The sequence below is a fragment of the Bacillus sp. FSL H7-0578 genome, assembly GCF_038630855.1.
Taxonomy (GTDB): domain Bacteria; phylum Bacillota; class Bacilli; order Bacillales; family Bacillaceae; genus Bacillus; species Bacillus safensis.
This window is the reverse complement of the sequence record NZ_CP152045.1, coordinates 3,455,566-3,513,236: the sequence shown is the minus strand read 5'-3', so window position 1 is coordinate 3,513,236 and position 57,671 is coordinate 3,455,566. Positions and strand designations below refer to the sequence as shown.

The 57,671-nt window shown below is 42.4% G+C and carries 60 protein-coding genes, 1 pseudogene and 2 riboswitches (2 of these 63 only partly in view); of the genes and pseudogenes, 48 read left to right on the top strand and 13 right to left on the bottom strand.

Going from position 1 to position 57,671, the window contains the following annotated elements:
• The 8 genes and pseudogenes from MHB41_RS18095 to MHB41_RS18060 form a co-directional block, all read left to right on the top strand.
• Nucleotides 1-950: the 3' portion of a NupC/NupG family nucleoside CNT transporter gene (locus tag MHB41_RS18095; protein ID WP_041118288.1), read on the top strand. Its footprint begins 232 nt before the window's first position; 950 of the gene's 1,182 nt are visible here — the last part of the coding sequence; the start codon falls outside the window, past its left edge; it ends in the stop codon at nucleotides 948-950.
• A gap of 25 nt (nucleotides 951-975) precedes the next feature.
• On the top strand, nucleotides 976-2,277 hold the full coding sequence (locus MHB41_RS18090; RefSeq protein ID WP_041087525.1) for a pyrimidine-nucleoside phosphorylase: 1,302 nt from the start codon (nucleotides 976-978) through the stop codon (nucleotides 2,275-2,277).
• A 151-nt stretch (nucleotides 2,278-2,428) separates the two neighbouring features.
• Nucleotides 2,429-2,913: pseudogene (locus MHB41_RS18085) on the top strand (MarR family transcriptional regulator).
• 13 nt (nucleotides 2,914-2,926) lie between these two features.
• On the top strand, nucleotides 2,927-3,565 hold the full coding sequence (locus MHB41_RS18080) for a nitroreductase family protein (protein ID WP_340899677.1): 639 nt from the start codon (nucleotides 2,927-2,929) through the stop codon (nucleotides 3,563-3,565).
• 25 nt (nucleotides 3,566-3,590) lie between these two features.
• Nucleotides 3,591-3,884, top strand: a complete 294-nt coding sequence (locus tag MHB41_RS18075; RefSeq protein WP_024423933.1) for a putative quinol monooxygenase — start codon at nucleotides 3,591-3,593, stop codon at nucleotides 3,882-3,884.
• A gap of 189 nt (nucleotides 3,885-4,073) precedes the next feature.
• A complete protein-coding gene (locus MHB41_RS18070) occupies nucleotides 4,074-6,455 on the top strand; it encodes an immune inhibitor A domain-containing protein (RefSeq protein WP_065214973.1) in 2,382 nt (793 codons plus the stop codon).
• 206 nt (nucleotides 6,456-6,661) lie between these two features.
• Complete coding sequence (locus MHB41_RS18065; protein WP_012011773.1) at nucleotides 6,662-6,916, top strand: ORF6C domain-containing protein; 255 nt, start codon at nucleotides 6,662-6,664, stop codon at nucleotides 6,914-6,916.
• A 5-nt stretch (nucleotides 6,917-6,921) separates the two neighbouring features.
• Nucleotides 6,922-7,293 carry a DUF1304 domain-containing protein gene (locus MHB41_RS18060; protein WP_034281380.1) on the top strand — a complete coding sequence of 124 codons (372 nt, stop codon included), beginning with the start codon at nucleotides 6,922-6,924 and terminating at the stop codon, nucleotides 7,291-7,293.
• A gap of 34 nt (nucleotides 7,294-7,327) precedes the next feature.
• Here MHB41_RS18060 and MHB41_RS18055 read toward each other — a convergent pair whose 3' ends face one another.
• Nucleotides 7,328-7,492, bottom strand: a complete 165-nt coding sequence (locus MHB41_RS18055) for a hypothetical protein (RefSeq protein WP_003214630.1) — start codon at nucleotides 7,490-7,492, stop codon at nucleotides 7,328-7,330.
• 255 nt (nucleotides 7,493-7,747) lie between these two features.
• Here MHB41_RS18055 and MHB41_RS18050 point away from each other — a divergent pair, with 255 nt between their 5' ends.
• From MHB41_RS18050 to MHB41_RS18000, 11 genes are all read left to right on the top strand, one after another.
• Nucleotides 7,748-8,404, top strand: coding sequence for a type 1 glutamine amidotransferase domain-containing protein (locus tag MHB41_RS18050; protein ID WP_034281379.1), 657 nt, complete (start codon nucleotides 7,748-7,750; stop codon nucleotides 8,402-8,404).
• 141 nt (nucleotides 8,405-8,545) lie between these two features.
• Nucleotides 8,546-9,673, top strand: coding sequence for a hypothetical protein (locus tag MHB41_RS18045; RefSeq protein WP_065214972.1), 1,128 nt, complete (start codon nucleotides 8,546-8,548; stop codon nucleotides 9,671-9,673).
• A gap of 56 nt (nucleotides 9,674-9,729) precedes the next feature.
• Nucleotides 9,730-9,833: riboswitch (TPP riboswitch) on the top strand.
• Nucleotides 9,834-9,920: 87 nt separating this feature from the next.
• Nucleotides 9,921-10,607, top strand: coding sequence for a thiaminase II (gene tenA / locus MHB41_RS18040; protein WP_326135936.1), 687 nt, complete (start codon nucleotides 9,921-9,923; stop codon nucleotides 10,605-10,607).
• Nucleotides 10,604-11,203, top strand: a complete 600-nt coding sequence (locus tag MHB41_RS18035) for an ECF transporter S component (RefSeq protein ID WP_025093768.1) — start codon at nucleotides 10,604-10,606, stop codon at nucleotides 11,201-11,203. Before tenA ends, MHB41_RS18035 begins: the two co-directional genes overlap by 4 nt.
• Complete coding sequence (locus tag MHB41_RS18030; protein ID WP_340899681.1) at nucleotides 11,178-12,776, top strand: energy-coupling factor transporter ATPase; 1,599 nt, start codon at nucleotides 11,178-11,180, stop codon at nucleotides 12,774-12,776. Before MHB41_RS18035 ends, MHB41_RS18030 begins: the two co-directional genes overlap by 26 nt.
• Nucleotides 12,766-13,500 (top strand): energy-coupling factor transporter transmembrane component T, encoded by a 735-nt coding sequence (locus tag MHB41_RS18025; protein WP_340899683.1) that lies wholly within the window; start codon nucleotides 12,766-12,768, stop codon nucleotides 13,498-13,500. The genes MHB41_RS18030 and MHB41_RS18025 overlap by 11 nt, the downstream gene beginning before the upstream one ends.
• Nucleotides 13,501-13,650: 150 nt before the next feature.
• The gene (locus MHB41_RS18020; protein ID WP_340899686.1) at nucleotides 13,651-14,490 is read left to right on the top strand and encodes a methyl-accepting chemotaxis protein; all 840 of its coding nucleotides are present in this window, start codon (nucleotides 13,651-13,653) and stop codon (nucleotides 14,488-14,490) included.
• Nucleotides 14,491-14,659: 169 nt separating this feature from the next.
• Complete coding sequence (locus tag MHB41_RS18015; protein ID WP_251232375.1) at nucleotides 14,660-15,475, top strand: YwqG family protein; 816 nt, start codon at nucleotides 14,660-14,662, stop codon at nucleotides 15,473-15,475.
• A 235-nt stretch (nucleotides 15,476-15,710) separates the two neighbouring features.
• On the top strand, nucleotides 15,711-16,544 hold the full coding sequence (locus MHB41_RS18010) for a PRD domain-containing protein (RefSeq protein ID WP_034281373.1): 834 nt from the start codon (nucleotides 15,711-15,713) through the stop codon (nucleotides 16,542-16,544).
• Between the two features lie 326 nt (nucleotides 16,545-16,870).
• Nucleotides 16,871-18,778, top strand: a complete 1,908-nt coding sequence (locus tag MHB41_RS18005; protein WP_111926979.1) for a beta-glucoside-specific PTS transporter subunit IIABC — start codon at nucleotides 16,871-16,873, stop codon at nucleotides 18,776-18,778.
• Nucleotides 18,750-20,168 carry a glycoside hydrolase family 1 protein gene (locus MHB41_RS18000; RefSeq protein ID WP_217008652.1) on the top strand — a complete coding sequence of 473 codons (1,419 nt, stop codon included), beginning with the start codon at nucleotides 18,750-18,752 and terminating at the stop codon, nucleotides 20,166-20,168. The genes MHB41_RS18005 and MHB41_RS18000 overlap by 29 nt, the downstream gene beginning before the upstream one ends.
• Before the next feature lie 54 nt (nucleotides 20,169-20,222).
• On the opposite strand, the gene MHB41_RS17995 is transcribed toward MHB41_RS18000, so the two are convergent.
• The 5 genes from MHB41_RS17995 to MHB41_RS17975 form a co-directional block, all read right to left on the bottom strand.
• Nucleotides 20,223-21,347 (bottom strand): 5-methyltetrahydropteroyltriglutamate--homocysteine S-methyltransferase, encoded by a 1,125-nt coding sequence (locus tag MHB41_RS17995; protein ID WP_034281370.1) that lies wholly within the window; start codon nucleotides 21,345-21,347, stop codon nucleotides 20,223-20,225.
• 88 nt (nucleotides 21,348-21,435) lie between these two features.
• Nucleotides 21,436-21,548, bottom strand: a riboswitch (SAM riboswitch).
• Between the two features lie 82 nt (nucleotides 21,549-21,630).
• Nucleotides 21,631-22,950 (bottom strand): gluconate:H+ symporter, encoded by a 1,320-nt coding sequence (locus MHB41_RS17990; protein WP_070326192.1) that lies wholly within the window; start codon nucleotides 22,948-22,950, stop codon nucleotides 21,631-21,633.
• 49 nt (nucleotides 22,951-22,999) lie between these two features.
• A complete protein-coding gene (locus MHB41_RS17985; protein ID WP_340899688.1) occupies nucleotides 23,000-24,421 on the bottom strand; it encodes a four-carbon acid sugar kinase family protein in 1,422 nt (473 codons plus the stop codon).
• A gap of 7 nt (nucleotides 24,422-24,428) precedes the next feature.
• On the bottom strand, nucleotides 24,429-25,322 hold the full coding sequence (garR, locus tag MHB41_RS17980) for a 2-hydroxy-3-oxopropionate reductase (protein ID WP_340899690.1): 894 nt from the start codon (nucleotides 25,320-25,322) through the stop codon (nucleotides 24,429-24,431).
• A 198-nt stretch (nucleotides 25,323-25,520) separates the two neighbouring features.
• Nucleotides 25,521-26,378 (bottom strand): MurR/RpiR family transcriptional regulator, encoded by an 858-nt coding sequence (locus tag MHB41_RS17975; RefSeq protein WP_170825854.1) that lies wholly within the window; start codon nucleotides 26,376-26,378, stop codon nucleotides 25,521-25,523.
• Nucleotides 26,379-26,539: 161 nt separating this feature from the next.
• Between MHB41_RS17975 and MHB41_RS17970 the strand changes: the two genes are divergently transcribed.
• A complete protein-coding gene (locus tag MHB41_RS17970) occupies nucleotides 26,540-27,217 on the top strand; it encodes a DUF3298 and DUF4163 domain-containing protein (RefSeq protein WP_041118266.1) in 678 nt (225 codons plus the stop codon).
• A gap of 85 nt (nucleotides 27,218-27,302) precedes the next feature.
• On the opposite strand, the gene MHB41_RS17965 is transcribed toward MHB41_RS17970, so the two are convergent.
• Both MHB41_RS17965 and pepT read right to left on the bottom strand, forming a co-directional pair.
• Nucleotides 27,303-27,482 (bottom strand): hypothetical protein, encoded by a 180-nt coding sequence (locus tag MHB41_RS17965; RefSeq protein ID WP_008345664.1) that lies wholly within the window; start codon nucleotides 27,480-27,482, stop codon nucleotides 27,303-27,305.
• Between the two features lie 289 nt (nucleotides 27,483-27,771).
• A complete protein-coding gene (gene pepT, locus MHB41_RS17960) occupies nucleotides 27,772-29,004 on the bottom strand; it encodes a peptidase T (RefSeq protein ID WP_217008653.1) in 1,233 nt (410 codons plus the stop codon).
• Between the two features lie 226 nt (nucleotides 29,005-29,230).
• Here pepT and MHB41_RS17955 point away from each other — a divergent pair, with 226 nt between their 5' ends.
• From MHB41_RS17955 to MHB41_RS17935, 5 genes are all read left to right on the top strand, one after another.
• Complete coding sequence (locus MHB41_RS17955; protein WP_024427532.1) at nucleotides 29,231-29,554, top strand: WXG100 family type VII secretion target; 324 nt, start codon at nucleotides 29,231-29,233, stop codon at nucleotides 29,552-29,554.
• Nucleotides 29,555-29,558: 4 nt separating this feature from the next.
• Nucleotides 29,559-30,755, top strand: a complete 1,197-nt coding sequence (locus MHB41_RS17950; RefSeq protein ID WP_024427531.1) for a glycine zipper domain-containing protein — start codon at nucleotides 29,559-29,561, stop codon at nucleotides 30,753-30,755.
• Between the two features lie 12 nt (nucleotides 30,756-30,767).
• Entirely contained in the window at nucleotides 30,768-31,526 is a 759-nt protein-coding gene (locus MHB41_RS17945) for a hypothetical protein (RefSeq protein ID WP_268436748.1), read from the top strand.
• Nucleotides 31,527-31,547: 21 nt separating this feature from the next.
• Nucleotides 31,548-32,075: a YfjD family protein gene (locus MHB41_RS17940; protein ID WP_046312740.1), complete on the top strand. Its 528-nt coding sequence runs from the start codon at nucleotides 31,548-31,550 to the stop codon at nucleotides 32,073-32,075.
• Between the two features lie 99 nt (nucleotides 32,076-32,174).
• Nucleotides 32,175-32,639 carry a helix-turn-helix transcriptional regulator gene (locus MHB41_RS17935; protein ID WP_024423909.1) on the top strand — a complete coding sequence of 155 codons (465 nt, stop codon included), beginning with the start codon at nucleotides 32,175-32,177 and terminating at the stop codon, nucleotides 32,637-32,639.
• Nucleotides 32,640-32,693: 54 nt separating this feature from the next.
• Here MHB41_RS17935 and MHB41_RS17930 read toward each other — a convergent pair whose 3' ends face one another.
• Complete coding sequence (locus MHB41_RS17930; protein WP_065214960.1) at nucleotides 32,694-33,041, bottom strand: helix-turn-helix transcriptional regulator; 348 nt, start codon at nucleotides 33,039-33,041, stop codon at nucleotides 32,694-32,696.
• A gap of 205 nt (nucleotides 33,042-33,246) precedes the next feature.
• On the opposite strand from MHB41_RS17930, the gene MHB41_RS17925 reads away from it, so the two are divergent.
• From MHB41_RS17925 to MHB41_RS17900, 6 genes are all read left to right on the top strand, one after another.
• Nucleotides 33,247-34,236 carry an asparaginase gene (locus MHB41_RS17925; RefSeq protein WP_024427527.1) on the top strand — a complete coding sequence of 330 codons (990 nt, stop codon included), beginning with the start codon at nucleotides 33,247-33,249 and terminating at the stop codon, nucleotides 34,234-34,236.
• Nucleotides 34,237-34,264: 28 nt separating this feature from the next.
• A complete protein-coding gene (gene aspA, locus MHB41_RS17920; protein ID WP_024423908.1) occupies nucleotides 34,265-35,686 on the top strand; it encodes an aspartate ammonia-lyase in 1,422 nt (473 codons plus the stop codon).
• 143 nt (nucleotides 35,687-35,829) lie between these two features.
• Nucleotides 35,830-37,236 (top strand): Na+/H+ antiporter NhaC, encoded by a 1,407-nt coding sequence (nhaC, locus tag MHB41_RS17915; RefSeq protein WP_034281362.1) that lies wholly within the window; start codon nucleotides 35,830-35,832, stop codon nucleotides 37,234-37,236.
• A gap of 296 nt (nucleotides 37,237-37,532) precedes the next feature.
• Nucleotides 37,533-37,958, top strand: coding sequence for a DUF5082 family protein (locus MHB41_RS17910; protein ID WP_024423906.1), 426 nt, complete (start codon nucleotides 37,533-37,535; stop codon nucleotides 37,956-37,958).
• Between the two features lie 37 nt (nucleotides 37,959-37,995).
• Nucleotides 37,996-38,259, top strand: a complete 264-nt coding sequence (locus MHB41_RS17905) for a YwqI/YxiC family protein (protein ID WP_034281361.1) — start codon at nucleotides 37,996-37,998, stop codon at nucleotides 38,257-38,259.
• Nucleotides 38,260-38,548: 289 nt separating this feature from the next.
• A complete protein-coding gene (locus MHB41_RS17900) occupies nucleotides 38,549-38,974 on the top strand; it encodes a DUF5082 family protein (RefSeq protein ID WP_268481226.1) in 426 nt (141 codons plus the stop codon).
• Between the two features lie 47 nt (nucleotides 38,975-39,021).
• Here the strand turns inward: MHB41_RS17900 and MHB41_RS17895 are convergent, their stop codons facing one another.
• Nucleotides 39,022-39,237: a hypothetical protein gene (locus MHB41_RS17895; protein ID WP_254001492.1), complete on the bottom strand. Its 216-nt coding sequence runs from the start codon at nucleotides 39,235-39,237 to the stop codon at nucleotides 39,022-39,024.
• A gap of 136 nt (nucleotides 39,238-39,373) precedes the next feature.
• Here MHB41_RS17895 and MHB41_RS17890 point away from each other — a divergent pair, with 136 nt between their 5' ends.
• The 7 genes from MHB41_RS17890 (at nucleotide 39,374) to MHB41_RS17860 (ending at nucleotide 46,476) form a co-directional block, all read left to right on the top strand.
• A complete protein-coding gene (locus MHB41_RS17890) occupies nucleotides 39,374-41,332 on the top strand; it encodes a BglG family transcription antiterminator (protein ID WP_268481224.1) in 1,959 nt (652 codons plus the stop codon).
• A gap of 89 nt (nucleotides 41,333-41,421) precedes the next feature.
• On the top strand, nucleotides 41,422-42,732 hold the full coding sequence (locus MHB41_RS17885; RefSeq protein ID WP_041118250.1) for a PTS transporter subunit EIIC: 1,311 nt from the start codon (nucleotides 41,422-41,424) through the stop codon (nucleotides 42,730-42,732).
• 31 nt (nucleotides 42,733-42,763) lie between these two features.
• The gene (locus MHB41_RS17880) at nucleotides 42,764-44,197 is read left to right on the top strand and encodes a glycoside hydrolase family 1 protein (protein ID WP_340899695.1); all 1,434 of its coding nucleotides are present in this window, start codon (nucleotides 42,764-42,766) and stop codon (nucleotides 44,195-44,197) included.
• 12 nt (nucleotides 44,198-44,209) lie between these two features.
• A complete protein-coding gene (locus MHB41_RS17875; RefSeq protein ID WP_024423899.1) occupies nucleotides 44,210-44,533 on the top strand; it encodes a PTS sugar transporter subunit IIB in 324 nt (107 codons plus the stop codon).
• Nucleotides 44,534-44,552: 19 nt separating this feature from the next.
• Complete coding sequence (locus tag MHB41_RS17870) at nucleotides 44,553-44,882, top strand: PTS lactose/cellobiose transporter subunit IIA (protein WP_024423898.1); 330 nt, start codon at nucleotides 44,553-44,555, stop codon at nucleotides 44,880-44,882.
• Between the two features lie 65 nt (nucleotides 44,883-44,947).
• Entirely contained in the window at nucleotides 44,948-45,796 is an 849-nt protein-coding gene (locus MHB41_RS17865; protein ID WP_340899698.1) for a polysaccharide deacetylase family protein, read from the top strand.
• A 311-nt stretch (nucleotides 45,797-46,107) separates the two neighbouring features.
• Nucleotides 46,108-46,476, top strand: coding sequence for a VOC family protein (locus MHB41_RS17860; protein WP_024423896.1), 369 nt, complete (start codon nucleotides 46,108-46,110; stop codon nucleotides 46,474-46,476).
• A 44-nt stretch (nucleotides 46,477-46,520) separates the two neighbouring features.
• Here the strand turns inward: MHB41_RS17860 and ribD are convergent, their stop codons facing one another.
• From ribD to MHB41_RS17845, 3 genes are read right to left on the bottom strand one after another with little or no spacing between them, the layout of a single operon-like run.
• Nucleotides 46,521-47,612, bottom strand: coding sequence for a bifunctional diaminohydroxyphosphoribosylaminopyrimidine deaminase/5-amino-6-(5-phosphoribosylamino)uracil reductase RibD (gene ribD, locus MHB41_RS17855; RefSeq protein WP_024423895.1), 1,092 nt, complete (start codon nucleotides 47,610-47,612; stop codon nucleotides 46,521-46,523).
• Nucleotides 47,599-48,360, bottom strand: coding sequence for a GTP cyclohydrolase II (locus MHB41_RS17850; protein ID WP_024427515.1), 762 nt, complete (start codon nucleotides 48,358-48,360; stop codon nucleotides 47,599-47,601). The genes ribD and MHB41_RS17850 overlap by 14 nt, the downstream gene beginning before the upstream one ends.
• A gap of 16 nt (nucleotides 48,361-48,376) precedes the next feature.
• Entirely contained in the window at nucleotides 48,377-49,231 is an 855-nt protein-coding gene (locus tag MHB41_RS17845) for a VOC family protein (RefSeq protein WP_051627326.1), read from the bottom strand.
• A gap of 177 nt (nucleotides 49,232-49,408) precedes the next feature.
• On the opposite strand from MHB41_RS17845, the gene MHB41_RS17840 reads away from it, so the two are divergent.
• The 10 genes from MHB41_RS17840 to MHB41_RS17795 form a co-directional block, all read left to right on the top strand.
• On the top strand, nucleotides 49,409-49,741 hold the full coding sequence (locus tag MHB41_RS17840; RefSeq protein ID WP_034281352.1) for a helix-turn-helix domain-containing protein: 333 nt from the start codon (nucleotides 49,409-49,411) through the stop codon (nucleotides 49,739-49,741).
• 365 nt (nucleotides 49,742-50,106) lie between these two features.
• The gene (locus MHB41_RS17835; RefSeq protein WP_034281350.1) at nucleotides 50,107-50,565 is read left to right on the top strand and encodes an NEAT domain-containing protein; all 459 of its coding nucleotides are present in this window, start codon (nucleotides 50,107-50,109) and stop codon (nucleotides 50,563-50,565) included.
• Between the two features lie 20 nt (nucleotides 50,566-50,585).
• Entirely contained in the window at nucleotides 50,586-51,239 is a 654-nt protein-coding gene (isdC, locus tag MHB41_RS17830) for a heme uptake protein IsdC (protein WP_340899703.1), read from the top strand.
• Nucleotides 51,240-51,258: 19 nt separating this feature from the next.
• Complete coding sequence (locus MHB41_RS17825; protein WP_340899704.1) at nucleotides 51,259-53,031, top strand: NEAT domain-containing protein; 1,773 nt, start codon at nucleotides 51,259-51,261, stop codon at nucleotides 53,029-53,031.
• Between the two features lie 76 nt (nucleotides 53,032-53,107).
• Nucleotides 53,108-53,995 carry a heme ABC transporter substrate-binding protein IsdE gene (gene isdE, locus MHB41_RS17820; RefSeq protein WP_340899706.1) on the top strand — a complete coding sequence of 296 codons (888 nt, stop codon included), beginning with the start codon at nucleotides 53,108-53,110 and terminating at the stop codon, nucleotides 53,993-53,995.
• Nucleotides 53,996-54,028: 33 nt separating this feature from the next.
• On the top strand, nucleotides 54,029-55,015 hold the full coding sequence (locus tag MHB41_RS17815; protein WP_024427509.1) for an iron ABC transporter permease: 987 nt from the start codon (nucleotides 54,029-54,031) through the stop codon (nucleotides 55,013-55,015).
• Nucleotides 55,002-55,772: an ABC transporter ATP-binding protein gene (locus MHB41_RS17810; RefSeq protein ID WP_340899710.1), complete on the top strand. Its 771-nt coding sequence runs from the start codon at nucleotides 55,002-55,004 to the stop codon at nucleotides 55,770-55,772. The genes MHB41_RS17815 and MHB41_RS17810 overlap by 14 nt, the downstream gene beginning before the upstream one ends.
• A 26-nt stretch (nucleotides 55,773-55,798) precedes the next feature.
• Nucleotides 55,799-56,551 (top strand): class B sortase, encoded by a 753-nt coding sequence (gene srtB, locus MHB41_RS17805; protein ID WP_034281345.1) that lies wholly within the window; start codon nucleotides 55,799-55,801, stop codon nucleotides 56,549-56,551.
• An 18-nt stretch (nucleotides 56,552-56,569) separates the two neighbouring features.
• Nucleotides 56,570-57,508, top strand: a complete 939-nt coding sequence (locus tag MHB41_RS17800; RefSeq protein ID WP_024423884.1) for an ABC transporter substrate-binding protein — start codon at nucleotides 56,570-56,572, stop codon at nucleotides 57,506-57,508.
• Nucleotides 57,505-57,671: the 5' portion of an iron ABC transporter permease gene (locus tag MHB41_RS17795; RefSeq protein WP_125586876.1), read on the top strand. 847 nt of this gene lie beyond the right edge of the window; the window shows 167 of its 1,014 coding nt (coding positions 1-167); its start codon is at nucleotides 57,505-57,507; the stop codon falls past the right edge of the window. Before MHB41_RS17800 ends, MHB41_RS17795 begins: the two co-directional genes overlap by 4 nt.

Sequence of the window (57,671 nt, the reverse complement as noted above, 5' to 3'; positions counted from 1 at the left end):
TTGGCGGGTTAATGAATGATAATGCGTCCACTTTCTTCATCAATGTTTTACTGCCGATCGTCTTTATCTCGGCGTTAATCGGTATCCTGCAGCATTGGCGTATTCTTCCGCTTATCGTACGCGGAATCGGATATTTGCTTAGTAAAGTGAACGGTATGGGGAAACTAGAATCTTACAACGCAGTAGCGTCTGCGATTTTAGGTCAATCAGAAGTCTTTATTTCTATTAAGAAACAACTTGGATTATTACCTCAGCAGCGTCTTTATACATTATGTGCATCTGCAATGTCGACGGTATCGATGTCGATTGTTGGTGCATACATGCAAATGATTAAACCAGAGTACGTGGTTACAGCACTTGTGCTGAACCTATTTGGTGGATTTATTATCGCATCGATCATCAATCCATATGAAGTGTCTAAGGACGAAGACATGCTTGAAGTCGTTGAGGAAGAAAGACAATCCTTCTTCGAAATGCTTGGCGAATACATTATGGATGGTTTCAAAGTAGCGATTGTTGTTGCTGCAATGTTGATTGGATTCGTTGCATTAATTGCGATGATTAACGGTATCTTTACAGCAGTCATTGGTGTTTCTTTCCAAGATGTACTTGGATATGTCTTTGCTCCATTTGCGTTCCTTGTTGGTGTACCTTGGAGCGAAGCGGTACAAGCAGGAAGCATTATGGCAACCAAAATGGTATCGAACGAATTTGTTGCGATGCTCGCTCTATCTGGAGACGGTCTGCATTTCACTGCTCGTACAGAAGCGATCATTTCTGTATTCCTTGTATCATTTGCGAACTTCTCTTCTATCGGTATCATTGCTGGAGCAGTCAAAGGCTTAAACGAAAAGCAGGGGAACGTCGTCGCACGATTTGGATTAAAGCTGTTGTTCGGTGCAACTCTTGTCAGCTTCTTAACAGCAGGTGTAGTCGGTTTAATTTTCTAATTTAAAAAAAGGAATGGTGAAAACAATGAGAATGGTAGATATCATTGCGAAAAAACGTGACGGAAAAGAATTATCTTCAGAGGAAATTTCTTTCTTTGTCAAAGGTTATACGGATGGAACAATTCCTGACTACCAAGCAAGTGCCTTGGCTATGGCAATTTTCTTCCAAGATATGACGGATCAAGAACGTGCAGACTTAACACTCGCTATGGCGAACTCAGGAGATACAATTGACTTGTCTGCCATTGACGGTATTAAAGTAGACAAGCACTCAACAGGCGGAGTAGGCGATACAACAACGCTTGTACTCGCCCCTCTTGTTGCAGCACTAGATGTACCTGTTGCGAAAATGTCTGGGCGCGGCCTTGGGCATACAGGCGGTACAGTGGACAAGCTTGAAGCGGTGAAAGGCTTCCACGTAGAAATTACAAAAGACGAATTCATCGAGCTCGTGAACCGTCATAAAGTAGCGGTCATTGGGCAATCAGGCAACCTGACACCAGCTGATAAAAAGCTGTATGCTCTTCGTGATGTGACAGGAACTGTTAACTCAATTCCGCTTATTGCAAGCTCCATTATGAGTAAGAAAATCGCTGCTGGTGCAGATGCGATTGTACTTGATGTGAAAACAGGCGCAGGTGCTTTCATGAAAACACCAGAAGACTCAGAAAAGCTTGCAAAAGCCATGGTTCGCATCGGAAACAACGTAGGCAGACAAACAATGGCGGTCATCTCTGATATGTCTCAGCCGCTAGGATTAGCGATTGGGAATTCCCTTGAAGTGAAAGAAGCGATTGACACACTCCGAGGCGAAGGCCCTGAAGACTTAAACGAGCTTGTGCTCACATTAGGAAGTCAAATGGTCGTTCTTGCGAAAAAAGCAGACACACTTGATGAAGCAAGAGAAAAGCTAATTGAAGTCATGAAAAACGGTAAAGCACTTGAGAAATTCAAGGAATTCTTAGAAAACCAAGGTGGAGACAGCTCAATTGTGGATCAGCCTGAAAAACTGCCGCAAGCACCTTACAAAATTGAAGTACCTGCCAAAGAATCAGGTGTCGTAGCTGAAATCGTCGCGGATGAAATTGGTGTTGCAGCGATGATCCTTGGAGCAGGACGCGCAACAAAAGAGGACGATATCGACCTATCTGTCGGCATCATGCTGAACAAAAAAGTGGGAGATCGTGTTGAAAAAGGAGATTCACTTGTGACTCTGCATGCGAATCGTGAAGATGTTGCAAATGTCATGGAGAAAATTTATGACAACATCCGCATTGCTGATCATGCCGATGCACCAACATTGATCCACACGGTCATTACTGAATAAAGAAAAAGGACAAAAGCGATTCGTCGCTTTTGTCTTTTTTTATGGTTATTTTAGGCGCGTCTTTTTCTATTGAAATAAAAAAATTCACTTTATGAAACAAACCTCTTGCAATCATCAAACAATGGGTGTATATTAATTGACGAGTCAATGATTGATATATCAAGTAATTGATTTCTGAATAGAAAAGAGGGGATGGCATTGACTGCATTTTGCTCTGAAGAGGCAGAGGTATTATATCGTTTGCAGTGCGTGAACCGTATGATGGGCGTGAAGTTCGAAGCATGTACGGGCATCAGCCAATCAAGACTTGAGTTGCTATCGCTGTTATTCCAAGCCGATGAAATCAGCCAATCAGATTTGCAGAAAAAAGTAAATATTGATAGTGCAGCTGTGACGCGTCATTTAAAACAGCTGGAAACAAAAGGAATGGTCACACGCAGAAGAAAACCAGAAGATAATCGAGTCACACTTGTCCGCTTAACAGAAGAAGGCAGAACGAGAATCGAAGCTTCTAAAATAGAAAAAGAACGATTTATCTCAGAAATGCTTGAAAACGTAAGTGAAGAAGAACGAAGGCTTCTGACTGATGTGCTCATCCGTATACAACAAAACATCGAAAAGATTCAAACAACCTAAAGGAGTGTTACACATGGCTACAACATTAAAAACAAACGATTTTATGGAAATTATGAAAGGGCGCCGCTCTATTCGTAACTATGATCCATCTGTGAAAATCAGCAAAGAAGAAATGACAGAGATTTTAGAAGAAGCAACAACTGCACCATCATCAGTAAATGCACAACCATGGCGCTTCATGGTGATTGACAGCCCAGAAGGAAAAGAAAAGCTTGCACCACTTGCAAAATTCAACCAAACTCAAGTGTCAACATCAGCAGCTGTCATTGCAGTTTTTGCAGATATGAAAAACAATGAATACTTAGAAGAAATTTATTCAAAAGCAGTAGAAAATGGCTACATGCCGCAAGAAGTGAAAGAAAGACAAATTGCTGCATTAACTGCACACTTTGAGGTTCTTCCAGAGCAAGTGAACCGCGAAACCATCTTAATTGACGGTGGGATTGTGTCTATGCAGCTTATGCTTGCTGCACGTGCACACGGTTATGATACAAATCCAATTGGCGGATATGATAAAGAAGTCATCGCTGAAACATTTGGATGGGATAAAGAACGTTATGTACCAGTCATGCTTCTGTCCATTGGGAAAGCGGCTGACGAAGGTTATGCATCTTACCGTTTACCGATCGACCGTATCACAGAGTGGAAATAATTTTTAAAAAAAGGGAGACGATCACATGATCATTATTCATGCAGGGATGACCATTCATCCAGAAAAAGAAAACGTATTTTTAGAAGAAATCAACGAATTAATGAAAGCTTCACAGGCTGAAGAAGGCAATGTTTCCTACAAGCTATTCAAGGATACAGAAAAGGAAAATACATTTTTAATGGTAGAAGTGTGGAAAGATGACGCTGCGGTTCAGAGCCATAATGCAAGTGCTCATTTCCAGGCTTTCGTAGCGAAGGCAAAAGAATTCTTAGCCGCTCCACTTGACGTGGTTGCTTTTCAAGGCCAGCAGCTTTCATAGAAAAACAACAAACACCCTAGGCGGTTATCGCCTAGGGTTCTTTTATTTTCGACATATGGTTCCACCCATTTCATTCACGTATTGTGCATTTTCCACAAAATTTCTGAAAATAAAATGTTTTTCGACTTAACTATATTGGAATATGCTAGAATTAGATATTATTTATTACCAAAATAGGGAGGAACCAATATGAAAAAAGGGAAATGGACGAAAATTGCACTAACCGCTGTCCTAAGTTTAGGCACATTGACAGCTTTCAGCACCCCTCTATCTGCCCACACCACAGAAAAATCAACATCCTCAGATGGCGGTCATTATTCAGGTATTCCATTTGACTCAAGTGTCGTGAATGAAGACCGTCTTATCAAAGCCTTGAAAAAACAAGGAAAGATCAAAAAGAATGCCAATGAGGCAGAAACCCAAAAAGCATTAAAGAACTATCTAAAGAAAAAAGAAGAATCGGCAATGAAACAAAGTGCCAGCACCTTAACAGAAGAGCCTGAATTCCTGAAAGAATACAAACAAGAGGTACATAACAAACTTGCCAAAAAGAAAAAATTAAAGAAGCATAAAGGAAAAGAAGGCAATCAAGTAAAACCGGTCAAAAAGGAAAAGTATAAAGGTGACGTCCGCAATGATAAAGTATTGGTTTTATTAGTAGATTTTAAAGATTATAAGCATAATAGTATCAAAAAAGAAGAGACTGATATGTACTATGACAAGTACGATCAACAGCACTATCAAGATATGCTTTTCGGAAAAAATGGCTACATCGGTCCAGATGGGAAACGGAAAGTATCCATGAAGCAATATTATGAAAAGCAGTCTGGCGGCAGTTACACAGTTAGTGGAACAGTTGCAGGATGGTATACAGCGAAGCATGAAGCAGCTTATTACGGCGGGAACGTACCTGACGATTCAGGCAGTGACGGCAGACCGCGCGAATTGGTGAAAGAAGCACTCGAAGCAGCAGCAAAAGATCCGAATATTGATCTCAGCGAGTATGATCAATGGGATCGCTATGATATTGATGGCGACGGGGTTTATAACGAGCCAGACGGCATCATTGACCATCTGATGGTCGTTCACGCCGGCGTAGGTGAAGAAGCAGGCGGCGGACAACTTGGCGCTGATGCGATTTGGTCACACCGCTGGTCACTTGGTGATGTATTTGAAATTCCGGATACTGAATCTGAAGTCGGACAAGGCGGGAAATTAGGCGCGTTGGATTACACCATCGAGCCTGAAGATGGCGCAGCAGGTGTGTTCACACATGAATTCGGACATGATCTTGGTCTTCCTGACGAGTACGATACACAGTACACAGGCAGAGGAGAGCCCGTTTCTTACTGGTCGATTATGTCAAGCGGAAGCTGGGCAGGTAAAGTTCCTGGTACGGAACCAACAGGCTTTAGCCCATATGCGAAAGAGATGCTTCAAAATCTGCATGGGGGCAACTGGCTTTCTGGACAAACCATCGATGGTAAAACATTAAAGAAAAGCAAAACAGTATTAATTGATGAAGCAGCAACAAAAGGAACGAACCATGATGCCGTTCGAGTCGATTTACCAGATAAAGAGATTGTCGTCACGACACCTGCTCAAGGGAAATATTCGTACTTCAGCGGAACGGGTGACAATTTGAATGCAACCATGACGACAACAGGTATTGATTTGTCAAAAGGAAGCAAAGCAGAGCTGACATTTAAAGCATGGTACGATATTGAAGAAGATTATGATTATGCGTATATCGAAGTGCGTGAAACAGGGACTGATCAATGGAAGACCATCGCGGGTAACATCACGAATGATCGAAATGAAGCAGGTGCAAACGAAGGCCATGGCATCGACGGAAAATCAGACGGCTGGGTAGATGCAGCCTTTGACCTGTCTGCTTATGCAGGGAAGAAAATCGACCTGCAATTCCGTTACACAACTGATGCAGGCTATGCACTTCCAGGCTTATTCGTAGATGACCTGAACATCACCGCAGATGGAGCGAAAGTATGGTCAGATGATGCCGAGGGCACGTCTACTTTTACCTTTAATGGATTCTCAAAATCTAATGGAAAACAATATGCAGCACAATACTATTTACTAGAGTGGCGCTCTTATGCTGATGTCGATAAAGGCTTAAAGCATATTAAACGCGGGGCAAGTCTGATGAGCTATAATAACGGGTTGGTCGTTTGGTATGTCGATCAATCATACAGTGATAACTGGGTAGGAAAACATCCGGGGAACGGATTCCTTGGCGTAGTAGATGCAGATCAGCAAGTATTAAAATGGAGTGACGGTTCCATTGCCGCCACAGGGTTCCAAGTACATGATGCAGCATTCTCTTTGAATCCAAGTACGAAGCTGAATATAGATTATACAGCAACAACGGGCTTAACTTTGCAAGATCGCTACATTCGACCGGCTCGTACATTTAGTGATAAAAAGAACTATGTGAATCCAAACAACCCAGATGCAGGACGCGATGTACCGACATATGGGTTATCCTTTAAAGTCGTTGGACAAAGTAAGGATCGTTCTGTTGGAAAGATATTAATTTCGAAAAGTAACTAAATAGAAAGCCGGATTCTACCATTGAATCCGGCTTTTTGATATGTGAGAAAAGGATTGTGAGGGCACGATTGTTTTTTAAATCGAATGTCTGTTCTTTTTTATTTTGATATCCGAATGAAACCATTATATAATAGACACTGGAAGGTTTTTCTTTCAACCATGATTCTTTTTAGCTGTTAAAACAAAGGAAAGGATGAGCGTTACCAATGAGTTGTGTCACTGCCAAGCAATTAAAGGTGATTCGAGGGACGATGCAGACTTTTTGCAGCCATTTGGAGTATGATGGCCACGGTAAGCTTCATATCAATACCATCATGGCTTTTATTAAAAAGGAATTCGGCGTGAGAAAAATGAAAGACATTCCACAAAGTCGCTTTACAGAAGCGCTAGAATTAATACAAGACTTTGATTTATACACGGACAAAATAGAGATTCGTGACCGTCTATCAGAAAGGAATTAACTAAATTGAATATTTTAGCAATGATTTTAGTAGGAATTGTCGCATTAGAACACATTGTCATCATGTTATTAGAAATGTTTTTTATGGAATCAAAGATGGCGAAGCGGTCTTTTAAGCTGCCAGAACACTTGCAAAAAGATCCAAATGTCAAAGTAATGTTTGCCAATCAGGGGCTTTATAACGGGTTTTTAGCTGCAGGACTCATTTGGGGGCTCATTCTTGGATCGAATACCGTTGGATATATGATTCAGCTGTTTTTCATTCTTTGTGTGATCATCGCAGCAGTATTTGGCGGTGTAACATCCAATAAATCAATTATCATCAAACAAGGAGTACCAGCACTGCTTGCACTCATTGCACTGATGCTGGCGATCTAATCTTAAATAAAGCCGCCCCTGGTGAGGGCGGCTTTTATCTTTTTCGAAGACCCATCAAACGAATAATGGATGTTAGACAAAGGGCTACGGCAACGGCCAAAATGATTTTTCCGTACATGACCCCCGTTAGGTTCATCAAAAAGACGGCCAATATAATACAGAGCGTGATGATGATCATCACAATCGAATAGGTTTTCATCTCTTTTCCACTCCTTTAAAAATCCCCTCATGTGACGAGAGATCTGTCAATCTTTCCTCATATTATATCACTCAATGACAATTTTACATGAAATTCCCTACCAATAGAATGTGACATATTGATTAGATTTCGAGTCATACCATATTTTTTAGAAAATCGGGTATAACATAATGAGCTGGCCTAAAGTCATATTGCTTGATATTTAATTGTGCAAAATATAAAATAACCACAGGATAAATCGAAAGGATGATCAAGATGAGTAAGAAAGTGTTATTAGTATCGACAAGCAGCCCAGAAATGAATGGACATCCAACAGGCTTATGGCTAGAAGAGTTGGCAGAGCCATTTCATATTTTTAAAGAAAATGAACTAGAAGTACAAATTGTCTCTATTCAAGGTGGCACTGTACCAATTGACAAAAATTCAATTCCTGAAGGTGTCCCAGCGCAATATCAAGATGTATATGAATTACTTCAAGACACAAAGGCGCTTACAGATGTGAATCCCGCTGATTATGACGGAATTTTCTTTGCTGGAGGGCACGGCCCTATGATCGACTTTGCGTCTAATCAACTGGTAGCGGATGCGATCTTAGCAGTTTCAGATAAAAATGGTGCGATCGGAGCCGTTTGTCATGGCGTTTCAGCATTCGTTGATGTGAAGGATGAAAATGGCAAATCATTTATCGAAGGCAAAAAAATCACAGGCTTTACAAACGAAGAAGAGGAAGCCGTGCAGCTGACATCAAAGGTTCCATTTTTATTGGAAACAAAACTTCGTGAGCAGGGGGCAGCGTTTGAAAAAGGAGACGCCTTTGCGCCATTTGCTGTCGTTGACGGACAAATCATCACTGGACAAAACCCGGGATCAAGTGCAGAAACAGCACGCTTGTTTGTCAAAACTATTGCATAAAACGATCAAAAACCAGTCGTGACTCATGCGGCTGGTTTTTTTGTTATAAAAATGTCCCAAAAAAGACCAAAACAATAATTAGAATAATGGTAAAATAATCACAGGGTAAAAAACCCAAATGAGGAAAAAGGGGATGTTCCTGTGAGAGCATTTTATGTCAAAATCACCGCAGCTTTACTATCTGTTTTACTCGTCGCAACAGGTTTGTTGTCACCAGCATTAAAAGCAGAAGAAGCACCGAAATCAGAAGGGAAAATATCACCACTGACGGAAAAAGCGATTCAGCAAGTGCAAGAATCGTTTGAAAAGCAGGATGAAGGAACCGCTATTCAACAGAAGCAAGTGAAAAAATCATTTAAAGTGAATAAGAAGAAAGGAATCAGTATCAAACGAAAAGCTGCTAAAGAAGGCAAAATGCGCACGTCTGCCGTTCGCTCCATTGATGGACTAGCTATTAATCAATCGGCTGTCTTAACAGAGGACGACCCAGTTGATTTATGGTTTTTAAGCACATCTTCACCTCAGGCACTCATCAGCCGGATTACCTCTTCAAACCCTGATTATTTTGTTCAATTATTTGTTGTTGATTATGAAACAGGACAAGCCTACCCGACAGATTTGATTCAACCGGCAGGCAGCCTGCTTGGATTGACCAACTTACCAGCAGGTGATTATGCATTCGGTATTACAAGCGGCGGAGAATTTGGAGATTCCTACACGATACAAGTAAATGCAAAAAACCCGCCCAATTTCACGGGGGCTGTATCTCTTTCGTCCACCTTGCAATATTTTGTAGCTGAGTATGCAAACGGTGATGTATTTGCAAATGGTACAAAAGTATACAATAAGCAAACAAAGACAGCAAATTATGAATGGGAGCGTGTTTTTTATTTCTCTTATGATGGAAAATACGAACAAAGAACTCATTCAATCTCAAGTGTGAAAGTAAAAAACATTTCGGCTCCTGTGTCATACTCAGCTCCTTATGCGAGCTCCTCAGAAGCCATCCTCGTTTACTTAGATGTTGAGACATTGTTTATGTACCATCAATCATCATATGCAAGCGGGCAATATTACCATGATACCTTTGTTGATACACTCGGGAAGACAACACCAAGACGCTTAGATATTGATGATATGACAAATTACGGTGATCATATTTTAGCTGTAGATTTAAAAACAGGAAAGCCGATTGATTTCTTCAGTGTGCTGAATTTCTACTATGCTGCAGGGATCGAGAAGCTGCCAACAATCAGAACGTTGAATTAAGAAAGGCGGTTGACATCAAATCGCCACATGTGTAGAGTAAAGATAATTAAATGACAAAAGTCCACTAGGGGAGTCATGTATGACTGAGACAAGAGAAAATCTTGGACCCTTTGAACCTGATCTAGTTCGTACTAGCGGAGGGAAGTGGAGCTGGACCTTGTCTTATTCATGATTGAATTGATAAGAAGGCCGCTCCATTTGGGGTGGCTTTTTCATTTATTCAACTGAAGAAGAGGAGGCTTTTTTTATGACATTTTCTACGCAATTAAGGAAAGAAGCAGAACCGTTATTTGAAGCCATTTATCAGCATCCGTTCGTCAGAGGCCTGGCAGCAGGAAAGCTGGAAAAGGAACAAATCATTCATTACGTCAAACAAGATGCAGAATACTTACAAGCATTCATTAAAATTTATGCAGCAGCGCTCAGCAGATGTACAGACAGAGAGGATATTGCGTTTTTTCATCAGCAGATTGCGTTTGTACTAGATAGTGAGACGCACCCTCATCAAAACCTTTGCCGAGTGGCAGGAGTAGCATATGATGAGCTCCAAGGTGCTTCTTTGGCTCCGAGTGCTCATCACTATATTCATCACATGCTGCAAGTTGCGCAAGAAGGCACGCTTGGTGAAGTCATCGCTGTCCTGCTTCCATGTCCTTGGACATATTGGGAAATAGGGAAACGAATGCTTACAGATGTGCAGCCGGACCCGTCACATCCGTTTTATGAGTGGATCACGTTTTATGGAGGATTAACCGATTCTGTTACAGGTGAGCTTTGCAAGCGGCTCGATCAGTTGGCGGAAGCAGCAAGTGAGAAGGAAAAGGAAAAAATGAAACAGCATTTTATCTTAAGCTGCCAGCTCGAGTACAAGTTTTGGGAAATGGCCTTCACTGTTGAAGAGTGGCCAGTTCAACTGGAGGTGCATTCATCATGACATGGAAGATGAAAGAAGTCGTCCTTGCGGTGATTTTATCCGTTGCGTGCGGTGTGATCTATTTAGGATGGTCCACGCTATACTTACCGATTACAGCACTTGTTGGCCCAGCAGGAGGCAACATCATGTTTGGAATATGGGTCATTGCCAGTCCAATCGTTGCATATATCATTCAAAAGCCGGGAGCTGCTCTGATTGCGGAAACAGCCGCCGCTGCTGTGGAATTATTGACAGGAAGCCACTTTGGACTTTCAGCTCTGCTGATTGGTGTATGCCAAGGGCTTGGGGCAGAAATCGCCTTTGCTCTTTTTGGTTATAAACGGTATCGCATGTGGACACTGATGCTCTCTGGTGCCTTTGCCGCTATCGGAGCGATGGCTTACAGTCTCGTGGCAAATGGCTTTGGATATTACACGCCTCAAGTTTTACTTATGACGCTTGTGACTCAAATCATTAGTGGAATGATACTTGGCGGCTGCCTTGCGAAAGTGGTGGTGGACGCACTATCCAAAACAGGTGTACTGAATCAATATGCCATCATGAAAGAAAAACGAAACAAAGGTGAACAGCATGAATTCATTTCTCGCGTGCAATGAACTCTCTGTCCGTTTTTATGAACAGCCTAAGCCCGTTTTGCATCAAATCTCCCTTACGATTCAAAAAGGAGAAAAGGTGCTTATTTTAGGACCGAGCGGAAGCGGGAAATCCACGCTCATTTCGGTTCTGGCTGGAATCATTCCAGAGCATGTGGAAGCCGACATGCAGGGTGAAGTGGTGCTGCAAAGACATACAGGCGTCATGTTTCAAGATCCAGACTCTCAGTTTTGTATGCACCGCGTCAATGAAGAAATTGCTTTTAGCTTAGAGAACCGTTCCGTCCCTCGTGAAGAGATGGATGACATCATTCAGCAGCTCATGCAAAAAGTCCAACTGAATGTCGATCCGCATACAGAGATTCACACTTTATCTGGCGGCATGAAGCAGCGATTGGCACTTGCTTGTCTACTCGCATTACAGCCGGATGTTCTATTCTTTGATGAACCGACCGCACAGCTTGACCCGGCAGGTAGAGTGGACATATTTCAACTGCTGCAGCAGCTTGCAGCCGATCAGCATCAGACCATGATTTTTGTAGAGCATGTGCTTGATGGTGTCATCGAATGGATGGACCGGGTGATTTTATTAGATGATCAAGGCAGCATTTTAGCAGATGGAGCTCCAAATGATGTGCTCGCGGCATATGAGGAAGAAATGAAAGAGGCAGGAATTTGGCGGCCCAAATTATTTCCCGAGAAATGGTCCACGATCATTCAAGATCCATTTCATCCACTGGGTCAAACCTTTATGCAAACCTTTAAAGCACGAAAAGAGCAGCGAGAAAAAGTGCCATCAATCGAACGAAAGACAATGATTCGTACAGAAAATCTTCAATTAAGCTACGGGAAAAAAAGGATTATGAGTGATCTCCAGCTTGATATCAAATCAGGGGATTGGGTGGCGATCATTGGGGAAAATGGAAGTGGAAAAAGCACACTTCTCAAACATTTGGTTCGTTTAGAGCCAACGAAAAAAGGCCACATTTTCTTAAAAGATACACTCCTAAAAAAGTGGTCAGACCGAGAACTATATGAAAAAGCAGGCTTTGTGTTTCAAAATCCAGAGCTTCAATTTATACAAGACACAGTATTCGATGAAATTGCCTTTGGCGGCAGACAGCGAAACTGGCCAGAATCTGTCGTACAAGAAAAAACGGTTCAGCTGCTGGAAGAGTTCGGTTTAGAGAAGCATGCAAAAGCACATCCCTTCACCTTAAGTTTAGGGCAAAAAAGAAGATTGAGTGTTGCCACGATGCTCCTCTTTGATCAAGATGTATTGCTGTTAGATGAACCGACTTTCGGGCAGGATGAAAAAACGGCGAAGGAATTAATGAGGCGTTTAAAAGAGCGTCAGCGCCAAGGCACTACCATTGTGATGGTCACACATGATATGGAGCTTGTCGATGAGTGTGCCGATCAAGTGCTTCTGTTTCATCAAGGGAAGCATGTGTATGATGGCACTCCTTATGATTTATTTTCAAATCAGGAATTTGTTGATACTTATCGGCTAAGAGCTCCTTTGCATTATCGCTATGTGGCAGAAAGAAAGGACGTGCTAACGATTGCAAAGTAATCATTCCTTTCTTTCTACTGTGAATCCAGTCATGAAATTACTCGCTCATCTGCTTGCGATGGGCTGTCTTATGGCGATTTCTGACCCTAAAACAACCTTTATCATTTGGCTGTTTGCTCTTGGCATTGGAGTTGTTTTAGGTGGATGGAATATGAAGTATCTCGTTACAAGGCTTGTCCCTTATCTGTTCTTTTTTATTCTCGTGTTCTGGATGATGGCGGCCTTCGGCAAGGGAGATCATACCGTTTGGAAGTGGGCGTGGTTTCATATCACAGAGGAGAGTTTAAGAAATGGGCTCACCATCGCTTTTAGAATGCTTGGATTTGTGACATTTGGTCTCCTTTTTACGTCCACAACAGATTTGACGGCATTTATGATGAGTCTGATTCACCAATGCCGAATGTCCCCAAAATGGGCGTATGGCATGCTTGCCGGCTTCCGGTTTATTCCGTTATTTCAAAGTGAATTAAAACAAATGAAAGCTGCACATAAAATCAGAGGCTACAAACAAAAAAACAGCTGGAAAGCCTTTATGCGTTATGCATTGCCCCTTTTTACACAAGGTGTACGAAAATCAGAGCGCTTAGCGATTGCGATGGAAGCCAGGGGCTTCACAGGGACGAAAGAGCGAACGTATTATCATAACATCAGCACCTCATGGATTGACTATATGTATCTTTTTCTCATCGGTATCAGTGTCTTCATGTGCATTTACTTTGTTTAAAAAACACCCACATTCTCTTGATAGAATGTGGGCTTTTTATATGACTTAGGTCATTTGATTGATATTAGTGCACATTACAGGCTGTAATAGATCATATAACGAACCGATAAAGAAGGTGTACTGAGAAATAGAGAGGATGAACGTAAGCGAATGTCACAGAGAATTGATAACATAATAGACGCTTTACCAATCATTGGACTTGCTATGAGAGAGCAGCTAACCTTTTCTGTTTTAGGGAAAGAGAAGGTTCTTTACTATCAGCAGCATGGGAATATTGATTTAGGATTTAAAGCTGGTGATGCACTAGATGCTGGATTCCAAAACTTTGCGATGTTGAAAAATGGGAGAGAACCATCGTTTATTCAAATGCCAAAAGAAGTATACGGGATTCCAATGGATATCGTAGCCGTTCCAATTTCTGATGAATCAGGTCAAGTGGTTGCTGCCTTCTGTGTGGCATATGACCAAACGAATCAACAACGATTAGATCACATCATGACGGAGAGCAACGAAGCTTCCGAAAAACTAGTCGCAATGGTACAGCAGGTTGCCGCACATTCAGAGGAACTACAAGCGACAAGTGAACAAATTCTACAAAATACGAAAACCACTGTCGAAAATTCCTCTAAAATCAATCAAGTGTCCAATCTCATCAAAGGTATCTCTGATCAAACGAACTTACTTGGACTCAACGCATCAATAGAAGCTGCAAGAGTAGGGGAAGCAGGAGCAGGTTTTGGAGTGGTCGCAACAGAAGTGAGAAAGCTGTCAACTCACGCGAAACAAGCGACGACTGATATTGAAACAGCCCTAAAAGATGTGCAGGGATCGATCAAAGGAATGGAAGAAGAAATTGCGCAAATTGTCGCTTCCTCTGAGCATCAGGCAGAGCTAGTAGGCACTTTTACAAAAATTATTGAAGGTCTTCACGAAACAAACGAAACGATGAAAGCATTAGCAAACGACTTAGTAAACTATCAAGTGAAATAAAAGAACGACAAAACCTCCAGCTGAATCGGAGGTTTTTTTATCATTTCAAGGTGAGAAACTTGTTAGGATTATGACCGTTTTATCGCTGACAGGCAGGATACACTTCTGTATGATAGAAAAAGAGAGACTAGTTTTGTCATTAGACCTATTCATAAGGAGGAAGATCATCGTGACACAATCAGCGAAGCTGAAAGAAATACTTGCACCCTACCGTCCGTTGTTAGATGAAACGGAAAAACCAATGATTCAATTACAGATGAAACAAGGAAAAACAGGACCATACGACAGCAAAATAGCTGGTGATCCTTATTTTCCCAAAAACGACGAATATCCAGTTGACGGAGAAGGACATCCTATGAAACTTTTGGCACAAATTAATTTCGGCCAGCTGCCGAAGCTGAAGGATTATCCAGAAACAGGACTTATGCAAGTTTTTATTTCTGTGCATGATGATCTTTATGGGATGAATATTGACCATAAAACAGAGCAAAAAGATTTTCGCATCAAATTTATTGAGGAACCTTTCTTGGCAGAAGAAGAGTTAATGACTGATTTTTCTTTTGTGAAAATTCCAGATGATTTTTATTTTCCTGTGACGAAGGAAGGCGCGATTACAAGTGAATTATCAAGCGAAACGATCAGTGTAGGAGATTTCCGCTTTGAAAAAGTCACAGGAAAGAACAGCTGGGACCTATTCGAAGATGCAGATGGTGTTAATGGCGATGAAGCAGATGCCCTGCTGGATGAATTCTATGAAACAGCGAGTGGCTTTGGTCACAAATTGGGCGGGTATCCAGGGTTTACACAAGAAGACCCGCGTACTTATGAAGATCAAGAACATACCGTTCTGTTATTGCAAATTGACTCAGATGATGAAGTAGATCTGATGTGGGGAGATTGCGGAATCGCCAACTTTTTTATCAAACCAGAAGATCTTAAACGAAAAAATTTCGAGAATGTCGTCTATAATTGGGACTGCTCTTGATTTTGTAAAATACACACTTTAAACACTCTTTTTAGAGTGTTTTTGTGTATTTTTTTAGACTTTTTTGCCCCCATTTCGTCATTTTTGAGAGGTAATATGTCATTCTTTCTAGTTGACCGTATCAAAAAAAAATGTAAAATCATCTTAAAGTCCTCTTTTTTGAAAATAATAATAACATGACATATGAATCAACGATAAAATGCTCGAAAAAGCGGAATGTACTGGGGGGTATCAATTGATCATTTCTAAAGTAATCAATAATAATGTTGTCAGTGCGTATGATGACGAGCAGCATGAGCTGGTCATTATGGGCAGAGGGATCGCGTTTCAAAAGAAAAGTGGAGACCCGATTGACGAAGAACGAATCGAAAAAGTATTTTCTATTCAAAATAAAGATATATCAGAAAAATTCAAAACCCTGCTTTATGATATTCCAATCGAGTATATGCAAGTGTGTGAGGCGATTATTGAGCATGCGAGAACAACCCTTAACAAAAATTTAAATGACAGCATCTATGTGACGCTGACGGATCATATCACCTTTGCTATTGAACGTCATCAAAAAGGAATGGACATCAAAAATGCCTTGCTCTGGGAAATCAAACGGCTGTATAAAGATGAGTTCAGATGCGGTTTAGAAGCTATTCGGATCATTGAGGACAAGCTGAGCATCCATCTTCCTGAGGATGAAGCCGGCTTTATTGCCATGCATATTGTCAATGCAGAGCTCAATGAAGAAATGCCAAACGTTATTCAAATCACCAAACTCATTCAAGACATTTTAAACATCGTTAAGTATCACTTTCAAATTGATTTGGACGAGGAATCATTAAATTATTTCCGTTTTGTTACGCATTTGAAGTTTTTTGGTCAGCGTCTGTTTAACGAAACACAGATGGAAAATCAAAACGAGTTTCTGTATGAAGTGGTAAAAGAGAAAAACACCGCAGCTTTTCAGTGCGCAGAAAAAATTAACGATTATGTTCAAAAAGAATACAACCGAAGTCTCATAGAAGATGAAATGCTATATTTAACTTTGCATATAGACAGAGTAATAAAAAGAAAATAAATTCAAAAAGAAAGCGTTGACATCACAAAATTAACATGATAATTTATAACTATAAACTAAATAACCACAATCTTTTAGGATTGTTACTGGTCAAGCAGGCAAAACCTAAATCATTGTCCCTATCTATGATAAGGCGTGATTTAGGTTTTTTTATATCTAAAGACTTATAAAAATTAAATAACGATCAATCGCTATGAAGGATTGTTACTGGTTAAGCAGGCAAAACCTAAATATCGATTAATGTCTGAATCGCTATTTCTCGGACATTAATGGATGTTTAGGTTTTTTCTATATCAAGATGAAATCAACGATTGGAGGGTAATACAATGAACCACAAACAAACAGCAAAAGAAGTGCTAGAACTTGTCGGCGGTGAAAAGAATGTTAAGCAAGTCACGCATTGTATGACAAGACTTCGCTTCAACTTATACGATGAAAGCAAGGCAGATAAAGAGAAGCTGCAATCAACAGATGGCGTCATGGGCGTGAATCAAAGCGGAGGTCAATATCATGTCATTATCGGCAATGATGTCTCAAATGTCTATCAAGCGATGATTGCTGACTCAGGTCTATCATCTGATGTAAAGTCAGGCGGTACAGAAGAAGCGTCAAAGCAAAATGTGATATCAAAGCTTTTCGATTTTATCTCTGGTGTCTTCACACCGATTCTTCCAGCCATCGCTGGGGCCGGTATGATCAAAGGGATTTTGGCACTGATGCTCACATTCCAGTGGATATCAGATAAAAGCAGTACGTATGCGATTTTAACAGCCATTGGAGATGGAGCCTTTTACTTCTTACCGATTCTGCTTGCTGTAAGCGTAGCCAAAAAAATTGGCACAAATCAGTATATCGCGGCTGCCATTGCAGCAGCAGCACTGCACCCGCAGTTAACCGCTTTACTGGGCGCGGGAAATACAGAATTTCTAGGCTTGCCAGTGGTTGCCGTTGTGTACTCTTCATCGGTGATTCCAATTCTACTCACCATCTGGCTTGGTTCATATGTTGAAAGATTCGCAGAAAAATATAGTCCGAAATCATTAAAGATCATCCTTGTTCCAACAGTCACACTTCTAGTCGTTGTACCAGTTATGCTCATCGCGGTTGGACCGCTTGGCGGGATTATCGGAAGTGGCCTTTCAGGTGGAATTGATTTATTGTTCAAACATGCAGGTCTTTTGGCCGGACTCTTGATCGGCGGCTTCATGTCACCATTGATCATTACGGGCATGCACTATGCACTGCTTCCAATCATGATCAACAACATTACGTTAAACGGTTTTGACTTCATTCTTCCAATGATGTTTGTAGCAAATATGGCACAAGCAGGCGCAGCATTCGGTGTCTTCTTAAGATCAAAAAACAAAACATTTAAATCATTGGCGATGTCTACAAGTATCACAGCCTTAATGGGTATTACTGAACCTGCTATGTATGGTGTGAACATGCGATTGAAAAAACCGTTCCTTGCAGCCCTTATTGGTGCAGCAGCAGGCGGCGTGTTCATGTCAATCTTTAAAGTAAAATCATATGTGATATCTGGATCAGCAGGCCTTCCAGGTCTCCCAACATTCATTGGACCAACATTTGTCTACTCAATCATCGGCTTAGTAATCGCCTTTGTCGTAGCAACGATCATGACACTTGTTCTCGGATTCAAAGATGTACCAGTGAAAGATGATACAAAAGCAGACAAACCAGAAGAAAAGAAAGACACAGCAGCACTTCAAAATGAAGTGGTACAAAGCCCGCTTGAAGGTCAACTAAAGCCGCTCAATCAAGTAAATGATGCAACATTCTCTAATGAAATCATGGGTAAAGGTGCAGCCATTGTACCAACAGCTGGGCGTGTTGTAGCACCTTTCAACGGCAAGGTTGAAACCATTTTCCACACAAAACATGCCATTGGTTTGAAGAGTGAACAAGGTACAGAACTTCTCATTCATGTGGGGATTGACACGGTAAAACTTGACGGAAAGTATTTTACAAGTCATGTGCAGTCAGGTGATCTGATTCAAGCAGGAGATGTACTCATTGATTTTGATATCGAGGGCATTCAGCAAGAAGGCTATGATGTCACCACACCTGTAATTGTCACCAACACAAACGATTTTGCACAAGTTGATGCGAAAACAGATGGAACGATCACAGTGAAAGAGACACTGCTTACAGTCAGTGTAGAAGAAAAAGAGGAGGGTATTCAACATGAACAAGTTAGAAAAAACATTTCCTAAAGGTTTCTTATGGGGCGGCGCTGTTGCAGCCAACCAAGTTGAAGGCGCATATAATCAAGATGGAAAAGGCTTATCGACAGCTGATGTATCACCAAATGGTATTATGCACCCATTCGATGAATCAATGAAAGACCTTAACTTATATCATGATGCAATCGATTTCTACCATCGCTATAAAGAAGATATTGCACTCTTTGCAGAAATGGGATTCAAGTGCTTCAGATTATCCATTTCTTGGCCGCGTATTTTCCCAAATGGCGACGATGCGGAACCGAATGAAGCAGGCCTCGCTTTTTATGAAAAAGTATTTGATGAACTGCATAAGCATGGAATTGAGCCAGTTGTCACCATCTCTCACTATGAAATGCCGCTCGCACTTGTGAAAAACTACGGCGGATGGAGAAACCGTAAGCTTGTGGATCTTTATGAAACATACGCGAAAACATTGTTCACCCGCTTTAAAGACAAAGTAAAATATTGGATGACCTTCAATGAAATCAACGTTGTATTACATGCGCCTTTCACTGGCGGCGGACTTGTATTTGAAGAGGGTGATGACGAGAAAAGCATTCAATATCAAGCAGCGCATCACCAATTTGTTGCAAGTGCTTTGGCTGTCAAAGCAGGACACGAAATCATTCCTGATGCGAAAATCGGCTGTATGATTGCAGCGATGACAACTTATCCGTACAGCTCAAGACCAGAAGATATGTTTGCTGCAATTGAGCAAGACCGTAAAACATTGTTCTTCTCAGATGTACAGGCAAGAGGCTATTACCCAGGTTACATGAAACGTTATTTCCTTGAAAATGATATCAACATTGAGTTCCAAGACGGGGACGAAGACATTTTAAGAAACCATACAGTGGACTATATTGGCTTCAGTTATTATATGAGCTTTGTGACAAGTACAGATCCAGAGATTCTTGGACAAGTGACTGGCGGTAACTTATTTGAAGGTGTGAAAAACCCTTATCTAGAAGCAAGTGATTGGGGCTGGCAAATTGATCCGAAAGGACTTCGTACAACACTGAATCAGCTGTATGACCGTTACCAAAAGCCATTGTTTATCGTAGAAAATGGATTGGGTGCTGTCGATCAAGTAGAAGAAGACGGATCCATTCAAGACGATTACCGAATTGATTACCTCAGAAGCCACTTGCTAGAGGCGAGAGAAGCGATCGCAGACGGAGTTGACCTGATCGGTTATACAAGCTGGGGCCCAATTGACCTTGTCAGCGCATCAACGGCTGAAATGAAAAAACGCTACGGCTTCATTTATGTTGACCGTGATAATGAAGGAAACGGTACATTAGATAGAAAGAAAAAGAAAAGTTTCGATTGGTATAAACAAGTGATTGCGACGAATGGTGAACATTTGGATGCATAAAAGAAAAAGACAAACCGCCATACTGCGGTTTGTCTTTTTTTCTTCTCTGAGGGACTACGAAGTCCACACTTGATCTGCAATCTCAATCACATGACGCAGCTTTTCCCATTGCTGCTCTTCTGTTAACAGGTTGCCTTCCTCTGTTGAGGCGAATCCGCATTGTGGACTCAAACAAATTTGGTTAATGTCTACATATTGAGCCGCTTCCTCAATGCGTTTTTTAATCTGTTCAACTGGCTCAAGCTCTCCGTATTTTGAAGTGACAAGGCCTAGTACGATTTGAAGGTTTGGGTTCTTCACATATCGAAGGGGCTCAAATCCGCCAGAACGATCGTCGTCAAACTCTAAAAAGAGACCATCAAGATCTAAGCCGGCAAAAATTGTTTCTGCCGCTGCTTCGTAACCACCTTCAGCTGCCCATGTCGATTTAAAGTTACCTCGGCAAATATGCATGGTGATCACCAAATCCTCTGGGCGGTCGGCAACAGCTTCATTGATTGTCTTCGCAAACGATTCACGAAGTTCATCTTCTTCACGGCCAAAGGCTTTGATTTGTTCATGGCCTTTTTCAGAAAAGAACACTGCCCATGCCGTATCATCCAGCTGCAAGTAGCGGCAGCCTGCATCATAAAAAGCACGGATGGCTTTCTTATACGCTTGTGCCACATCATGGTGGAATTCCTCTAAGCTGTCATACACTCCTTCTTCAAGCTTTCCACGGAAAAAGAGCATATTCGGACTTGGAATCGTCATTTTAGCCGTATGATCACCAGCGATGCTGTGAAGGAAACGATAATCCTCCAGCATTGGATGATCTGTAAAATCGATCTTGCCTGTTACCTTGATACCTCTAGCTTTTGTCGTTGTGTTATGGAATTGAATGCCTTGATCTGCTTCAAATCCTTCAACTCCATCGAGTCCTTCAAGAAAGTCAAAATGCCACCATGCACGTCTGAATTCACCATCTGTGACAACCTCTAACCCAATTTCTTTTTGCTTCTCTACAATACGTGTAATTTCTTCGTTTTCAATTTGTCGGAGCTGCTCTGCTGTCAGCGTACCGTCTGCTTTTTGCTTGCGTGCTTCCTTGATGCGCTCTGAACGAAGTAAACTTCCTACTTGATCTGCGCGGAATGGCGGTTTCGTTGTTTTCTTTCCAATGGTTTGTACTTGTGTCATACTGAATCCCTTCTTTCCTCAGGTTAAAAAATCAAATAAAAAAGCTCTTCCTTAGATAAGGAAGAGCATCATATACTGTGAGAACTCTGCCTTATCTTCAAACAAGCATTTGCTTGCTTAAGGAATTAGCACCATTCTGTTCCTAGGAACAGCGGTTGCCGGGTTTCACAGGGCCAGTCCCTCCACCACTCTTAATAAGGTTACCTTTTGATTCAATTTTCTTAATAAACACAATTATTCAACCTTTTCGAGGAAAAGTCAATGGTTTTTACAATTTAATTTCCTACATGAACAAATCAGCGACAAGAACACCAGCAAGTCCGACAAGTGAAAGCACGGTGACCATCAATGTCCACGTTTTAAAGGTTTGAGCCATTGATAGGTTAAAGTATTCTTTATAAATCCAGAAACCCGCATCATTCACATGAGAGAATGTAATACTTCCCGCACCTGTTGCGATCACCATTAATTCAGGGCTGACACCCGTCAGGCCAATCAGTGGTGCAGAAATGCCAGCCGCCGTGAGACCGGCGACAGTGGCTGATCCTAAAGAGACACGAAGGACAGCAGCAATGAGCCAAGTCAGAAGCAGGGGAGAAAGTGTGCTTCCTTGCATGATCCCTGCAATGTATTGATCGACGCCGCTATCAATGAGCACTTGTTTAAAGGCACCGCCGCCTGCAATAATTAATAGAATCATAGCAATAGAGCCGATAGAATCCGTGATGGACTTCATCACTTCCTGCATGCTCTTTCCTCTTCCAAGCCCAAACGTGTAGATGGCAAGCAGCACTGAGATTAATAGTGCAATCGCCGGTTCGCCTAAAAACTCAGCAGTTGGCAGCAATGGAGAGGATGGGAAGAAAATTTCTAGAAATGCTCTAAATGTCATAAGCAATACAGGCAGAACAGCGGTGAAAATGCTAATGCCGAAGCTAGGCATTTCTTCTTCTGTGAATTCCTTTGGATTAAATAAGTTCTTTGGAATATGTGCGTGCAACTGATCTTTTTTAAATAGTTTCGTAAACAGAAGTCCGCCTACTAAAACAGCAGGAATCGCTAAAATAATCCCAACCAATAAGGTTTGTCCCATGTTTGCCTGAAAGACATTTGCAATGGCAGTCGGTCCTGGGTGAGGGGGGAGGAAGCCATGTGTGGTGATGAGTGCAGCGACGAGCGGCATCCCCACATACAGCACAGGAAGTCTTGCAGCCTGAGCGATCGTAAAGACTAATGGAATTAAGATAATGAATCCGGTTTCATAAAATAGAGCAATTCCAATCACAAATCCAGTCAGCATCGTCGCCCATTGGATTTTTCCGATGCCAAATCGGTCAATGAGTGTCATCGCGATCCGCTGAGCTCCGCCAGAATCAGCCATCAATTTCCCAAGCATCGCACCAAAACCGAGAACGAGTGCGAGATGCCCGAGCGTACTGCCAAGTCCTTTTTCGACGGAAGCGATCGCTTCTAGTGGTGTCATCCCTTCTAACACAGCAACAATTAAAGAGACAATAATCAAAGATATGAAAGCGTTTAACTTAAAGACAACCATGAGTAAAAGCAATAACAAAACGCCAAGTCCTATAAACACTAACGACATGATCTTTCCTCCTTTGTGGTGCATAAGGGGCGCAAACACCCCCTATGCCTTATCCTTCAAGTATGTCTACAGCTTCTTTTAACGTATCCTTTGACCCAACATTTCCCGGGAAAATCACATAAGACATGAAAGGGAATTTGCTTTCTTCTCCTGTTTGCCAAACGGGGATCCCTGGTTTGATTTGACCTGCCACGGTCGCACGTTTCACGCTAAGTCCTCTTGTTCCAATATCGCTGGAGGTAATTCCACCTTTGGCAATAAGATACTTAGGACGAATGGTGAGACGCTGGACAATACTTGTCACAGCATCACTAATCTGTACAGAGAGCTTTAATTCTTCCTCTTGGCGATCATCCCCAAGATCAAGCCGTTCTCTTCTTGTATAAACAGCTACAGATTGACCTGCTGCCAACAGTGCTTCAGTTTGCTGAATGACACGGTCAATTTCTTCGCGAAAGGCATCAGGCTCTAATACGAGGTGGGTATTAAATTCAATAAAAGCTATCTCTTTATCTTGTTGCAGCGCTTTTAATTGTTCTGTTGTTTTTTTCACATGAGAACCGATCATAATGAGACCACCATGCGGGCTTTCTTCTTGGATCAAGGCATCTCTTGTTAATAAGGCTTGATCCCCTATACCGCCAAGTACTTTTGTGAGCGCCGCCGCACTTCTGAACATCAGCTGCTGTCCTGCTTGAATGGCTTCAATGAGAGCGGTGACAAAGACTTTGACATCATCATGGTCCACCGCGTTTACAACCACCTTTTTGAAATCCTTGACACTCATGAGCTGCTGTTTGATTTGATCAATGCGTAAAGCCCGCAGATCAGCTAACGAAATGTAGGTAGTGTTCTCTTTTGTGAACATTCCTTCTGACTTTTCTTCAATCCATTCTCCAAGATGAGAAGATTGAAAGCCGAATGTACGGTCTCTTGCAAATTCTGTGTCACCAGCAGGAATTAATTCGTGTCCTTCCTGTACGTAATGAATATTGTCGATCGTAAAGCGTCCACCTTCTTGGAAAAAAGGAAGAAGGATTTCACCATCGAACTGGCGGGAGCTTTGCTGTTCAATGGTCGTTTTGAGTACTTCAGTTTCAAGCGGAAAGTGTCCGCGAAGAGTAGAATCCCCTCGGCTGACAATGACGAAGTCCTGATTAAGACGTTCAGCCACCTTTACAATGGTTGCTGCGATTGTTTTGTGCGCAGCGGCAGTTTCTTTCTCAGTCATACTGCGTGAATTGGTCAAAATAAAGAACATGCGGCTGTCTTCAAGAAAACCAGCCTCAATGCTTTCTTCTGACCAATCGGTGAAAACAGAGATGCCATGTACGGTTTGAATCCCTGTTGGATCATCGTCTAATACAATGACTTTATGACGAAAGCTGCTCAGTGCTTGTTCGTATGCTGATTGAATGGCCTTTGAATCTGCTTTCGGAATGGCATTTAGTATGTCAGTGCTTTGCTTCATGACCATCTCATCCTTTCTTTACTTCGACATGAGCCATTTTTTCGTAATATTGAACGATGCCTCCATGATCAAGCCCGGATTTCCCGTCCGCTTTGAGGGCGTGGAAGATTTCAAGCAGCTGACTAGAAAGCGGGAGAGGAACACCGATATCATGAGCCGTTTCCATGACGTTGGTTAAATCCTTCAAGTTGATGTCGATGCGTCCGCCAGGTTCAAAATTTCGTTCTAAGATGAGAGGGACCTTTGCATCGAGAACAGCGCTCCCTGCCAGTCCGCCGCGGATGGCTTCATACATTTTGTCAATGGCAATGCCTGATTTAGCAGCTAGAACGAGCGCCTCGGACATGGCCGCAATATTTAAGTTGACGATGATTTGATTGGCAAGCTTCGCTGTTGTCCCGCTGCCATTTGCCCCAACTAATACGACTTCAGTGCCCATTGCAAGCAGGACATCCTTTACTTGCTCAAAGATGGATTCTTCGCCGCCAGCCATGATGGCAAGTGTTCCGTCTATTGCCTTCGGTTCTCCGCCGCTGACAGGTGCATCGATAAATTCCACCTGATGCTGTTTGGCAAGAGCAGCTAAAGCCCTGGAGGTGACAGGAGAAATTGAGCTCATATCTACGATGACAGTGCCAGGTGCAGCTGTCGTTAAAATGCCTTGATCACCTGAAACGACTGCCTCTACATGCTCTCCTTTAGGAAGCATTGTGATGATGATATCGCTTTCAGAAGCTGCCTCAGCTGCTGAAACAGCACCTTTTGCTCCGGCTTCTTGTAACGATCGAACCGCTTTCTCATTTAGGTCAAAAACTGTCAAAGCATGACCAGCTTTTAATAGATTGAGTGCCATAGGTTTTCCCATAATACCTAGTCCAATGAATCCAATCTTCTTTGTCACGTTGTCTGCCTCCTATATAGAAAACCCTTACAAAAAGCGCTTTCTTTTCTTATTGTTAGTATATATACTATCCTTTAAATTTGATAGTAGGAAATAAACTATTGTTCATTTAATGTACATGACGTGATAGGAACGTGTCAACGGAAAATATGATAAAAGTCACAAAAAAAGACCGGAATCAACTCCGGTCTTTTGCGTTTATGTTTTATTTTTAGCTACAGCTAATCGAGATCGTTTCACGTTTTCAATGGCATTTGATCCTAGCTCTAAAACAGCGGCGACGTATAGTACATCAATGATCACAAGCTGGTTGATACGGGAGATCATGGAGTCCGATCGATAGGTTGTCTCTCTGGAAGAACTAAGCAGATGAAAGTCAGACTGCTTTGCGAGCTCAGATTTCGGATAGCTGGTGATAGAAGCAACCTTTGCCCCTTTTTCTTTTGCAAACTGTACGGCGTCAAGAATTTCTCTGCTCTCTCCTGAATGGGAGATTGCGACGATAAAATCGTGTTCCATGGCGTGTGTTGCAATCATATTCATCATATGCGGATCACTGCATAGGCTCACTTCAAAACCAAGCTGCAGGAACTTATGATAAGCATCTCCAGCAATAAAGCTGGACGCACCTGCTCCAAAAAAGACGGTTTTATGTGCCTGTTTCATGTGTTCAATGAATTGCGTGACGGCATGATCCTCTAGAATATGCTTCATATCTTGAATAGAGTTTGTTGTTAACTCTATGACCTTATGTTTAATGTCAGCGACACTATCGGTTGCCTCGATCTCGCCGTATATGGATTGAGGGGTATTGGTCGCAATATCCTGTGCAACATGGACACGAAACACTTGATACGATTCATAGCCAATTTTCCTTAGAAACCGAAAGATCGTCGTTTCACTTGTACTGCATTCAGCAGCGAGTGCACTTATAGAATGAAGCACAACTTTCTGAGGATTTTGTAAAATGTAATTGGCAATCTTTTTCTGGGTTGGGGACAAACTATGAAACGTCGTCCGAATGTGACTAAAAATATTCTCTTCTATGATAAACACCACACTTCATCTAGCATTCTACATTAAGCATACAGGAACTTATGAAAACGGTAAACAAACCCGATGTGGAAAAATGAAGAATAATATGGAAAAAATACTTCTTTTGGTTCTTTTGTCATGGTATACTCATCTGGTAATAGACAAAAATGGGGGTTTTTACTATGACAATGAAAAAAGGCCTAACGATCAGCCTGCTCATTTTCTCACTGATTGTTTCCTTGTTTGCGCCAGTTGGATCTGCGGATGCCAAACAAGCAAAAAAAGCAAAAGTAAGCACACACTATTATAAAAAGAAAAAAACGTTCAAATATGCACAGGTGAAAAACCTAAGCAAGGCGCATATGAAAACCATCAATCGTGATTTAAAAGAAGATATTGCCTTCTCTTATTCTACGTACTTGTTTTTAAAGGACGAAGCGAAAAAGGAAGGCTACGGGAAGGTCACGTATGAGAGAACGTATAAAACGAAATTTAACAATGGTAAGAAACTGAGTATCTTAAACTATGATTACATGTATAACGGTGGAGCGCACGGAGACACAATGGTTTCCAGCATGAACTATGTGTTAACAAAGAAAAAAACAAAGCAGCTGTTCTTGACAGACGTTGTGAAAACAAAGAAAAAGCGTACGAAAGTAAGAGATTATATTTATAACTACACAAAGAAACATAAAAGCAAATTCTACGCGAACTTGAAAAAAAGCGACATTGAAATCAACTACAACACGCAGTATTACTTCACGAAAAAGGGAATTGCTGTTGTCTTCCAGCCATATGAAATTTCACCTTATTATGTTGGAATTCCTATGATTCAAGTGCCTGCGAAGGTATATAAATAAAAAGAAAAACGACCACTGAATCTGGTCGTTTTTTGCTGTTTATGCAAACGAAAAAGAGCCCCTCATGAGGCTCTTTTATTTGGATTTATACTTGTTTAGGTGCATCGTTTAGTGGGTGACGGCGTTTTCCGTTGTAGTGGCGGCGCATACGAAAGATTTCAAACTCCGAAAGCTCTGCGCTTTTTCTTTTTTGGGTGCGGTTATCTTTTTTGAAAGAGAATAGTAAGTAGCAGCAAAGTGAAGCGATAATCAATAAAATCATCATATGACATTCCTCCAATTCATCCTATTCTTTAAGTGTAGACAGGGTGAGTGATGTTTATAACTGAAAATAAGCAGCAGAAACGGTTTAGTTCTTAAGGTTCATTCGATCTGCTATTTTAGGTCTAAAATACTGGTTGTTTTTAACTATTATATTTCCAGTTATTTCACTCGTCAAGAAGAATTTTTTCTGGGGTTGTCTCTATTAGTACGAATAAGTGTCATAAAAGTTTCAGAAAATTGTAAACTTTTATTAAAAAACCGTTCCCGAACAGGAACGGTTTTAAACATGTCTATGCTTTTTCTTCAAATAAACGGGCAATTTCAACGATAACTTCGGTTGCTTTCCCCATGTTTTCAACGGAAATAAATTCATATTTACCGTGGAAGTTTTCACCGCCGGTAAAGATGTTTGGCGTTGGAAGACCTTTATATGAAAGCTGGGAGCCATCTGTGCCGCCGCGAATTGGTTCAATGACCGGTGTTACTGAGCGATTTTCCATGGCTTCATGAGCAATGTCTACAATATGTTTTACCGGCTCAATTTTTTCTCTCATATTATAATATTGATCCTGAATGCTGAGGGTGATGCTGTTTTCTCCGTATGTGGCTTTTAAGTCATTTGCTATTTTTTCAAACAGGGCCTTGCGATTGTTGAATTTCTCTTTATCAAAATCACGGATAATATATTGCAGCTCAGCCTCTTCTACTTCCCCTACAAATTTCGTCAGGTGGAAAAAGCCTTCGTAGCCTTCTGTATATTCTGGAGATTCTTCAGAAGGAAGTTTATTGTGAAAGAGCATCCCAATTTTCGCAGCACTGACCATTTTGTCCTTTGCTGTTCCTGGGTGGACGTTGTTTCCTTTAATGGATACTTTCGCGCCTGCTGCGTTGAAGCTTTCATATTGCAACTCGCCAAGCGGTCCGCCGTCAATTGTGTACGCATAGGAAGCGCCAAAGGCATCAACATCAAACTTGTGCGGCCCTCTGCCAATCTCTTCATCTGGCGTAAAAGCGACACGGATTTTTCCATGCTTGATGTCTGGGTGTTCGATGAGGTAATGCATAGCGGTCATAATTTCTGCGATACCAGCTTTGTTATCTGCACCAAGCAGGGTTGTGCCATCTGTAGTGATCAGTGTATGTCCTTGGTACTTTTGTAAATTTGGAAACTGTTGTGGAGATAAAACGATATGTAGATCTTCATTTAAGGTAATGTCGCCGCCTTGATAGTTCTCATGAAGCTGCGGTTTTACATTTTTGCCGGTGAAGTCAGTGGCTGTGTCAATATGAGCCAGAAAGCCAATGGTCGGCACATCTTTGTCTGTGTTAGAAGGGATTGTACCCATGACATAGCCGTTTTCATCCATAGTCACTTCTTGAATTCCAATGGATTTCATTTCTTCAACAAGCTGTCTCGCCAGATTCAATTGTCCTTCAGTAGATGGGCAGCTTTCCTTTTCTGCATCCGACTGCGTATCTACCTTCACATAACTTGTGAAACGCTGAATCATTTCCTCTTTCATCTATACGTCACTCCTTTTGTAGAATACGTCCATTTTATCACGTCTTGAATGCGCTTCATAACAAGAAAGGCTTTCTCTGGCAATTAGAGAGGAAAAAGGCCTACTTTCATTAGGTAATGTGCTGAATGGTTCTTTAGGGTGATTTTTTAGGGTGTCTTTTTATTTATAATGAGGACATATAAAATCATCCATTTGTACGTTAAATTGGGAGAAAGGGGTGCGAAAGTTGGATTCTAGTCAAACGCTGGCACTCGCTCAAAAGTTTCAGGAAGCGGCTGATGAGATTCGGCAGTCCAAGCAGCTGCTGGAAAATCGGCTGAAGGCAGTAGGATCAGGCTGGCAGGGAGAAGCAAGGGATAAATTTGATCAAAGCTTTGAAGAAACAACGGCACGCTACGATCAATTTGAAAAAGATTTGCTTGAAACAAGTCAGGAACTGCGGGATGCAGCGGTCAAAATTGAGGAGCGTAAAGCTGAAATTGCCAGAATGGAAGAGCTTGAGCGAAAGAGACGAGAAGAACGAAGAGAAAGAAACCGAGAAGGGAGATGATGTGATGGCACGTGACATTGTGGTTGATCCAGATCAGCTGACTGGGCTGGCGAATGATTTTGTAGGTGAGCTGTCAGCCATTGAAACGAAGCACCGCGATTTACATAGTGAACTGGACGGGCTGATTTTAGGCTGCGATCCTCGGTATAGAAGCTGTTTTTCTGGTGTCGGGGATGCATGGGGAGCAGGACAGGCATTAATCAGCAAATTGAGCAGTGATGATATTGCCATTCGTCATGCAACGGATAAAATGGTCGAAGCAGATGATATATTGCGGAAATTGTACAGTATCTATGATCAATATGGTACACTCACGAGCTTAGCTGGTATCGTGATGATGCAGGCGAAATATTACGGGCTTGGGATGACGACTTTCATTAAAGAGAATGGCCGATATGCAGCGCAGCATTCAAAGCTGCTGCTTGATCTGACCAGCCGGGTAGAAGGAACGAGATTTGACCGGTTAGCAAGGATTTGGCTGAGTAAAAAAGAATTATTAAAACGATCGAACTGGCCGATGGCTGACTTGGTCCATAAGAAATTCACAAAATTTTATCCTGACGATACAGTTGCGTTCACAAACAGTGTTCGTGATTTTACAAAAGGAAGTATTAATTGGAAGGACACGGCTGCGATTAAGTCTGTTCTGAAAAATGGTGCAAGATTTGCGAAAGGAAATGCCATCATTGCAACAGTTGTCACTGGTGCAACAGAAACGGTTGGCTGTGGATTGAAAATTGCCGAGAACTATGCAGAATTCGGTGATCAGCCAGAAGTTCTTAAGCGTGAAAATGCAAAGGCTGTTGGAAATGCAGTGAACAATACGGTCTTTATCGCTGGCGGTTCTGTCGCAGGTGCCGTTGTCGGCGGTGCTCTTGGCAGCTTTGCAGGTCCGATTGGAACCGTTGTTGGGGGAGCCATTGGTTCAGCAGTAGGTGGATTTATTGGAGAAAAAGTCGCCAAGCTGACATCCGGTTTTGCTGAACAGATGGCAGTGAAATTAAAGGACCCGATTCATGCAGTCGTGGATAAAGGGAAAAAAGCATTCGAACTGGCGGGTCAAGGTGTGAAAGCAGTGAATGATACCATTGATCAGGCAAATCAGGTGATACATAAAGGGATAGAAAAAACAAAAGAAACCGCAGATTCGCTCATAAAGGGTGCAGGCGATTTCTTTAAGGGTGCATTTTCTTTTGGATAAGGAGAGATCAAGTTGGATCAGCTAAGTCTAAGTATTGAGGAACTCATCTTTAGTTTTTACAGTGAAGGCTATTTTGAACAAGGCATGTCCTTAAAGGAGGCCTATTATCCTGAAGTAGAGGACGAGCGCCTTGGGTTTTTATTTGAAATTGCGTGCCGCTCTTTGCTTGCAAAAGGTGTACTGGAATTTCGAAACAGACAATACCGTTATAAAGCGGAATACCGTCATTTCATCCAGGCGATGAATGATGCCTCTCACACGATCAAGGCATCTAAATTTGGAGACACAGATGAAGAAGTCAGCACCTCTTTTCACACAACACAGGCCGGTGTATATGCGCATCATACGCTTTATGATCAACAAGTGCATCAGATTCGCAAACTGAACAGCGATCAGCAGGCAGAGGAGCAAGTGACAGCCTTTTTCAACATACAGATGAATGATCACTCTGAACCTGTCATCAGTCTGCAGGCAGAGGAATTTGAAATGCTGTTAGAGCAAGCAAGCGAAGCGAAAAATGAGTGGCCATCCTTTCTGAATAAAGCGGAGAATCAAGAGCTCGTGAAGGCATTTGTTTCTGATGTGCAGACGAGAAAAGGAAAGATGGACTCCCTCATGAAGGTCGTCTATGACAAAAATAATACGCCTGATGTGGAGTCCATGATATTTGTGATTCCAGGTGAGAACCAATCGTGGCTTGTATCAGGAATAAAAGAAAATGAATTTCGCATTGAGACGGCTCATCTAGACGGGTTACGTTCTATATTCTAATGGAGAAAAGGAGAATGACGCTTGAATCCAAGTGAAGTAATAGAAGTAAGGAGCAGACCTTTTTTAAGAGTATGGGCATTCTTAGCAACGGGCGGCTTCGGTATTATCGGTATTTGGTTATTTTCAGAAGCTCTTACATTTGAATCAAACTATACATTGTTTTTATTTTTAGGCGGACTATTAGGTATTGTCTATGGCTGGATCTCCTTTTTGATGATTTTGCCTGCTTTTACGAAGAGGGGAAATGTGATTTTTCGCATTCAGCGCGGAGAGAATGGCGCTGTGCTGCATCGGGAGCGAACGATTCCTTTTCAAGATATTCAATCAATCGACATGCGCAGGCATCGTTACAGCATAAGAGGATTTCTTTTCATGGATGTGCTCATTCGGAAAGTAGATGGGAAATTGATCAAAATTCCGGCGTACAGCATTTTAGATGAAGAAGTATTTGAGCAGACCGTCAAACAGGAGATCTATCCATATTTACATCAGACAGCCCAAGAAAATTGGAGACAGCAGCATGGCCAAGGAGAAGAGAAGACCGACTAAGTTGTTTTTGTCAGAATTCCATAGGATGAGACGCCACTTTTTCGAAGAAATCGTGTATGATGTCAGTAAAGACTGAACACTCGAAAGAGGTGATGAGAGATGGATAAAGAGATGGTAATCGACCTCGTCACAGAACAAATGGCACGGATTCGAAAAGAAAAGGATTATACGCAGGATCGTATGGCGGAGGTACTTGGTCTATCGAAACGGCATCTACAGCAGGTTGAAAAAAACAGGCTGCGTCTCAACTGGACGCAATCCGCGGCCGTATGTGCATTATTCAGAGATAGTGACATTTTAAAAGGCACCCTGGGGGATGACCCGCTCGAGATTTTGGAAGTTGTGGCACATGATGAATTACATCTATCAGTAGAGCGTACGATTGGCGGCAAGGTTTGGTGGAGGACGTCTGTCAAAAAAGGCACGTTTCGCCTTCAGCAAAATGTACTTAGTCAGCATTACCGCATCTTAGATGAGGAGAACTATCGCTATTATAGTTCGTTTAATAAAGAAGAAGCGAAGCGGCGGCTAGAGGAATTAAGCCAGCTGTCTTCTCCATATTGAGATTGCAAAAGGAAAGAGAGGCATCTGTTTATAAGGTGCCTCTCTTTTCTGTGTTTATACTTTTAGAGTGTTTTTCGCCCGAATAAAGGCAACAAGCTGTTTGATTTCTTCTTCATTTAGGGGAACGCCGTCTACATAAATGGTTCCTTCTTTTGCTTCCGTCAGTTCAATTTTGATATCAGAGATTTTGCGTTGTATCTCTGGCTCGTCCGTTCTACCAAGTAAAAAATCAATGGACGTATCATACAAATCAGCCAGCAGCTTCACTGCTTCAAGCGAAGGTCGTCGGTACCCAGATTCGTAACCGGCATAGGTGCTTTTGGCGATACCTAGGCGATCTGCCGTATGCTGGAGAGACCATTTTTTCTTTTTTCTAAGGGTGGTTAAACGATCGAGTATCATACATGAACGCTCCTTTATTTACAACAACAGTATATCATATTTTGACATAGAATGTACGCGTTATGCGTAACAATTTCTTGATTAATTCGCGTTATGTGACTATAATGGCAATGAAGGTACGCGTAAAGCGTATATTATAGAATAGCACAAGCTAGCTTATAATATGTGTGACAAACGAAGTAATTTTACGAAAGAGGTGGACCTGTTGAAGAAATTATTGCTTTTAACGACTGGTGGGACGATTGCATCTGTAGAGAGTGAAAATGGTTTAGCTCCAGGTGTTAAAGCTGAGGATCTTTTGAGCTATTTAAACGAAATTAATGCAGAATATACAATGGACACAAAGTCCCTAATGAGTATAGATAGTACAAATATGCAGCCTGAATACTGGGTTGATATCGCAACAGCCATTTATGAGAATTATGATCAGTATGACGGGTTTGTCGTTACTCACGGAACCGATACAATGGCCTATACATCAGCAGCGCTGTCTTATATGCTGCAAAATCCTGATAAGCCGATCGTGATTACAGGTTCACAAATTCCGATTACTTTTAAGAAAACAGATGCGAAGAAAAACATCACAGATGCGATTCGCTTTGCATGTGACGGTGTTGGCGGGGTGTATGTCGTGTTTGATGGCAGGGTCATCCAAGGCACACGTGCGATCAAACTAAGAACGAAAAGCTACGATGCATTTGAAAGCATTAACTACCCATATATTGCATCAATTGAAAACCATCAAATTGAATACAATAGCAAAGTAAAAAGAACACCAATGAAACCGCTTAAATTAGATGCATCCTTGAACACAGATGTGTGTCTGTTAAAATTGCACCCAGGCCTGAAGCCCGAGTTTTTAGATGCAGTCAAAAGCATGTACAAAGGGGTTGTCATTGAAAGCTACGGCAGCGGCGGAATTCCTTTCGAAGGAAGAAACCTTTTAGAAAAGATTAACGAATTGCTGGAAGAAGGCATTTCTGTTGTCATCACCACTCAGTGTCTTGAAGAAGGAGAAGACATGAGTGTGTATGAGGTAGGGCGCAAGATCAATCAAGAATTGGTGGCACGTTCAAGAAATATGAATACAGAAGCTATCGTGCCGAAACTGATGTGGGCACTAGGCAAAACAACAGATCCAAGAGAAGTCAAAAAGATTATGGAAACGCCAATCGCAGAAGATTTAGTGATTTAACTATTCTATAGAAAGCAGGTCATAAGAGATGGTTCAAGCAACTTATCGCTATGAGAAGGATTTTCTTGGTGAAAAAGAAATTCCAGCAGACGTGTATTATGGGGTTCAAACCCTTCGTGCAAAAGAGAATTTCCCGATTACAGGATATCGGATGCACGAGGAACTAATCAGAGCCTTTGCCATCGTGAAAAAAGCAGCAGCTCAAGCCAATATGGAAGTTGGACGTTTATATGAAGGAATTGGAAATGCCATCGTTCAAGCGTCTGATGAAGTCATTGAAGGCAAGCTGCACGAGTACTTTATTGTCGACCCAATTCAAGGCGGCGCAGGAACGTCCATGAATATGAATGCCAATGAAGTGATTGGAAACAGAGCACTAGAAATCATGGGACATCAAAAGGGAGAATACATCCATTTAAGCCCAAACACACATGTGAACATGTCGCAATCAACGAATGATTCATTCCCAACGGCGATCCACATTGCTGTGCTCAAGCAGTTAGATATTCTGCTTGAAACGATGCAAGTCATGCAGGACGTCTTTCAAAAGAAAGCGAAAGAATTCGATCATGTGATCAAAATGGGACGTACGCACCTTCAGGATGCTGTTCCAATCCGTTTGGGACAGGAATTTGAAGCTTACAGCCGCGTGCTGAGCCGTGATATTAAGCGGATCAACCAATCAAAACAGCATTTATATGAAGTCAATATGGGTGCAACAGCAGTTGGGACAGGCTTAAACGCAGATCCTCGTTATATTGAAATCGTGGTGAAGAAGCTCGCTGATATATCTGGTCTTCCTCTTGTAGGCGCAGAGCATCTCGTGGATGCAACGCAAAATACAGATGCTTACACAGAAGTATCCGCCGCTTTAAAAGTATGTATGATGAACATGTCTAAGATTGCCAATGACCTTCGCTTAATGGCATCTGGTCCGCGCGCAGGTCTTGCTGAAATCGCATTGCCAGCCCGCCAGCCTGGATCTTCCATCATGCCTGGGAAAGTCAATCCAGTCATGGCTGAGCTCATTAACCAAATCGCATTCCAGGTCATTGGGAACGACCACACGATCTGTCTTGCTTCTGAAGCAGGACAGCTTGAGTTAAATGTGATGGAGCCAGTTCTGGTCTTTAACTTGCTTCAATCTATTAGTATAATGAATAACGGATTCCGCTCATTCACAGATCATTGCTTAGCGGACATTGAAGCAAATGAAATACGTTTGAAAGAATATGTAGAAAAAAGTGCAGGCGTGATCACTGCCGTGAACCCTCACTTAGGCTATGAAGCAGCCGCTAGAATTGCAAGAGAAGCCATTTTAACAGGACAATCGATTAGAGATCTTTGCTTGCAGTACGATGTTTTAACGGAAGAAGAACTTGATATTATCTTAAATCCATTCGAGATGACAAAGCCTGGCATTGCAGGTGCAGAGCTCCTAGAGCGATAATAATATCAAAAATTTTATTTTATTAATATGTGGAATTGCCTGTGAAAAAGAGAAAAACAGGCAATTCACTTTCTTTCGAATTGACACACTTTTTTCACAATATTTTGAAAACGCTTAACGAACGCACAAAGGGAGGAAACACAATGAAATCACCACGTCTACCATCTATTTTAGAAGTCGTAGCTGTACTTGGCTTGTTTTTAGCGATTGTTTTATCTTTTACTCTTTACTTCAAATTAGATATTCAGTTAGCATTGTTTATCTCATGGTTTATGGTTATTGCTTTAGGTATTCGATTGGGGCATTCATACAAAGATCTTCAAAACGCCATTACAAAAGGGATATCGAATGGTCTAGAGGCTGTTTTGATTTTAATTGCTGTAGGTGCACTTGTTGGAACATGGATTGCCGGCGGAGTGGTGCCCACATTAATTTATTATGGACTGGAATTTATTCATCCTAATATTTTCTTACTAGCTACACTGATTATCTGTTCCATTATGTCTGTTGCTACAGGAACATCATGGGGGACAGTTGGAACCGCAGGTATTGCCATGATAGCGATTGGTGAAGGTTTGGGAATTCCATTACCTATCGTGGCTGGTGCTGTTTTATCTGGAGCTTATTTTGGCGATAAGTTATCTCCTTTATCTGATAGTACTGTGCTTGCTTCCTCACTTTCAAAAGTGGACGTGCTCGCACATGTTAGAGCAATGATGGTCTTATCCATACCTGCATTTGTCATAACTGCTATTATGTTTACAATTACCGGGTTTATGTATGGCGGAAAAAATATTGATCAAGGAAAAGTAGAGTTTTTGAAACAAGCACTGCAAGATACATTCACGATTAATATTTGGATGATCATTCCGGCGCTTATTGTTGTGCTATTACTTGTCTTGAAAAAGCCTTCAATGCCTGTTATTGCGATTGGTGCGCTTCTTGGCGCAGTTTGGGCAATGGCATTCCAAGGAATGAATCCAGCCGATGCACTTGGTACAGCTTATAATGGTTTCTCTATTAATTCAGATGTAGAATTCTTAAATACATTGTTAAACCGCGGTGGTATCGTTAATATGTTAGGGTCTCTAGTGGTGATTATCCTGGGACTTGGCTTCGGTGGAGTACTTGAATATTTAGGCGTATTAAAAGTTATCGTCGCGACATTTGAGAAAAAATTACATAATGCAGGGAATGTAACGCTGTCTACACTCGTTGTTGCGTTCTTCGCCAATATCTTTGGCTGTGCGATGTATGTATCGTTAATCCTTACACCAAAAATTATGGAAAAGAGCTACGATAAATTAAAGTTAGACAGACGAGTTTTATCCAGAAACTCTGAGGTCGGTGGTACGCTTACGTCTGGTATGGTTCCATGGTCAGATAACGGTATTTACATGGCAGGAATTCTTGGCGTATCGACATTCTCTTATTTACCATTTATGTGGTTGAGCTTTGTCGCCATTGGTCTTGCGATCATTTACGGATATACGGGTAAATTCATTTGGTACGTGAAAGATCAACAAGAAAGAGAAGAATCGGCCTCATAAGCCGTTTGCAAAAGCCGCTCCTGAACGGGGGCGGCTTTGTTTGTCCTAGGACTGTGAGACTATATGTGGCTTATAGCAAACGAACAGGAATTTAGACCTCCAATAAAAGAGGTCGAAAGGGGTGGTATAAAGCAGAATGAAAGCATATTTATCCCATAAAAAGGGCACAAATCCCTATTCAAACATGAGTCTTTGAACCTTATAATAACAATATTGGAAAAAGTGCTATTCACCTTACGCTCGTTTAGAGGGACTCTAAGCAGCGTTTTTATTTTTGGACAGGAGGAGGAACCCATATGAGCTTATCGGATATGCTGTCTGCCCTTAACGGTGGCATTTCAAATAAAAAAGCAGAAATTGAAGAGAAAATTGCTCGACTCAAAAAGGCGAAAAGCAAGGTTGAACGTGAACAAGATGCGGCAGAAACAGATTTAAAGCAAATCAAGCAGCCAAAGCTTGGGACCTCTTGGAAAGGTGAGCGAAGCCAGGATTTCAAAACAGACCGAAATGAAGCACATGATGCGCTGCAAACAATCGTGAACGATCAATACCCACGCTACGTGAGCCGCATCGAATTCAAAATCAGTACATTAGAAGCAGAACAAGCTGCGTTATCCTTTGCCAGTTCCTTAGCTGGAGACGCCGCACGTCTTGCTGAAAAAGGAGAAGACGCAGTAGAGGACGCAAAACGCTTGATCTCAAAAGCATGGAGCAGCTTGTAAGAGAGCGTCATGCTGAACAAATCTGGAGGAAATCACAATGGGACAAATTAAGTTAAACTACCAAACAGTCATGGATAAACTAGATGAAGTCTCCCAAGCCGTAGAAGCTTTAGCGATGAAAAAAGCAGCAGATAAAGCGGGTGAAAACAGCCTTGAATTTGTAACTAAGTGGACGGCACGTGAAAGAGAAGTGAGCGAAATGGTCTCAAGCTTTAAAGAAGCCTTAATTAAAAATGTTCAGGATACACGTTCTAACGTGAAAACATTAAAAGAACAAGACGAAGCGATTGCTGCAAAATAATCAGCACACTCGCTTTTATTTATAGGTACATTTAACGCGGTGTATAATTATAGTCTTGAAGACCCATATTAAATTAGGGGTGTAAGACCTTGTATTATTCCGTTTTTCTTCCAAACGCGTCACTAAAAGGACACCTTTTCCCTATTTAAGGCTGAGGCTTTTCGCCTTATACTATACTTAATGAAAGCAAAACGATAGAAATGTCAGGATTGGAAAAATCATGTGATTCGATGGTTTCCAAAGGCGCTCACGCCATGCTTTCGTATGAGGTCAGATAGAGGTGGATGACATGAGTTTATCCGAGATGCTGCACCATCTGCATATGGGAATTGAGAACAAACGTGCAGAATTTGACGAAATGATCTCTCGGTTAAAGACAGCCAAAAGCAATATTCAAACAGAACAAGATCTTGCCCAGTCAGATATCAAAGAAATCAAGAAGCCTGCACTAGATTCGTCATGGAAAGGCGGGAGAGGGACCGACTTTCATCACCATCGGAAAGACGCTTACAGCGTGATGCATGACATCGTCAACAATGAATATGAAAAATATATAACAGAGATTGATCAAAAAATCTTACACTTTGAATTGAAAAAAATGGAGCTGGCCGTAGCCAGTAATTTTGCAGGAAGAGCTCAGGACGTGATGGAAAAGGGCGAGGATTTTGCAAAGGATGTTAAACATTTGATTGAACGGGGCTGGAAAGCTCTTTAAAACCATAAATGAAACAGCCGACTCATAAAAGGGCGGCTGTTTTTTGTTTAATCACATCCACCACCGCCGCTGTCGCCTGAATCACTCCCACAGGAGGCATCAGAAGCGTGATGGGTATACGAATCAGTATAAGTGCTTGTCGTTGAGCTATGATGTGCAGAACGCTTAGCAGATGCACGTTTATCCTTTGGTGTGAACAAGCTGGCAACGATGGCTCCTAAAGAAGCTAATATGATAATGACTACAAACATAAAAGTACCCATAATGCATCCCTCCTCTAGTTTCATATTCATACGAATGAGCCATATCAAGGTTCCCGATTTGAAAGAAATACTGGGCAAAGAGTTCTATTTTCGTTTATGATGATAGGCAAAAGTAAATGCCAAGGGAGGAGAGCCCATGCTATCTCTACGTCAGGAGGAGCTTCTGAAACGATTGATGCAAGCGGAGCAGGAACTGACAAGTGAAGAAATTGCCCGTGTGATCGGAGTCACATCACGAACCATTCGAACAGATATGAAAGCGCTTAAAAAGATCTTAGAAGAACATGGTGCCGCACTGCATATTAAACGCGGGGCAGGGTATACATTGAGCGTTGAAGATTATGGAGCATTTCGTACATTTTTGAAAACGTCACTGAGAGAAAGGAATGAGAAAAAGGAACCGTTCATTCCCAATCAGCCTGAGGATCGCGTCGCTTATCTATTGAAAAGACTGCTTCTGTCAGAAGACTATATCAAATTAGAGGGATTGGCAGAGGAATTATTTGTGAGTGAATCTACAGTGAAAAATGATTTGAAAGCTGTCAGGCACTTGTTTTCATTGCATGGACTTTCTATATCGCACCGGCCTAAATATGGACTGCGTCTGACAGGCGATGAAATGAAATTAAGATATTGTATGGCAGAGCATGTGTTTCAGCAGGAGCACGCGAACGCTGCACTGTTACCTGAAGAAACATATCAATTGATTCAGGACATCGTGCGTTCACGTACAAAAGCCACCGGACTTCATCTATCAGAAATCGGTTTAAGTAATTTAGTAACCCACATTGCCATCGCATGCAAACGAATTGAAGAAAAAAAGCTGGTCAAGATGCCAGAAGCGGAATTGAGAGAAATTCAAGTGCAGCCAGTTTTCCAGGTAGCTCAACAAATGGCTGAAGATATTCGCCGCGTATTATCGATTGATTTTCCGCTATCAGAAATGGCGTACATCGCGATTCACTTAATGGGGGCAAAGATGATGGCATATGGAGAGGCTGGCCATACGCTATTTCATCTGCTGGACGAAGATCATTTTCGTTTCACTCACCAATTGCTTGCTTATGTAGAGGAGCACATGTCACTTGATATTCAGTTTGATAAGGAGCTGATCGTTGGTTTAAGTCTTCATTTGCGTTCAGCCATTCATCGTTTTAGATACGATATGAACATCCGAAATCCTTATTTACCAGACATTAAAAGGTATTATCCCATTGCGTTTGAGGCGGGTGTTTATATGGGCAGATGGCTGAAGGAAAAAGAGGGTGTTGAGATTCCTGAGGATGAAATCGGATATTTGGCACTTCATATTGGGGCTGCAATCGAGCGGACAAAATCACAGCATGTGAGAAAGACATGTCTTATTGTGTGTGCGACGGGTGTCGCCAGCAGTCAGCTTCTTCTTCATAAGCTCACGGCTGCTTTTAGCGGAAGGCTGGAGATCGCTGGAACTGCAAGTGTCGGGGAACTTCCTTCGTATGATTTAAGAAGCATTGATTTTATTATTAGTACCATTCCGCTTCAGAATACATTGCCGGTGCCAGTAATTGATGTACATACGATTCTGAGTGACGATGATATTGTACGGCTGAAACGATTTGTGAAGAATTCACAGGATACAGGAGTTTTGCGGTATGTGAGTCCGGCGCTGACATTTTTTCAGCAAGATCTCCAATCAAGGGAAGAGGTTCTTCAATTTTTTGTGAACGTGCTAAAGGAGCAGCATCGAATCCCAGACGAGTTTGAACAATTATTGCTAGAAAGAGAGCAGGTGTCACCCACATCTTTCGGTCATTTGGTTGCGATTCCTCATCCAATTAAGCCGGCAACAGATGACACATTTTGTGCGATCTGTACGTTGAAAAAGCCGGTGCTGTGGGGAGAAGATCGAGTACAAGTCGTATGCTTGTTAAGCATCCAGAAGACGTATCAAAAAGAATTACAGTCGCTTTATCAATTTCTTGTGCGGCTGACAGAACGGAAGGAAGTGGTGGAACAGCTCATCAAAGCCGCTTCATTTGAAGAACTGACAGCTGCGCTTCAAGTATTGGAGCATCCAAATGAAAAAACGCGGCACCCATTTCCGCATCTGTGAGGAAAAAGATTAGATGTTAATGAAAGCGCTTTTAAAATAACATCAAAAAGGAGGATGATCACGAGTTTTTGCAAAGGGGGAGACGGATCATGAGCTTCAAGGAGAAAGCGGCAGATGTCATGGGGCATGTGGCTTATCGCATCACCAACCAGAAATATATTATGGCGATTAAACAGGCATTTGTCACACTGATGCCGATCATCATTACAGGAGCTTTTGCTGTACTGGTGGCGAATATGATCATGAGCCCGGAAACAGGGCTTGCTCATTTTGAGATATTCAGGTTTTTAGCAGAGCTTCAGCCTATTATGAAGGCAATCAATTATGCCACACTGAACTTTTTAACCATTGGGGCTGTGTTCCTCATTGGGATTGAGCTTGGGAAAATCAACGGTCACAAGTCTCTGTTCCCAGGATTGATGGCATTGATTTCATTTATATCTGTTATTCCAACGACACTTCTTCTTGAAGTCGATGGATCGATGCGTGAGGTTGTTGACGTGTTGGCAAGACAATTTTCTGATCCAAAAAGCTTATTTTTAGGGATGATCATTGCGATCGTATCTGTGGAGATTTTTTGTAAGCTGACCGAGGTGAAATGGCTGCAAATCAAGATGCCGGATTCGGTTCCGTCGAATGTGGCAACGTCTTTTTCGTCACTTTTCCCATCGATCATTACAATTACAATCATTAGCTCATTTGGCTTTGCATTTCACCGGTTGACAGGCATTTATCTGCATGAAGCAGTGTATAACGTGGTGCAGCGTCCGTTAGAAAGTGTTGTACAGGGGCTGCCTGGGATTTTAACGTTGATGTTTGTGGCGCAATTTTTCTGGGTGATCGGCATTCATGGCAACCAGATGATTAAGCCGATCCGGGAGCCGCTCTTATTAGGATCGATTGCAGTGAATATGACAGCATTTCAAGAGGGAAAAGAGATACCGAATATCATCACGATGCCGTTTTGGGATGTGTATATGAGCATCGGTGGTTCAGGTGTGACCATTGGTCTTTTGATTGCGATTTTTATTGCTGGGAGAAGGGAAGAGATGCGAAGCATTGCCAAGCTCTCATCTGGACCCGGACTGTTCAACATCAATGAACCCGTTATTTTTGGATTACCTGTGATGCTAAACCCTGTGATGGCGATCCCATTTATCGTCACGCCCCTTGTGACAGGTACGATTGGGTATATTGCGACGGCTACAGGATTCGCTGGAAAAGCGGTCGTGATGGTGCCATGGACGACACCGCCGCTTGTGAATGCATGGCTGTCCACCGCTGGCAGTATGGGCGCTGTCATCACACAGCTTATCTGCATTGGAGTTGCTGTTTTCATCTATTTACCGTTTGTTCTATTGTCTAACCGCAAGCCAGAAGCAGCACCAGATTCAGAATAAACATTCAGACGAAGAAAAGGGAGGCGGCGACATGAACAGAATTGAGATTCCAAGTGATTTTATCCTAGGTGCTGCGGCTTCTGCTTGGCAGACCGAGGGATGGAAGGGAAAGCGGGCGCATCAGGACTCGTACATCGACTTATGGTATAAGGAAGGATATCACGTGTGGCACGAAGGCTATGGTCCTGCTGGTGCGACAAACTTTTACGAGCGCTACCCTGAAGATGTCGCCTTAATGAAAGAGATTGGGCTGACACATTACAGGACATCGATCAATTGGTCGAGGTTTCTCATAGATTACGAGAATGGGATAGTGGATGAGGCCTATGCTCGTTACATTGATGATCTGATCAATGAATTAATCGCAGCAGGTGTAGAGCCGATGTTTTGCTTAGAGCACTATGAACTTCCTGCCGTTTTGCTTGAGAAGTACGGCGGATGGTCATCAAAGCATGTTGTCGAGCTGTTTGTTCTCTATGCAGAAAAGGTGTTTGAACGCTACGGAGACCGGGTCAAGCATTGGTTTAGTTTTAATGAACCGATTGTTGTCCAGACACGTGTTTATCTAGATGCCATCCGATATCCGTTTGAGCAAAATACGAAGAAATGGATGCAGTGGAACTATCATAAAGCACTAGCGACAGCAAAAGTAGTGAAGCTGTTTCAGGAGATGGGTTTGAAGGAATCGGCAGGAGCCAAAATCGGCGTGATTCTCAATCCAGAAGTGACGTATGCAAGATCGTCTGCCCCGCATGACCAAGAAGCGGCACGTATGTATGACTTGTTTTTTAATCGAATGTTCTTAGATCCTTCCATCAAAGGGGAGTATCCAGAGGAACTGATCGATGTGTTGAAAAAGCATGATATTCTTTTCGATTCTACAGAGGAAGAGCTTCAGATCATCAAGAATCATACGGTGGATGTCGTTGGGCTTAACTTGTACTATCCGCATCGTGTCAAGGCACCGAGTAAGGCTTGGAACGAAGGAACACCTTTTCATCCATCCTATTATTACGATATGTTTGAGCTTCCAGGGAGAAAAATGAATCCTTTCAGAGGCTGGGAAATCTACCCGAAGATTGTCTATGATATGGGGATGAGAATAAAAGAAGAATACGGAAATATTGAGTGGTTTGTGGCCGAAAATGGCATGGGTGTCGAAAAGGAAGAACGGTTTAAAACAGAAGACGGTATCATTGATGATCAGTATCGCATTTCATTTATCAGCCAGCATTTGAAGCGGGCACTTCAAGCGAAAGCAGAAGGATCAAATTGCACAGGCTATATGCTTTGGGCATTTACAGACAATGTCTCACCGATGAATGCCTTTAAAAACCGCTACGGATTAGTCGAAATCCAGCTGGAGAATGAACGAAATCGTCAGCTGAAAGCATCTGCGTATTGGTACCAGACATTAATCAAAACAAGGGAACTGCAGGTTGAAACAGAAGTCATTTATCAATAGGAGTGATGAGAAATGAAACGAATCATTCTCGCTTGTGCAGCAGGAATGTCAACGTCCATTGTGGTGTCCAAAATGAAGGCTGCCGCAGAAGCTAAAGGGCTGGATTACTATATTTATGCTATACCTGAAGGAGCCATTGCGGATGAACTAGAAGAGCATGGAGAGGATGTACAGGCGATTTTACTTGGACCGCAAGTTAGTTTTATGAAAAAAGCAGCAGAAAAAACAGCGGCACCTTATCAAATCCCTGTCGATGTCGTCAATGTGAGATTATACGGAACAGCAAACGGAGAAAAAATTCTAGAGCATGCACTGAAACTAGCAAATGAATCTTGAATAATTGGAGGAGAAGCAGATGACGGTATTAGAGGAAATGCAGGGAGCAGCCTTTCAAATCATTGCCCATGCAGGCGAGGCAAGAAGTCATTATGTAGAAGCGATTCGTCTAGCAAGAGCTGATGATTTTGAAAAAGCGCAGCAGTTGATCGAAAAAGGGGAGGAAGCCTTTCGAAGCATCCACAATCTGCACTTGTCGCTGATTCAAAAAGAAGCGGCAGGTGAACAGCTTCCGTTTTCTTTACTGCTCATACACGCAGAAGATCAAATGCTCACAACAGAGACCATTCATCTGCTCGCCATCGAAATGATCGAAATGTGTAAAAAAATGAATACCCTGTCAAAATAGTTGTCAATGAATAACCAATTTCTGTTATAATCATTCGGTAGATAAAGAGAAAGCAGGATTGGTGAATGAAGAAAACATGTAGGCTGATGACGATTGGTCTTATGCTGCTGCTCATTTCGGGCTGTATGGGAATGAAGGAGCAGGCGGAAGGAAGCCAGCAAGTCGTCAAAGAGGAAAAGGGTCCATTACAAACAAAAGAGATTCAGCAGAAAAAAGAAACGGCAGTGATAGAGACAAAAACTTGGATGAAGCAAAAGGAGCCGGTCGAGCTTCCGATTTTGATGTATCATAGTATCTCAAGCGGCAACTCGTTACGTGTGCCAAAGAGCGAATTTGCATCTCATATGAAATGGCTGAAGGACAATGACTATGTCACACTGTCGCCAGAAGAGGCGTACCGCGTTTTCACAACAAATTCGATGCCAAGTAAGAAGAGTGTCCTCATTACATTTGATGATGGATATACGGATAACTATACAAAGGCATTTCCAATTTTAAAGCAGTATGGAATGAAAGCAACGATTTTCATGATTGAGCAATCCATTGGCCGTCCAAATCACTTAACGGATGAGCAAATGGATGAGATGATGGCACATGGGATATCGATTGAGAGTCATACGATTCATCATTTAGAGCTCAATCGATTATCAAAGCAGCAGCAGGAAGAAGAGTTAAAAGGATCAAAGACATTCTTCGATCAGCGGTTTTCTCAGCGTACGAGAATGGTCAGCTATCCTGTCGGGCGCTATAATGAAGAGACGTTGAAGCTGGCGAAGGAAGCTGGATATCAAATGGCTGTCACCACTGAACCAGGACATGCGAAGAAGGAACAAGGCATGGTGTCCTTGCACCGCGTCCGCATTTCACCGGGACTTTCACCAGAAAGCTTTGGCAGGCTGGTCGAAGGGAAGTAACGATCAATGTTTCACATGAAACATTTTACGACAAGTTTCACCAAAATGAATCACCGCCCATACACCTTGACATGATATGTCTTGGTTTCAACTGTTATTATAAGAGACACTTAGATAGACAGAACTTTCATGACCAGGGGAGTTCTGTTTTTTAAAATTGTCATTCAAACCCTACATCGTAAGAAACACCTCAATGAAAGACTCAAAGTATCAAGCCCGCCAATGAAGTAAGAATCAAATATTGCTCAGCAACGCAAAACTTAAGAAACCCTACATAGAAAACCAATTGAGAAAAGAAAGGGAGAGGGAATATGTCAAACTTTTTTGGAATCGACCATGTTCAACTAGCTGCCCCAAAAGGCAGTGAAGAGAAAGCTCGTTTGTTTTTTGGCGAAATTTTAGGGATGAAAGAAATACCTAAGCCTAGTAATTTAGCTAAACGCGGAGGTGTCTGGTTCCAATGCGGTCATCATCAGCTTCACATTGGCATTCAGGAACATTTTCAAGCTGCAAAGAAAGCTCATCCAGCTTTTCTTGTAAAGAGCCTATCGGAATTAAAAGAGGTATTATTGAAGCATCAGATTAGTATAAAAGAAGATGAGCCATTGGAGGGTGCCAATCGGTTTTATGTAGAAGATCCTTTTGGGAATCGAATTGAGTTTTTAGAGAGAAGAGACTAGAAGACAAAAATAAGGCTGTCGAGATTTTCTCGACAGCCTACTTGTTATTGATAAACGGGATAGCCCGTTATTTTAATATCTTTTCCAAGTGGTTCCACGGTGAGTTGATCCAGTTCAATGGCATCACTCATGAGGCGAATGCCTTCGCCTCCAAAAAAGGAAGGGGAAAGTCGTCCGCCAATGAGCTTAGGCGCCATATAGATGACCAATTTATCTACAAGCTGCTGTTCTAAGAACGAGGCGTTAATCTGGCCGCCGCCTTCAATCATGAGAGAGGAGATATTTTTTTCTCCCAGCACTTGAAGCACTTCCTGCAGGGGAACCCGCGTGTCGCTGTCTGTCATAAAGACACGGACGCCAGCTTCTTCTAAAGCCGCTCGTTTTTCCTCATCGGCTTGCTTTGTTGTAAAAATCCATGTAGGTGCCATCTGATCGGTGACGATTTTTGCTGTCAGTGGTGTTGACAGCTTAGAGTCTAAGACAATTCGAATCGGATTGTTCCCATTTGGAATCCGCGCAGTTAATGAAGGGTCATCGTGAATGACGGTTTGAGCACCGACCAAAATCGCATCATTGATGCTGCGGATATGGTGAGCATCATAACGGGATGTCTCAGATGTAATCCACTTGCTGTCAGACGTGGCAGAGGCGATTTTTCCATCTAAGGTAATGCCTGCTTTGAGCGTCACAAAAGGTGTTTTTTTCGTAATAAAGTGGTTAAACACTTCATTCATCAAAATGGATTCCTGTTCAAGTACGCCCGTGATGACTTGTATACCCGCGTCTTGTAAAATGGCAATCCCGCGGCCAGCGACAAGCGGGTTTGGATCAAGTGCCGCCACGACAACGGTTTCGACGCCGGCTTTCACAAGTGCTTCCGCACAAGGGCCTGTACGTCCATGGTGGGAGCAAGGCTCAAGGGTCACATAAATCGTGGCTCCTTTTGCCTTGTCCCCGGCCATGTTAAGTGCATGAATTTCAGCATGCGGTTCACCGGCTTTCATATGAGCACCGACTCCAACAATTTCATTCTCTCGCACAATCACAGCCCCGACGAGCGGATTCGGAGATGTCTGACCTTTCATTGCCCGTGCATTATCAAGGGCTAGCTTCATATATCGCTCATGATGTGGCAATCGTACGCACCTCTTGCTCCGCCTTCATGTGACCTGAGCGGTTGATTTTTGTCTGCAAGTATTTTTCGTTAAATTCAGAGACATCTCCCCAAAGTGGAATGCGTCCAGAAAGAGATAAACCTGCATGGCTGATCGCATCTGTCTTTTTCGGGTTATTGGTAATGAGTCTGACCGGCTTTGTACGAAGTGTTTGAAGAACGGCAATGGCTTCTTCGTATTGACGTGTGTCATCTTCAAAACCAAGTGCTTCGTTCGCTTCTACTGTATCATAGCCGTTTTCTTGAAGAATATAAGCCATGGCTTTACTGAAAAGACCAATGCCGCGGCCTTCATGATTGGCTAAGTAAAACAGGGCTCCTGCTCCATTGTCCTCAATCATTCGCATAGACTGCTTCAATTGGAATCCGCAGTCGCAGCGCTTGCTTCCGAAAATATCGCCAGTGTGGCAAATGGAATGCATGCGGATAAGAGCTTCGTCAGCATGCTCAAAATCCCCGTATACAAGAACGCTTGACTGCTGATGATCAGCAAGCTGGCGGGACGAGAGGCTTTCAATTAAAGCTTCATCCGACAATGGCTCTTTTCCATCATCTTTTAACCATGAATACCAGTTAAACATGACGGTTCTGCCGTCTAAATTCACTGGGAGTTTAATGGGTCCAGTGATATATATATACCCGTCTTCTTGCTGTACTCGTTTGATTTTATCTTTTAATATGGCTGTTTTAAGCTCTGTGTGTTTGTCCATATTCTGCACCTTCTTTTTAGTCTGTTTCTTCAATCTGTAAACGAACGAGAACGCCAAATGGATCAACAAATTCGCTGCTTTTTCCTGTCGTGTTGACTTGAGTGCCTGCTTTTGTCAGGCGTTCGATGACGGATTGTCTGTCTGCTTCTTCTGGGAAAACCAGTGTATAGCTTCTAATTCCTGAAAAACGTGGATCAATGGCTCCTTTTCGTCCGCGTCCCCATGCATTAAAGGCAAGGTGGTGGTGGTACACACCAGCAGCGATAAATAGGCTTGCTGGTGGAGCCATTCGGATATGAAAACCGAGCGTATGGACATAAAAGGAATCTGCTTCTTCTGGGTTGAGATGGAAATGCAAGTGTCCCATCACTGTACCCGCAGGGAGTCCTTCCCATGTGGTATCAGCGGCTTCCTGAAGGAGATCATCTCCATCAAGCGGTGCATTTCCGCCACCTTTCAGTTCTCCATGCTCACCTACCCAAATGTGCTGAGGACGGTCAGCATAAATTTCTACGCCAATGCCGTCAGGATCACTTAAATAAATGGCTTCACTGAAAAAGTGATCGCTTGCTCCAATTAAAGGATAGCCTTTTTTGATCACATGTGCCAGCCATGTGCCCAGGTTTTTTCTGGTAGGTAATAAAACAGCAAAGTGATAAAGTCCTGGCTCATGATCAGGCTTCTCTTTGAGCTGTGCATCTTCTTTTAACAAAAGAATCGGTTCCTTTGCATTGCTGCCAAGTGTCACCGTGGAATCTGTTTTTTCTAATATAGTAAATCCTAAAATGTCTGTATAAAAAGGTAAAGAACGATCAAAGCTGGACACATGTAATTCTGTCACACCCAACCTTAGCAGCTCAATTGTCTTCAAGCTCGGTCATCTCCTTCATGATATATGCATCGGCATGTTCAAATGTTTTTGAAAATCTATAAAAAATGAATACCTTGTTACTTTTAGTAACTAAACTATATAATAGTTAGTGACTTATTTCAAGTAATTAATTGTGTTATAATGAAAAAAAGAGAAAAAAGCAGGAGGGAGTAAGATATGGCTCAAGTAGATGGCTGCCCAATTACAGATGCCATGGAGATTCTAGGCAAGAAGTGGGTCATTCTCATCATCAATCAGCTTCTGACAGGGCCTAAGCGTTTTTGTCAGCTTGAAAATGAAATGAACATCAGCGGAAGATTACTATCAGAAAGGCTGAAGGATTTAGAAGCTGAGGGACTTGTTGAGAAAAAGGTATACCCCGACATTCCAGTGCGGATTGAATACGAATTAACAGTGCAAGGAAAGAAAACTGAACCGATTATTCGTGAAATGTATGCATGGTCTTTAGAGCGTAAAAACAGCAAAATAGAGGAACATGTTCCTTCTTAATCGATTTCGATCAGTGTGTCTGATCGAAATTTTTTTGTGTGATTTTCCAGAAAACTAAGACAATAGTATGAAAAATGATGTTGACAATCATTTCATGCATTATATAATATCAAGGAGAAGAGGGTTCTTTTCCCTGTAATGGAATGGAGGTTATGCCATGGTATTATGAATGGGACAGATTGCCTAAAACTCTTATCCATCATTTAGAAGCAGACATCTTTGACTTTAGGAAGCAAAGATTTATTTTTTCAACTCAATTGATAATGATTATCACAATCATCTATAAGTGTGTTCCAGCACTTATGAAGGTTATTTTTTTTATTGTCTATTGAGAATAATTATCAATATCATTTAGGAGGGCTCACATGAAAGTCATTCGTTCAACGTCACCCGTATTATTATTCCTTAGTTTTGTTCTATTATTTGCTCTAGCTCCTGTTAGTTCAGCTTCAGCAGCTGGCTTAGCAGATGGTCAATATTCAGCGCAATATGTGGTATGGAAAGCTGATAGCGATTCGACTTCAACAGCGAATACGTATTTCGAAAAACCAGCCAAGCTTGTCGTAAAGGATGGAAAAATCAAAGCGCAAGTCACGTTAACGAATAGCTCTTGGATCACAAGCTTTAAAACGCTCGATCAAGGTGTCTATAAAGATGCGAAGGTGATTAGTACAAATACAGCTGCGAATAAGAGAACAGTAGAATTCAATGTGAACAGCCTGACTGAGGCCGTACCAGCAAAAGTGAGTGTGACTGTACCGGCTATCGGATATACAGGCAATTACGATATTCGCCTCAAGTTTGATGCGGCATCTGTTCAATAGAAAGGGAGGAAATTCGCTTGATGAAAAAAAGAATGAGGCTGTCAGTCTTCATGGCGGTTTTTTTACTGGCACTTATGCTGCCTTTTTCAAACGCACAGGCTGCCGCATTAAAGGATGGTACATACTCCGTCAATTATACAGTGCTGAAAGCTGAAGGAAATGCGGTCTCAATGGCAAATGATTACTGGCTGAAGCCAGCAAAGGTGATAGTGAAAAATGGGAACCTGACAGTGCAAATGACGATTAAAAATAGCAGCTGGGTAACGGAATTTAAAGTACCGGGAAATGGCGGCTATGTCGATACAACCGTTCTCTCAACAAATAAAAAAGCCAATACAAGGCTCGTTCAGTTCCAAGCTCAAAGCTTGTCTAAACCAATCAAGTCAAAAATTCATGTCACTGTGAAATCTGCTGATTATGATCATGATTACACCATTCAGCTGAAATTCGATGAAAGCAGCATCAAGTCACTTTCGTCTAACAATGCAAATCAATCAGCGGGTGCAGCAGAAAGTCAGCAGCCATCAAAAGAATCAACGAACAAAGCTGATTCATCCACAACGAAACAACAAGAAAATCCTCAAACTGGTGATACAAGCCAGACAGGGTGGCTCCTTGTGCTTGTCTTATGTTCAGGCGGGTTTTTAGCAAGAAAGTGGATCATCAAGCATTAACGGAAGGAAGTGTCACCATTTGAAACGTCTTTTTCATCTAAAGGCAGCCATTCTGCTCGTTTTATTCAGTTTGTTGACTGCGTTTCAGATTCCTCAAGGAACAGCTCAAGCGGCATCATTCGTTGATGGTGAATACACAGTTGGATTCACCGTTTTAAAAAATGGCAGCACAGAAGCGTCCATGATGGATACTTATACAGAAAAGCCAGCTAAGCTGATTGTGGAAAATGGCAAGAAAACAGCCTATGTCACACTGAAGCAAAGCAAAGAAATAACAGATTTCAAGGTCGAACAAAATGGTGCTCTCGTTACCACTGAAACGGTCAGTGAGGACGAAACAGCCAATACACGTGTGATCAAATTTGATGTCGATGACTTATCAGCGAAATTAAACGGCTGGGTGAAAATTTACTGGGATTTAGGCGGCTTTATTTATGACGAAGCATATGACGTACAGCTTGCATTTGATCAAAGCAGCCTAACACTCGTTACGCCTGCAAAACCAGACGATAATGAAACAAAGCCAGATGACCAAAACGGTACAAAGCCAGACGATAACGAAACAAAACCAGATGACCAAAACGGTACAAAGCCAGACGATCAACCGACAACACCAGGCAATAACAATGGCACAAAACCAAAACCAGATGATTCTGCGCAAAATCAATTAAAAGATGGCGTATATCGTATTAATTACAGTGTGCTAAAAGGGGATACGGATGAGGCATCTCGAATGAGTGATTACTTCTCACACCCTGCATCCTTAACTGTCAAAAATGGAAAGCAAACCATTTCCTTTACGGTGAAGGACCATAAGTCTGTCGCTTCTTTAAAAACAGAGAAAAACGGTTCTTATCAAGAAGCCAAAATAGTCAGCAAGGATGAAGCAAAGAATACAAGAGTGGTTTCATTTGATGCTGCTGATTTGAAAAAAGCGGTGAAAGGAAAAGTACACATTGTAGTAGCAGCCGCTAACTATGACCAAACCTACGATATTCGTTTTCAATTTGATTCAAAGAGTATCGCTCCAGTGAAGGACGGGCAGGTGGTAGAGGAAGAAAAACCAGCTGCACCAGAAACACCAAAACCAAACACACCAACAACAGAAACAAATAACGGCGAAGCAAATCAAGAGACGGCTCAGCTAAAAGATGGTGTATACAAGCTTCCTTTCTCAATGAAGAAAGCAGACAAGGATGAGCTTTCTCGTATGAACGATTACGTTGTGAGTCCTGCGACACTGGTTGTAAAAAATGGCCGCCATTTCGTTTCATATACAGTGAAGAACAGCTCAGCCATCACGTCATTCCAAGTAGGAACAGGCGGAAAGTTTGAAGAGACTCTTGTCGCGAAAACAGATGAAAAAGCAGATACACGCGTTATTCAATATGAAGCAAAAAGTTTAAGTGGAGCTCAGGCTGCACGCGTAAAAATTGATATTCCAGCTGCGAACTACCATGAGCAGTATGATGTCAAACTTGTCTATGACACAAAAGGAATCGCTCTCGGTGAGGGAAGCGGAATTTCAACAGTCATTGGAGACGATGAGAGTATCGGCTTTGTCAAAAATCCAAATGATCACGATTCTCAAACAACTCAACTTGAGAATGCAGCACCTGAGGAAACGGGTGCGGAGCAGATGACATTTACGCCATCAGATGATCAAACCAAATCTGAGTCTGGACAGCTGAATCCGAAAACGGGAGATACCTCTCTTCTTTGGGTGTATATTCTTTTATTCGGCGGGTCGTTATTCGTACTCGTTAGAAAATATCAAACACGGACAAGATAGTTCGTTTTATTTTAAGTGAGATGCGCCATTTACCTCGGCGCATCCACTCTCTTTTTTCGAAAGGAGGCTTCTGTTTTTGAAGCATCGAATGTTATGTACCTTGATCGCTGCTCTCAGTGTGTGCGTGATCTTATCGGGCTGCTCACAGTCAGCAGAAAGCTCAGCAAAAGGCAAAAAAAGCGCTGAATCAAGTGAGCGCATTGTGGCAACGACTGTAGTTGCTGCGGAGATCATGGATGCTTTAGAGGTGGATCTTGTCGGGGTGCCAACAAGTCAAAAATCCTTGCCAGCTCGTTACAAAGGATTGCCGGAAGTCGGCAACCCAATGAGCCCGGACATGGAAATCATCCAATCACTTCAACCGACAGATGTCCTGTCTGTCACAACCCTTCAATATGATTTAGAGACACCCTTTCAGCAAGCAGGTGTCCCTGCTACATACTTAAATCTTGAGAGCATGTCCAGCATGGAGAAGGCCATCACGAAGCTTGGAGATCAGTATGACAGAAAGAAGCAGGCTGAACGCATTGTGTCTGAGTTTGAGCAAAAAAAGAAAGACATTCAAGAGAGGACGAAAGGAAAACGCAAGCCGTCCGTTCTGATTTTACTTGGTGTGCCAGGCAGTTATTTGGTGGCGACAGAGAATTCATATATTGGTGATCTTGTGCGTATCGCAGGAGGAAAGAACATTGTGGAAGGCGAGAAAATGGAGTATTTGGCATCCAATACGGAATATTTACAAAAAGCCAATCCAGATATCATTCTCCGGGCCGCACATGGGATGCCAGACGAAGTCGTCCAAATGTTTGATGAAGAATTCAAAACAAATGACATCTGGAAACATTTCAATGCGGTCAAACAAGACCGGGTGTATGACCTCGAAGAAAGCTTATTCGGGACAACAGGCAATTTAAAGGCAGCAGAAGCATTAGATGAATTGACTCGTATGTTGTATCCGTCATAAGCGGCGAATCTTAATGATAAAAGGACGTTCAAGATGAAAAAAACAGGGATTTTATTTCTGATAGTCAGTCTCTTACTGGTCTGCGTGTTTATTTATTCAGCCATTACTGGGAGCATTCATGTCACCCCAATTGAATTATTAGAAGGGCTCATCACCGGTCAACATGCACAGGTAGAAATCATTAAAGATTTGAGAATTCCCCGCATGCTTATCGCGATGTTTACAGGGGCCGCCTTATCTGTCTCCGGTGTACTGCTGCAGTCGGTCATGAGGAATCCGTTAGCTGATGCCGGCGTCATTGGCATTTCATCAGGAGCCAGCTTCTTTTCATTAATGGCGATTACAGCGCTTCCTCAATTTTATTTCTACTCTCCTTTATTTTCGGTATTAGGCGGAGCTATTGCGTGTTTCCTCGTGTATGTTCTGTCTTGGAAGGGTGGTTTAAGCCCAATCCGCATGATCTTGGTTGGGATCGCCATCAATGCCATGTTTACTGGAATGGCTGAAGCATTTGTGACCATTTGCAGCTATTTCAATATCACGATTAATCAGTCGGGACAGTCGAATCTCACGATGAAAACGTGGGGAGATGTCCGTTTAATCGGTGTCTATGGTGTCGCCGGCCTTGTCGTTGCACTCTTCTTCAGCAGATGGTGCAACCTCCTGGCTCTTCAGGACAAGACAGCGAAAAATTTAGGATTGCGTGTGACCAGAATGCGCCTTTTGATTTCCATCACAGCCGTTTTACTTGCGGCGGTGACAGCTGCAGTAGCGGGCGTGATAGCCTTTGTCGGCTTGCTCATTCCGCACATTTCAAGAAGGCTTGTCGGCTCGGATCACCGGGTACTGATTCCATTTTCTGCGTTAAGCGGGGCTTTGCTTATTTTGACGGCTGATACGCTTGGCAGGACGCTTGTGGCGCCAAATGAGATTCCTGCTTCTACGATCATGGCCGTGATTGGCGGGCCGTTTCTGATCTTTTTATTAAGAAGGGGGGACCGTCTCCATGGACATTCGTGAGGTGTCATTCTCATATGACCAGCAGAAGGACATCGTTCAATCAGTCACAACAAAGATTGAAAAGGGAAAAATCACAACCATTATCGGTCCAAATGGCTCGGGAAAATCCACGCTGCTTTCCTTAATGGCGAATAATCATTGTCCAAATAAAGGGCAAATTCACTTAGACGGGCAAACGCTGAATACGTTCAGGCCAAAGGAGCTGGCAAAAAAGCTCGCTGTCGTCCATCAGCAAAATGAAGCGCCGCTTGATTTAACGATCGAACGGGTCGTGGCATTCGGCAGAACGCCGTACCAGACGATGCGCGGAGGAGACAAGGAAGAGGATGAGAGAGCGATAGAGTGGGCGCTGTCCAGTACAAAGCTAACGGACAAACGAAAGGTGCCGCTCGCCTCACTGTCAGGTGGAGAGCGGCAGCGTGTATGGATTGCGATGGCACTTGCGCAAAAAACACCGATCCTTTTCTTAGATGAACCGACAACTTATTTGGATATTTACTATCAATTTGACATTCTTGAGCTGATCCGTGAACTGAATGCCGTGCATGGATTAACGATTGTCATGGTGCTGCACGACATGAATCAGGCTGTCCGCTACAGCGATATCATCATAGCAATGAAGGATGGACAGGTTATCAGTGAAGGACAGCCAAACGATGTGTTAACAGAGGAAAACGTGCGGCACATTTATGATGTGTCCGTCACGATTAGACAGGATGCAGAAACAGGGATGTACATCGTGCCTGTTGGTATATAAGCTGGGCAAAAAGCAGGTGAGACAGTGTGAAACGAGGAAAACGGCTTTGGCAGCGAATGCTGACGATCGTTTGTTTAGGCGTATTTATTTATAGCGGGACAGCCATCGGCTTCGAACTTTTCGGTTATTATCAAAATCGCCAGGTGCTTGCAAAGGCTCAGACGATGTATGGATATGAAGAAGATATGACTGAAAAACGGGAGCAGGGAAAGATCCGTTCGTCATTTGATGAGCTGCGGAAGGTGAATGAGGACATTGTCGGCTGGATCAATATGAAAGACACGATGATTCAGTATCCGATTGTTCAATCTCACGATAATGCGTTCTACTTAACTCGCAATTATTTAAAAAACGACACCCGGGCAGGCAGTATCTTTATGGATTATCGTAATGATGTCCTGCATGAAAGCCCAAATACAGTGGTGTACGGCCATCGGATGAGGGATGGATCCATGTTCGCTGGACTCACAAACTATCTAAAAAAAGATTTCTTCCAAGAGCACCGGACATTTCAGTACGATACGCTGTATCAAAGCTATGAAGCGGAGATTTTTGCTGTGTATGAAACGACGGTTGACTTCGACTATATTCAAACCGATTTTCAAGATCTTGGCGAATATGCGCACTACTTGCAAGCTGTGCGGAAGAAATCAATCTATCAAACGAAGACAGACGTGTCCACAGATGACCTCATCCTCACCTTATCGACCTGTGATCATGTGCTTGCACCTAAAAGCGGGCGTCTCGTGGTACAGGCAAAGCTAAAGAAAGTTTACTAGAAAAGGAGAGACAGACGGTTGAAATTTTCACATGTGATCTTAGCGGGACTCGTCTTGATGCTTCTCCTCGGCGGATGCGGTCAGGCAGCACCTGTAGAGAAAGGAAGCGGGCAAGGAGCGCTGAAGATAAAGGATTTTACCGGAAGAACGCTGTCGTTTGATGAATCCCCTCAGCGTATCGTCGCCTTGTCGACCGGGGACATGAGTATTCTGTATGCTTTAGGCGGTAAGGCGGTCGGCCGGCCAACTGCTGAGCTACCAGCCAGCTTACAAAAGGCAAAGTCCGTACAAACGATTGGCACAACGCATCAATTTGATGTAGAGCTGATCACAAGCTTAAAGCCTGATGTTGTGCTTGGAAATGAACAATTAAACAGCAAGGACATCTCTACAATAGAAGGAATTGATTCACAGCTTCTTTTGACAAGTGCCAATTCAGTGAAGGACATCCAGCGTCAAATCTCGTTATTTGGGGAGTTGCTCGGAAAGCAGCAAAAGGCTAAAGCACTCAATGAGCAAATTGATGAGCGAAAAAAGCAGGTCAAGCAGCCTAAGAAAAAAGTGAAAACACTCGTTGTGTACGGTGCACCCGGCACATATATGGCGGCACTTCCCCAATCCTTGAGCGGAGATTTGCTGCACATCGCTGGGGGTGCAAACATTGCTGAGAATGAACCGGCACTCGAAAAATTTCCTCAATACGCTCAAATTAATGCAGAAAAGGTGATCGAAGCCGATCCTGATCTCATTCTGCTCATGACACACAGCAATCCTGACGATGTGAAAGCGGGCTTTATGAGTGAAATGAAACAGAATGCAGCATGGCACGACGTATCAGCTGTCAAAAATGGCCGCGTGGAGATTCTGCCTAGTGATTTATTCGGGACGAACCCAGGCGCAGACGTCATAAAGGCGATTGATGAACTAGAGAAGAGATTGAAGCGATTGTCATCATGAAAGTGAATGCAGAGTTAGATTTTCAAAAAAGGCAGTCGAGACGAAGATGGCTGATACCGGGACTGCTTTTCTCGCTAGGTGTGGGCATATGTCTAGGGCTTGCATTAGGTTCTGTTCAATTATCGCTGCCAGATTTGATCGCTGCTTTGACGGGATCAGGCCA

What these genes read in the sequence shown, in the direction of transcription:
- MHB41_RS18035 (WP_025093768.1), top strand. Translation starts at nt 10,604, where the DNA reads ATGACATGGAAGATGAAAGAAGTCGTCCTTGCGGTGATTTTATCCGTT.
- pepT (WP_217008653.1), bottom strand. Translation starts at nt 29,004, where the DNA reads ATGAAAGAGGAAATGATTCAGCGTTTCACAAGTTATGTGAAGGTAGAT.
- isdC (WP_340899703.1), top strand. Translation starts at nt 50,586, where the DNA reads ATGAAAAAAAGAATGAGGCTGTCAGTCTTCATGGCGGTTTTTTTACTG.
- MHB41_RS17965 (WP_008345664.1), bottom strand. Translation starts at nt 27,482, where the DNA reads ATGATGATTTTATTGATTATCGCTTCACTTTGCTGCTACTTACTATTC.
- MHB41_RS17970 (WP_041118266.1), top strand. Translation starts at nt 26,540, where the DNA reads ATGACAATGAAAAAAGGCCTAACGATCAGCCTGCTCATTTTCTCACTG.
- MHB41_RS17865 (WP_340899698.1), top strand. Translation starts at nt 44,948, where the DNA reads ATGAAGAAAACATGTAGGCTGATGACGATTGGTCTTATGCTGCTGCTC.
- MHB41_RS17995 (WP_034281370.1), bottom strand. Translation starts at nt 21,347, where the DNA reads ATGACACAAGTACAAACCATTGGAAAGAAAACAACGAAACCGCCATTC.
- MHB41_RS17905 (WP_034281361.1), top strand. Translation starts at nt 37,996, where the DNA reads ATGGGACAAATTAAGTTAAACTACCAAACAGTCATGGATAAACTAGAT.
- MHB41_RS18000 (WP_217008652.1), top strand. Translation starts at nt 18,750, where the DNA reads ATGAACAAGTTAGAAAAAACATTTCCTAAAGGTTTCTTATGGGGCGGC.
- MHB41_RS17950 (WP_024427531.1), top strand. Translation starts at nt 29,559, where the DNA reads ATGGCACGTGACATTGTGGTTGATCCAGATCAGCTGACTGGGCTGGCG.
- MHB41_RS18075 (WP_024423933.1), top strand. Translation starts at nt 3,591, where the DNA reads ATGATCATTATTCATGCAGGGATGACCATTCATCCAGAAAAAGAAAAC.
- MHB41_RS18020 (WP_340899686.1), top strand. Translation starts at nt 13,651, where the DNA reads ATGTCACAGAGAATTGATAACATAATAGACGCTTTACCAATCATTGGA.
- MHB41_RS18005 (WP_111926979.1), top strand. Translation starts at nt 16,871, where the DNA reads ATGAACCACAAACAAACAGCAAAAGAAGTGCTAGAACTTGTCGGCGGT.
- MHB41_RS17860 (WP_024423896.1), top strand. Translation starts at nt 46,108, where the DNA reads ATGTCAAACTTTTTTGGAATCGACCATGTTCAACTAGCTGCCCCAAAA.
- MHB41_RS17810 (WP_340899710.1), top strand. Translation starts at nt 55,002, where the DNA reads ATGGACATTCGTGAGGTGTCATTCTCATATGACCAGCAGAAGGACATC.
- MHB41_RS17815 (WP_024427509.1), top strand. Translation starts at nt 54,029, where the DNA reads ATGAAAAAAACAGGGATTTTATTTCTGATAGTCAGTCTCTTACTGGTC.
- MHB41_RS18030 (WP_340899681.1), top strand. Translation starts at nt 11,178, where the DNA reads ATGAATTCATTTCTCGCGTGCAATGAACTCTCTGTCCGTTTTTATGAA.
- MHB41_RS17935 (WP_024423909.1), top strand. Translation starts at nt 32,175, where the DNA reads ATGGATAAAGAGATGGTAATCGACCTCGTCACAGAACAAATGGCACGG.
- MHB41_RS18080 (WP_340899677.1), top strand. Translation starts at nt 2,927, where the DNA reads ATGGCTACAACATTAAAAACAAACGATTTTATGGAAATTATGAAAGGG.
- MHB41_RS17910 (WP_024423906.1), top strand. Translation starts at nt 37,533, where the DNA reads ATGAGCTTATCGGATATGCTGTCTGCCCTTAACGGTGGCATTTCAAAT.
- MHB41_RS18065 (WP_012011773.1), top strand. Translation starts at nt 6,662, where the DNA reads ATGAGTTGTGTCACTGCCAAGCAATTAAAGGTGATTCGAGGGACGATG.
- MHB41_RS17840 (WP_034281352.1), top strand. Translation starts at nt 49,409, where the DNA reads ATGGCTCAAGTAGATGGCTGCCCAATTACAGATGCCATGGAGATTCTA.
- MHB41_RS17880 (WP_340899695.1), top strand. Translation starts at nt 42,764, where the DNA reads ATGAACAGAATTGAGATTCCAAGTGATTTTATCCTAGGTGCTGCGGCT.
- nhaC (WP_034281362.1), top strand. Translation starts at nt 35,830, where the DNA reads ATGAAATCACCACGTCTACCATCTATTTTAGAAGTCGTAGCTGTACTT.
- MHB41_RS17885 (WP_041118250.1), top strand. Translation starts at nt 41,422, where the DNA reads ATGAGCTTCAAGGAGAAAGCGGCAGATGTCATGGGGCATGTGGCTTAT.
- MHB41_RS18090 (WP_041087525.1), top strand. Translation starts at nt 976, where the DNA reads ATGAGAATGGTAGATATCATTGCGAAAAAACGTGACGGAAAAGAATTA.
- tenA (WP_326135936.1), top strand. Translation starts at nt 9,921, where the DNA reads ATGACATTTTCTACGCAATTAAGGAAAGAAGCAGAACCGTTATTTGAA.
- MHB41_RS17895 (WP_254001492.1), bottom strand. Translation starts at nt 39,237, where the DNA reads ATGGGTACTTTTATGTTTGTAGTCATTATCATATTAGCTTCTTTAGGA.
- MHB41_RS18050 (WP_034281379.1), top strand. Translation starts at nt 7,748, where the DNA reads ATGAGTAAGAAAGTGTTATTAGTATCGACAAGCAGCCCAGAAATGAAT.
- MHB41_RS17900 (WP_268481226.1), top strand. Translation starts at nt 38,549, where the DNA reads ATGAGTTTATCCGAGATGCTGCACCATCTGCATATGGGAATTGAGAAC.
- MHB41_RS17890 (WP_268481224.1), top strand. Translation starts at nt 39,374, where the DNA reads ATGCTATCTCTACGTCAGGAGGAGCTTCTGAAACGATTGATGCAAGCG.
- MHB41_RS17875 (WP_024423899.1), top strand. Translation starts at nt 44,210, where the DNA reads ATGAAACGAATCATTCTCGCTTGTGCAGCAGGAATGTCAACGTCCATT.
- aspA (WP_024423908.1), top strand. Translation starts at nt 34,265, where the DNA reads ATGGTTCAAGCAACTTATCGCTATGAGAAGGATTTTCTTGGTGAAAAA.
- MHB41_RS18055 (WP_003214630.1), bottom strand. Translation starts at nt 7,492, where the DNA reads ATGAAAACCTATTCGATTGTGATGATCATCATCACGCTCTGTATTATA.
- MHB41_RS17850 (WP_024427515.1), bottom strand. Translation starts at nt 48,360, where the DNA reads ATGGACAAACACACAGAGCTTAAAACAGCCATATTAAAAGATAAAATC.
- MHB41_RS17985 (WP_340899688.1), bottom strand. Translation starts at nt 24,421, where the DNA reads ATGAAGCAAAGCACTGACATACTAAATGCCATTCCGAAAGCAGATTCA.
- MHB41_RS17930 (WP_065214960.1), bottom strand. Translation starts at nt 33,041, where the DNA reads ATGATACTCGATCGTTTAACCACCCTTAGAAAAAAGAAAAAATGGTCT.
- MHB41_RS18070 (WP_065214973.1), top strand. Translation starts at nt 4,074, where the DNA reads ATGAAAAAAGGGAAATGGACGAAAATTGCACTAACCGCTGTCCTAAGT.
- MHB41_RS17990 (WP_070326192.1), bottom strand. Translation starts at nt 22,950, where the DNA reads ATGTCGTTAGTGTTTATAGGACTTGGCGTTTTGTTATTGCTTTTACTC.
- MHB41_RS17835 (WP_034281350.1), top strand. Translation starts at nt 50,107, where the DNA reads ATGAAAGTCATTCGTTCAACGTCACCCGTATTATTATTCCTTAGTTTT.
- MHB41_RS17870 (WP_024423898.1), top strand. Translation starts at nt 44,553, where the DNA reads ATGACGGTATTAGAGGAAATGCAGGGAGCAGCCTTTCAAATCATTGCC.